The following is a 57,538-nucleotide window of genomic DNA, read 5'->3' on the forward strand; positions in this document are numbered from 1 at the left end:
TCCGAACGGGTCACCACTTCCTCGCTATCAGGGATGCCAACAACGGGGTAATAGCGAAAGCGTGAGCCCACAGGGAAACGCCGGTTAAAGTCTTTGGCGCTCATCTTTTTCAGTACGTTTTTCATGGTGTTGTATCCCCCTGAATCGCTAATGCTTGCCGGCTCTGTTCTACCCGCTGGCGCCAAAGCTCATTAAATCGGGACACGAACAGCCTTTGCGCCTGGCGTGGGTTGAGCGGGTTAATAACAAACTCATCAGTCGGCGCGATACCGGCCAAAATGTCCCACTTATCACCATCATCAATCCCCAAATCGCGCCGTTCTGTCGCCAGCAAGACCAGATCCGCGTGCTTAACTTCGAGGCTATGCTGTATCGGAAGACCAAATAATCCACGGATGGCGCTATCTACCCGCGCCTCCATATCACGGTAATCTGGCAGCAGCGCCTTGAGTGGGGCCGGTATATCCTGGCAGTAGGCTTCTGGGGCATCGTGCAGCAATGCCTCTAGCGCCAATTCTGGCGGGACGAGTTGGCTAACGAGAACCGAATGCTGCGCCACACTGTAGAAATCATCCAGATGACCACAGAACCGGCAGATGTTGGACAGTGCCTGGGCGATATCGTCGATGTCGATCATGTCCAGGCTAATATCCTGGTAATAAAAATGGCGGCCACTGTGAGTACGGATGTAATGATACTTTGCCGGCTGCTGCAGGTTGACCTCGACGCAGTTATGCATCAGCTCGGCATCCATCATGGCATCCGCAATGTTGTAGGCCGATTTGGCCAGGTCGGTATAATCTTCCCAGGCACCGGTATTCAAACCGCTGGTGACTAACGCCTGCATGGCGGCAAGTGCGTAACGCTGCCGGATGTTGAACTCAATATTATTTTTCATCCTGCAACTCCTTATCTTTAATTAACGCGGCATAGTCTTTTTGTGCCCAACGGGTGAATTTAATAAAGGCGTTCATGCCCTCGTGCTGGTTAGGCGCTTCAGGGACACCCGGCACCAATAAATCGTCGTTGGTGCGAGAGTGGCGGGCGATTACCATGATGATGTTTTTCACGTCATCCTCTTGCCCTGAGATAATCGGTAATGCACCGTTAGGTACTTTCGTACCGAATTGAATTAGGCCGCTGGCCCAGGCATACGCGATAAATTTCATTGGAACCTCCACAGTTTTTTATGGCGTTCAATAGCCTGTTTCATTTCCACGCGGGCAGCATTGGTGTGAATTTTGTTGCCGCGTGGGTCATAAAATTGAAAACGAGATTTAACGGGCAGTTGCGGATGCTCGACCACCGTCGCTTTGTTATTCAGGTGGTAAACTCGCGTTTCGCCGTTCTGCTGATGCTCGCAGCCGATGACAGAAAGAAAATTAGCCATGGCCAATCTCCCGACGCAGCCGGTCATTCTCTTTTTCCAGTTCGGTGACACGGCGAGCCAAATTATCCCGCTGTGTTTCAACGGCCAGCAGGTCTTGATATTCCACATATGAGCCCAGCGGGATTTCTCGCATAAACGCAATTTCATGCGACATATGAATTGAGCAATCCGGTGTATAGCGTTTCATTCCGCCACCTCCGGTACTTTCCTGCTGATAGAGCAAAAAGCAGCACGAGCACGGCACCAGTCACTATTAATTGGGTTTTGGGCGAGTTCGGCAGCAACAAGCCAAACCTGGCTAGCATTAACTAATTCATTACTTCGTTCTAATTGGCATGCACGCTCACTGAGCGATTTAAAATCATCAGTGGGATTGATACCCAATTCATAAATATCAATATTGGCAATAGACGCAATAATGGCTGAATCTTTGCCGATATAACGGTACGTGCGTTTATTCCCACGCCATGACGTTTCAATCCATCCGCTCTTGATACCGTAGCTCAACAACGCGCTGACAGTCTTAACATCGCCGCCGATGACATCAGTAACCTCATGTGCGGTAGATGGCCCATTTTGAATGAGCATCTGCCGAATCATTTCTGTTTTAGATAATTTACCCATTTATTTAATCTCCCCCAGCAGTGAGTACAGGCTATAGCCGACATAAACAGACACGCCCCAAAAGACCAGGCAGAACAAAACAGCAACCAACCAGAAAATCAGAACGGTGTATTTAAAACGCGGTTTATTACTACGTTCAGACAAAGGACAATATTTATTATCCATACATCACCTCATGATTTAGGCGTAAGCGCGCCCCTGGCAGGATTACGCCATTTTTAACTACGGTTTAATTTCGGTTTAAATCAGTTGCTGGGTGTTAATGAATCAACGTTAACAAAATACGGCGCAACATTGATTTCTACCACCGTGACCGATTTCAAATCCCTGGCGATATCAACCGTTCTAACCGGTTGTCCGCCACGTAATGCACGGTACGGCTGATAGATAAACGTACTGCCGATTTTATGCTGCTGATTAAACAGCCTGGCTTTAGAACCCATATCACACCGCCGCAATATCAATTGGGATACTGGTCATTTTCCCCTCGGCATCCTTTTTCAGAAACCGAATATAGGTCTTGCTAACAGCGACCTGCAGGGACTCCGAAATGCAATCCATCGCCTGAAGCCAGCGCGGATCATCAATCTTGATACGGCGCAGCGACAGGATACGGCCGGTATTCAACTTGCCTTCCTGGTCAACAGCAAACGCATCATTCACAATGGCTTTTAGGTTTTTGTTAGCCCCCTCTGACCATTCGCTCAGGCACTCGTCGATAATGTCCTTGGCCACCTGCAGCTCCGGCCCGAACGTCAGCGAGTCCTGCACCGCGATGCGGATTTGCTGGCTACCGTCAAAGGTAGAGAACGTCACGTTGCCCTTGAGGCCACCGCGCTGGCGGTCGTACTTCTCCGCCACCAGATCCAACCATGCATAGCAATCATCAAAGCTCTGATTCTTAAACGCTTTGATACGCGCGCTTTCTAATTCTGCCTCTTTGACCTGGGCACGGACAAAGGCATCCATTTCCTGATCAAAAGGGGAAACCTGCTCAATTGGCACCAGACGGCCCTTGCGGTCAGCCATATAGCCGTCAGGGATGATATTTTTTTCAGTGGACATTCTTATTACCTCGCTGTTCGTTTGTAAAAACCTTCACTTCTGATGGGTTAGCAGATTGTGATTTGATATATTCCACGATGGCGTTATGAATACCATTACCCATATCCGCTTCTTTTTTTGTGCAAAATCCTTCGCCTTGAATATCGCAGCCGATACCGCTTTCATCTTCTTTTATCGTTAAAACAAATTTAAATGACATAGAGCCGCCTTATTTATGTGAAGTCATTTCACGCCAGATAATGTGAGCGCCACGGAAAATGGTCATTTTCACCGTGTTTTTCACGCCGTCTTTATTCTCTGTAATTTCTACTGCACCGTGTTCCCATGATTTCAGCGGCCGTTCAACTTCAATCACGGGGCGGCGTAAATCATGAAAATCGACTACGGTCAGACCGGCACGCATCAGGCAGTTAATTGGCGCCATCAACTGCGGGTTATTAATGGGTAAGTTTTTCATTGCTTGCTCCACGTTAGCTAATCAACATGCCGGCAACTTTATCGACCATCGCCTCATCAATCGGCGTAGCGTTAATTTCGCTGGCCCGGATGGTGCCGCGCGCCAGTTTGAACATGCGCCGCGCATTACCTTTGGATGCCTTGTAAAAGGCCGAAAATACCCGGTCATTGCTGGCTTCCTCCACCATACTGGTGAGGATCGCCTGCAGGTCTGCCTGGGGCAGCTTGTCCTGCAGATCGAGCGCAAAGCCTACACGGCTATATAGCTGGGCGAACTCCCCGCGCTTGCCTTTGAGGTTCAGAATCAAACGCGGCATACCCGCCAGAACGATACCCACGCCGGCCTTATCGTGGATGCGGCGAATGACCTCCAGCGCGCGGTATGGCAGGTTTTCAGCCTCATCAATCAGAACTGCGCGCCCAGTGCCACTCAGTGCCGTAATGCAGCTCTCGCTAAGCTCATGGATAGTGCCGCGCTTGCTGAGTCCCAGGCTCTCGCACAGTTCCTGCAGCAACACCAGGGCGGTATAGCCGGGGTCTGCCTCGATCAAGATGGCATCGCGATAGCGGTTGGCATATTCCTTGAGCATCATCGTTTTGCCCAGGCCAGCGGCGCCATAAATAACGTTGATGTCATTTTCAAGATGCGCCATGCGAATGACCTCAAGCCCACTTTTCGCGGTGACTGTCGGCACAAAATCAATTTTCAAATGATGCAGACGGTCTTTATCAGATTCACGCTGAATAAAGCCCTGCAGCAATGATTGCAGCGTTTTTATATCGCCGTTATATTTACCGCTCAGGAAAGTGCTAATGGCCGCAGGGCTTTTACCGATGGCGCGGGCAACGTGGCTTTGTGTATAGCCCTTGCGGTTCATTAACTCTTCAAGTTGCACAGTAATATCAGACATTCTTCATTCTCCAGTTAACGGGAATTCGTTTTCTTAAAATATTCTTCTCGGTCAGTCTCCAGCAGAAATATCGGTTTGCTTTCTACTGGTTCGGCATCAATAAACATGCTGCCAAAATCAGGGCGTGACTCGCCGGGCAGGGTTCCCCTGGCTTCGGCCTCGATTTCATCACGCTGCTCGTCGATACGCTGCAGGCGGCGCTGACGGCGTTTCTCCTGCAGGGTCTCCATTTTGCTAACCGGCATAGCGGCGCGTTTATTGCCGCCAAATATCGCGGTGCAGACATAGGAGCCATTCATCCGGCGAATAATGACCTGTGATGCGTCGTGAATATCGAACGCCACACGCACCTTTTCCCCGTCCACATTTATCAGGTCTTGCGAGAAATAATCATTATTCAGCAGGCTGACATACCCACGGCTGGCGGAGCGTATTTCTTCCGGCATGAACATTTCATGCAGCTCAACATCCGTTAGGTATTCAATTTCATCCCCCTCAGTCTCTAACACCGCGCGGCGGTATTCGGCTGGGGTCATATGGCGCCCATTGCGCTTAGGCAATTCACGGTGTTGATGGGTCGCGTTATATTTTTCTACTTCATCCTCGACAATATCGATGAGCTGTTGCCAAGACGGCAGCTGCGCCAGGGCATTACGTTGAACGGGGTTCAGTTCACGCCCGTTTTCCAGCGCCTTGACTGCTGACTGGATACGGCGCCCGGTCATGCGCACATGCTCTCTATCAGCTGACGGCCCGTTAAACGTCTCAAAATTCATTGCGATACGGCGGGGAATAACGCCGTTCAGCCGTTCGATAATCCCGCGCGATTGAGGGCGCCCTGGAATACTGGTGGTATGTTCGATCCCCATGCGGGGGAAAATACCGGTTATATCGGCATCCAGCGTTTTGTTGGTTTCACCGCCCCCGTTATCGGAGTACGTCAGCAGCGGCTTGCCATAGCGCTTCATGGCATAGCGATACGCATCAGCTACCGCTACCACGTTTTCTGACAGCCCCAGGCTCCAGCCCACGCAGAAGCGTGTACGGCCATCCAGTACCAGTGTCAGCTCCGGCGTGAACGGGCGCCCGTGTACCGGGTGGGCGACTTTCATATCCAAAGACTTACCATCGGCGATCCATACGCCATTTACCGGCATTTGCGACCAGTCGCGCGTGACGTAAGTTTCATAGGCCAGCTTGGCGGAGCCACTGACGCGCCCGTTAGCGCGCTCCCGGCGCGGCAATTTCACCATAGCCCGCCGAACGGCATCGTAAGACGGGCAAGCGGCAGCGATAGCAGGCTGATCGCTGTATGTCAGTTGCCATTCATGGCAGAAACTCGCGTAGGCTTCCCGCAACGATGGCCCATTCAGGCTGCGCCAGTGAGCCAGAAACATCGGCAACCATTTAATCTGCTCCGGCTTTTTGGCCTTAAGGTGGCCAGGTGCCAGCATGGCCATACGCTCAACACCGGGCTTGGTGGTCTCAAAAATGGTCAGCCATTCCTGCAGGCTGCGTGTGCCAACCCCTGTGCGGGTTGAGCCTGGACGGGCGTTTGCGTGTTTTGCGGCTTCCTGCAGGTGTGCCGGCAACGTCCCATTGCGTGAGTTGTTCGCGACGTAAGCGACGGCAGCGGTGCGCGAAAGACCACTATCACGCAGCTTCTCCACCTCCATGGCCAACGCGGCGCGGGCATCAGCAATTTGCTTTTGCCGTGCGGTCAATTGCTTGACTTCACGCTCAAGCAGAGCCGGGCACTGGCGCATCAACTCCAGCTTGGAGCCTTTCTCTTGCGCCGCCGCTTTGCGCTTGGCTATCTCCCGTGCAGCGACTTCCTGCGAGCGGTTTTCCAAGATTGAACGGTAGAACCGGTTCTTTATATCTTCCTGGGTCGCTAGCGGAAGAAAATCAATCTGATATTCGAAAGCCTTAGTGCCAGCTTTTTTCCTCCGAACAGACGGATTCTTTGCGGCCAGGTTATCAAGATACTTCCTGCACCCACGCTCAGTACCAGGCATACCGTTGCACCCTGTTAACTCAGAAACGGTCGACCACATCACACCACCTCGCTGTATCTAGATGGCCAGATTTCGGATGGATGTACGCCGAGCTCATCAGCAATAATGCGTTCTGCTTTTGGATAGCGGCGATCCAATGCATTATTTAACGTACGAGAGTTAAGGCCGGAGCTACGCGATAAACTGGCGAGGGAAGTCCCTTTCTTGCGTAGCTCAGCGATGATGTCAGCCCGATGCCAATCACAAGAAGTGATTCCATTTTTAGAGGTTTTTTGAGAATCTATCTGATTATGCATAGTAATAACACCCATGTATTACACACTGTAATAAAAGTATTGATCACTAAAAGGAAAATATCAAGGTTTTTTGGTTCCTTTTGTGTTTGGTGTGGGTTCTTTTTTTGATTGAAATTAAATAAAAGAGGTATCAATGAGTTACGCAGGAAAGGAACCAAACGGCCCTAAAGGTACTGCAATTCCTTTTGAGGATAATCAAAAAGGAACCACCTTTAAGGATCGGTTGCGGAAAGCGATAGGTGATAAAAGTATTCGGAAGTTTGCTGCTGAATGTGGGATTTCGTATGGTGCCATGCATAAATACTTTGCGGGGGTAACGCAGCCAACGCTTGATAACCTTGTAGCACTCTCTAAAGCGACTGGAGTCAGCATCGAATGGTTGGCTACAGGTGAAGAACGGTCTCCAGCAGTACAAGGTTCCATGCCAGCCCCTTTGGGGAAGTCTGTTGTTACCACAGATACACACGGTAACGAGGTAAATTTAAGTGATTTTGTTTTCATTCCACGTTACAACATTTCTGCTGCGGCAGGATATGGGGCCTGGAATGAAGAGGAAAGCCCGATGTTTACAGTATCTTTCCGTAGATATTGGGTTGTGAATCACCTGAAAGCTGACCCTGCAAAGCTATCGGTTATCAGCGTGTATGGTGATTCAATGGAGGGTGTTTTGAATGACAAAGATATCATCTTAGTCAATCATGGGGATCGTGAGCCTAGAGAGGGAATCTACGTGCTACGTATTGATGGTCAGCTCATTGTGAAGCGTGTACAGCGCCTCCCTGGTTCCCAACTCCATATCACAAGCACCAACCAAGCATACAGGCCGTTTACTATCGATTTGAATAATGTACCTGATGATTTTGATGTGGTTGGCAAAGTGGTTTGGTTTGGAAGGGTGATTTAAAGGCTTTTAAAAAGCTGCTAAGAACTCATTAAAAACAATCCAAAGCAGTGCAAAATTTAACGCATTTTTCTTCATGATCTCTCATTTTTCGGCGGGCCGTGCAAAATCAGACCGTGCCCGCCGAACCCGCGTATTTCAAGGCGTCCGGCCGATTTTTCCCTGATGATCCTACCGTGCATAAATGATCACCTCCCCACACGCGGGCCGCCATTTTAGGCAGCGAGATATCAATGTTAATTTGCTGCGGGATCGCCCCGCCGATGGCGACCTTGCCGACGCCGGGCACCAGCACCAGCTCCCGGCGCAGCTGCTCGGCATAGCGGACCAGCTCCGGATTGGTAAAACTGTCGCCGGAAATGGCAAAGAAGAAGCCAAACACGTCGCCGAAATCGTCGTTCACGAAGGGGGAAACCACGCCGGGCGGGAAGAGTCGGGCCGCGTCTCCCACTCTGCGCCGCAGCTCGTCCCAAATCTGCGGCAGCTCGCTGGAGTGATAGTGCGAGGCGATGTTAACGGTAATCTGCGACAGCCCGTTGGAGGAGATAGAGCTGACGTTATCCAGGTAGGGCAGCTGTTGCAGGGCATTTTCCAGCGGAAGGGTGACCTCCTCCTCGACCTGCTGAGCCGATGCGCCCGGATAGTGGGTAATGACCACGGCGGTCTTGATAGTAAACGCCGGATCTTCCAGACGGCCGATATTGAGCAGGGCGAAAATACCGCCAACGCCCAGCAGCAGAATGGTGAGCCAGACGCGAACGGGATTATTAATAAACTGGCGGGAGATATCCATTAAAGGCCTCGTTCACGCGTCCAGATTCGAACCGGCTGCTGGGCATGCAGTTCGCTTACGCCGGCCGCCACTACGCGCTCGCCGGCGCTGAGCCCATCGGTAATGACCACCCCCTGGGTTGTCACCTGCCCGACGCTCACTTTGCGATCCTCAAGATGCAGCTGCTCGCCATCGCCTTTAATCACCCACACGTGCGGCTCGTTGCGCTGATGATTATCAGGATTGAACACCGCCTCAACCGGCACCACCAGCGCCTCGCGGCCCGCGTTGGCGGGGAGGTTTGCCAGATTCACCGTCACGGTGCCGCTGACGCCGCCGACCGTCGGGAAATCGTCCGGGCGCGGCATGGTCAAAATCACCTGCCAGGTGAGGGTGCTATTGTCGCTGCTGCCGGAATGCTCTTTGTACTGCGCGGTGAACTGGCGGTCCGGCAGGGAGTTGATTCTGACGATCGGCCGATACCGGGCGTTGCGGATATCAAAGGCGGTAAAGAGGTTTTCAGGGATGCTAAAGACCACGTCGAGCAGATCGGTACGCGTCAGGGTAACCACGGTCTGCCCGGCGGCCACCACCTGATGATTGCGGACCGGGACGCTGGCCGCCACCCCGCTAAAGGGCGCGTTTAGCGTCATCTGGTCGAGCTCTTCGCGGGCGATTTTCAGCGCGGCGTTTGCCGAGTCGCGGCTGGCGCGCTGAACGTCCATTTCCGCTTTCGAAATAGCCTGGCGGCCGGCGAGGGTCTGAAAGCGATCGAACTGCCGCTGGGCGAGCGTGGCGGCGGTTTGTCGTTCATTGACGCGCTGCTGGGCTTCGCGCGCGTTGAGGCGGGCGAGGACCTCCCCTTGCGCAACGTTCGCGCCTTGCCGAACCTCGAGCGATTCAACCTGGCCGCCTCGTTTAAAAGAGAGCTCCGTGGAGTCCCCGGATTCGATGCGTGCGGGGAAAACGCGCTGCTGTGAATCACCTACCGCGGTCACCTCAGCGGCTTTCACCATCCGCGGCAGCGGCGTAACCTGCGGCGCTTTCTGGTCGCAAGCTGTTGTTATTAAAATAACAACAGGAATGAGAGAAAAATAACGGTTCACTGTATTCCCCGCAGAGCTAAGAGATTTATTTTACATATTAGTTACAAGCGTCGGACTTATTCAGCCAGGGCAGAGACGACGACGTAGGTGAATAATCCTGTAGCCGTACAGGCAATTATTGCCAGGGCGATAAACAGGCTCAGGCGAAACAGACTATAGCCAAACATCGTTCCTCCTTTGGTACTGGTTATATTGTAAGTAGATTCTTATCTACCTAATTACTGAGTGGTTTTCAGAAGCGCTGCGGCTCCTGATAATGAGCATAGTCGTAGAAAAGCGGAAATGTTAAAAAGAGTAAAAATTGCCCTTATGTCGACGGTTTAGCGGCGTTTTCAGCCGAATTGTCTGAGGCGGGCTATCTCCGTGATATTTTTCAATATATTAATTGGCGGCTTAATCATGTTAACCGTCGTGTGCTACGTTTAATCATACCGACTTCTGTGCCAGCTTTGTTCCTGAGATTTTTTCCTCAACGCGTCTCGTTGGGAGTTATTCGCCATCTATTCTATTGGTAATAAAAGGATTGTCTGTATGTATAAAAATATTCTGGTCCCGGTTGATGTCTTTGAAATTGGCCTTGCCGACAAGGCGCTATCCCACGCTCAGTTTCTCGCGCAGAGCTCTTCCGGGATAATTCACCTGCTGCACGTAAATCCTCTATTTTCCCCGGCGCTGACGCGTGGATTTATTTCCGATGCGCGAAAAATGGAAGACTATCTTGTTAAAAATTCTCAGGAAAAGCTGACTGAGTTAGCCAAAAAGGCGAGCCTGCCGGAAGGTGATATTCATATTCACGTCCGCAGCGGCAATATTCGTGATGAAGTGACGAAGCTGGCCGACGAGCTGCAGGCGGATGTGGTGATTATTGGCTCACGCAACCCCAATATTCAGACGCATTTGCTGGGTTCCGAGGCGGCCAGTATCGTTCGTTATGCTCACGTTCCGGTATTTGTTGTGCGTTAAGGGCGGCCTGATGCTGTTCTGATTTCCGTTACAGGAGTGAGGAGATAACTATGAGTACAGACAAACCGGGCGGCCCGTTCTACAAGCTCTCCGTCGATGAAACCCTGTCCAGCACCAACAGCTCCCCCGAAGGTATTAGCAGCGCAGAAGCGGCATCGCGACTCCAGCAATACGGCGAGAATGCGTTACCGCAAAAGGCGGGTAAACCCGCGTGGCTGCGCTTCCTGGCCCATTTCAACGATGTTCTGATTTACGTCCTGCTGGCAGCGGCGCTGCTGACTGCGGTCATGGGCCACTGGGTCGATACCCTGGTGATCCTCGGCGTCGCGGTGATCAATGCTCTGATCGGGCATATTCAGGAAAGTAATGCGGAAAAATCGCTGCAGAGCATTCGCAATATGCTTTCCAGCGAAGCGGTGGTGATCCGCCAGGGGAACCATGAAACGATTCCGACCACCGCGCTGGTGCCCGGCGATATCGTGGTGATCCGCGCGGGCGACCGCATTCCTGCCGATCTGCGGGTTATTGAAGCCCACAACCTGCGCGTGGAAGAGGCGATACTCACCGGCGAGTCGACGGTGGTTGAGAAAAGCACCGAGGCGCTGAGCGGCGAACTTCCCCTCGGCGATCGCACAAACCTGCTGTTTTCGGGGACCACGGTCAGCTCCGGCGGCGGTAAAGGCCTGGTGGTGGCGACCGGCGGTGATACCGAGCTGGGCCATATCAACCAGATGATGGCGGATATTGAAAAACACCGCACGCCGCTGCTGGTGCAGATGGATAAGCTCGGTAAAGCCATCTTTATTATTATCTTGGCGATGATGGCCGCGCTGTTTGTCTTCAGCCTGCTGTTCCGCGATATGCCGGTTTCGGAGCTGATGCTCTCGCTGATTAGCCTTGCGGTGGCGTCGGTGCCGGAAGGGCTGCCGGCGATCATCTCGATCATTCTCTCTTTGGGCGTGCAGACTATGGCGCGGCAGAAGGCGATTATCCGCAAGCTGCCGACCGTTGAGACCCTCGGGGCGATGACGGTGATTTGCTCGGATAAAACCGGGACGCTGACCATGAACGAGATGACGGTCAAAGCCGTCATTACCGCAGATGCCGTCTATCGGGTCGAAGGGGATAGCTATGAGCCGATCGGTAATATTCATCCGATAGATGATTCCGGGCCGCTGGTGGTGGCGCCGGGTACGCTGCTTGAGCGCTATCTGCGGACCATTGATTTATGTAACGACAGCCAGCTCATCAAGGATGAAAGCGGATTATGGAAAATTACCGGCGGCCCGACGGAAGGGGCGCTGAAGGTGCTGGCGGCGAAGGTGGCGCTGCCGGCGGTGGCAACCGAGCTGCGCAGCAAAATTCCTTTCGATTCGCAGTATAAATATATGTCGACGCTCTACCGGATCGGTGATGAGGAGGCGATCTTAATTACCGGCGCCCCTGACGTGCTGTTCCGACTCTGCCAGCAGCAGCAGACCGACGGCGGCCTGCAGCCGCTCGATCAGCCGTACTGGGAGGCAAAAATTGAAGAGTACGCGCGGGAAGGTCTGCGCATGGTGGCGGCGGCGTGGAAACCTGCGGCCAGCGGGCAGACCGAGCTGACCCACCAGGATTTGCAGCAGGGGGTTATCCTCCTCGGCATCGCCGGGATGATGGACCCGCCGCGTCCGGAAGCCATTACGGCGATCGGCGACTGCCTGCAGGCGGGGATTCGCGTGAAGATGATCACCGGCGATCACCCGCAAACGGCGATGAGCATCGGGCAAATGCTGGGCATCGGCAACGCCGGCACCGCCATTACCGGGCGCGAGCTGGAGGTGATGGACGACCAGCAGCTCAGCGAAGCCGCGCAGAAGTTTGATATTTTCGCCCGTACCAGCCCGGAGGATAAATTCCGCCTGGTGCAGGCGCTGCAGAGTAAAAAAGAGGTGGTCGGGATGACCGGCGACGGGGTGAACGATGCCCCGGCGCTGAAGCAGGCTGACGTTGGGATCGCGATGGGCATCAAGGGAACCGAAGTGACCAAAGAGGCGGCCGATATGGTGCTTACCGATGACAACTTCGCCACCATCGCCAGCGCGGTCAGGGAAGGGCGGCGGGTGTACGATAACCTGAAGAAAACCATCCTCTTTATTATGCCGACTAACCTGGCGCAGGGGCTGTTAATTATTATTGCCCTGCTGGCGGGGAATTTAATTCCGCTGACCCCGGTGCTGATCCTGTGGATGAACATGGCGACCTCGGCCACGCTGTCGTTTGGCCTGGCGTTTGAGGCCGGCGAGAAGAACATTATGAAGCGCCCGCCGCGCGATCCTAAGCTGCACGTTATGGACGGATTCGCTATCTGGCGGGTGATTTTTGTTGGCTCGATGATTGCCGTGAGCGCCTTCGTGCTGGAAGCCTGGCTCCAGCCGCGCGGCTACTCTCCGGAGTTTATTCGTACCGTCCTGCTGCAAACGCTGGTGACCGCCCAGTGGTTTTATATGCTCAACTGTCGCGTAGCCGACGGCTTTTCTCTGAGCAAAGGATTACTGGCCAACAGAGGCATCTGGGTCGTCAGCGGCGTCCTGCTGGTGCTGCAGCTGCTGATAATCTACGCGCCGTTTATGCAGATGCTGTTTGGCACCGCGGCGCTGCCGTTCCGCTACTGGGTGATCACCTTCATCATCGGATTTGTGATGTTCCTGATTGTGGAAATCGAAAAACCGTTAACCCGCAGATGGCGTACGGCCTGACGGGCGGCGAGCGGGATCAGGCAAGCGAACCGTGGAGCTTACGGGGGCAGGCCATCCGGGGCCTCCCCTTCCAACGTAGCGTATCGATAAAATACCCGAACCGTCGGAGTGACCCGGCGGCTCGGGTAATTAATTTTTAATCTCCCGCGGGCACGCCGTCGAGCCGTGGAAGAGGCGTTAAGCAGAATGAGAGGCGGTTTGAATGTGGGCGCTCGTGGGTTATTTACCGGCAGGCCAGAAGATGAGTGCGACCGGAGGCGCAAAGATCAGCAGGAAAATCGGCAGTTCTTCAGCAAAGCTATAGCCCGCCCGGATGATACCGAGCGCCATATTGGCTGACGCCAGGCCGAACCACAGTAGGGCAAACAGCAGCGGAAGCAGGCCAGAGGCCGGTGGATGAGCCGGCATGAACAGCCGCGTCAGCAGGCGGAACAGGCCCGCCAGCAGCAGGCCGCTGAGCAGAAATAACAGGGTGCGCATAGGCAATTTTTCCTCAGCTGCCGACCGTAATTTCCGGCCGGCGGCGGATATTACGCCCGGCGATGGGGAGCTAATAAATCCCCTAATCCGATGCGCTGTAAAAACTCTTTGCGGATGCGATCGGCGACCGCATTGACAACGACGGCGCCATCGTCCGACGGATCGACATGCAGCCGGAACGGGCGTTTCCCGAAGGGCATATTGACGATATCGACCATGGCGGCGGCCACGTCGGCGACGTTTGCATCCTCCGGCTCGCAGGCGGCCAGCCCTTTCAGCGCTTCCTCACCCAAACCGGCGGTTGGCCCGGCGTCGGTATATTCACGCTCGCGCCCGGCGTCGGCTGGTTTGCCGGAATGCAGGAAGTGGTTGGTGCCTGTGGTAAACGCGCCGGGCACAATAATAGAGGATTCGATTCCCCAGCGCGCCAGCTCCGCAGCGTAGCTGACCGCGACCGCGTCCATCGCCGCTTTTGCCGCAAAGTAGGGGGCCAGATACGGCGGCGTGCCGCCGCGGGTGCTGCTGCTGCCGACCCACAGCAGCAGACCCTGGCCCTGTTGGCGCAGCTGCGGCAGGGCGGCCCGGTTGACCCGCTGCGTGCCCAGTACGTTGATGTCGTAAAGCTGCGCGAACTGTTCCGGCAGAAACGCTTCCGTCGGCCCGTACGCCATATGCCCCGCGTTATGCACCACTACGTCCAGACGGCCCTGGCGGGCGATAATTTGCGCAATAGCCGCGTCGGCGGACGCCTGGGACTGGACGTCCAGCTCGATGGTGCGTAAATCGACGCCGTTCTGCCTGGCGTAATCCTGCGCGCTCTGCACCTGGCGAGCGTTACGTCCGGCGGTGTCGCGCATGCTGGCATAGACAATGTGTCCGGAACTGGCGAAAGCGCGGGCAGCAAGCGCCCCGAAGCCGCTGGAAGCGCCGGTAATCAGAATGACCTGTTGCATGATGTGCTCCAGAATAGCGGGCGGCGATGCCGCCCGGGCAATGTTAAAAGCAAATGCCGAAATTAAGCGAAGCCGCCGTTAACGCGGATCACCTGAGAGTTGATCCAGCTGCCGTCCGGGCCGGCCAGCGCGGCAACCGCGCCGGCGATCTCTTCCGGCGTGCCGATACGCTCCAGCGGCGCCAGTTTGGCGATGGCGCTGATTTGCTCCTCGCTTTTGCCATTGAAAAACAGATCGGTACCGGTCGGCCCCGGAGCCACCGCGTTAACGGTGATGTTGCGGCCGCGCAGTTCATTCGCCAGCACGTGCACCAGGCCCTCCACGCCCGCCTTGGAGGCGATGTACGGACCGTAGGCCGGGAAGGATTTGGCGATCACGCTGGTAGAGAGCGCAATAATGCGTCCCCCGTCACTCACCGCTTGCGCCGCGTTTGCCAGCACGAGGAAGGCGCCGCGCAGGTTGGTGTGAATGACCTTGTCAAAATCAGCCAGGCCATCCGGGGTGATTTTTGCCATCGGCATGATCCCGGCGCTGTGCACCACCACGTCCAGCTGACCGGTCACGGTCTTCGCTGCGCTGAACAGGCGGCTGACGTCATCTTCGCTGGCGACATCGGCTTGTATGGCAACGGCGCTTCCCCCGTTGGCAATAATGCTCTGCACGGCCTCGTCAGCGGCGCTCGCGTTCCCGGCGTAGTTAATGATGACGGTAAAACCCTCCTGCGCCAGGCGCTCGGCGATGGCGCGACCGATACCGCGGGATGCGCCGGTAACAAGGGCTGTTTTATTGGTTTTGCTCATGGTGTTCTCCGGAGGTTGATTGTTTATCCGTGCTGGCACGGGTTGATAGAGATATTAATGTTTTCTTATGAGAGATAAATGGGGGTATTTTGATATGATAATTCCATTAAAATTAATAATAGGTCGCGTGAGAGGTTTCAAATGGATAAGTTCGACACTTTGCTGCTCTTCACCCGCATCGTCGAGCTGGAAAGCTTCAGCCTGGCGGCGGACAGGCTGGGGATCCCCAGAGCCACCGCCAGCAATGCGATAAAAGCGTTGGAAAAAAAGCTGGAGTGCCGGCTGCTGGAGCGGACAACCCGCCACGTGCGAACGTCGCTGGACGGTAAGGCTTTCTACGAACGCTGCGTGCATATTCTTTCTGAACTCGACGACGCCGAGTCTTCTCTACGCCACTCCGTTGCGCGGCCGCGCGGTATTTTGCGCATTGACCTGCACGGCGCTCACGCAACGCGGATTGTTCTGCCGCGTATTGATGAGTTCCACGCCCGCTATCCGGATATCGAGCTGGTTATCAGCAGCGGCGATCGGCTGGTCGATCTGGTGCGTGAGGGAATTGATTGCGCCGTTCGTGCGGGGAAACTGCATGATTCATCGCTGATTGCGCGCTATTTGGTCACCATGCCGCAGGTTATCTGCGCCAACCCGGAGTATCTGCTCCGGCACGGCACGCCGCGCTCACCCAACGATTTGCTGTCCCACCAGTGCGTGAATTTTTTCTCTACCAGCCGGGGAACGAACTATCCGCTTGAGCTTATCGTTAATGGCAAAATACAGAGCTATCAGCTCAAAGGCTGGATGACGGTAAACGATGCGGAGAACTACGTCATTTGCGCGCTGCGCGGCGCGGGGCTGGTACAGCTTCCCCGCTATCACGTCGCGGATGCTCTGGAAGACGGGCGGCTGGTGGAGGTGCTTGGCGGATGGCAAAGTCCGGGAATGTCGCTTTCAGCGCTGTATCCGCAGCACCGGCAGCTCTCGCCGCGGGTCAGGGTATTTATCGACTGGCTGAGTTCCCTCTATAAAGCGCATTTTCCCGAGGCGGGATAATTATCCCCGGCTGGGGGTAAACCACGCCCTGGCAGCAATCCAGAAAGCTCGTGTATTGCCGCGTTTTGCTTTCAGCTCTTGAATCTCGGCCTGTTTTTTGGCATTAGGATACGGCTTCGGGAGGAGGGGGAAGTCCACGAGGGTGAACCTGAAAAAAGGGATAATCAACCGCCAGAATGCCCCCCCCAATCGGCGCGGGGTAAATAAAACTGATTTGAGCGGCCTGTCAGCAACCTTATTCATGTTTAATTAAAAAATGTGGCTAAATAAGATTGGTAAGAATGATTCAGCGTAGCTAAATTCACGGCTTGAACCAAAAAATTAACCGCTGTTTTCGCCCTCGGCGGCAGAAGACACGCACCTTATAAATATGATTCGTGGTCAGTGTTGAGTTTCAGAATACCCTCTGGCGGGCATGGTCAAACTGGGCGCGGACGGCTCCCGCTCGGGCTGAAACCGCCGGCAGCAGTTTTATAATAAATAGCTTAATCGCGGCATTATTAAATAATAAAGGAGTCAGTTCTACTGAATTAATTAGTCATGCATTGCGGGCGCTGGTATTAGCTGCGCAACTGCGTTTCGCCAGCTGTTTTGATTTTTTTTGACTTTAAATAGCCGTAATACGCATAAAGGTCGGGATTGATTTTGTTAACCGTCGGTTATAGTGTTTTTAAAAATTAGCATTCACAAAGTTGTTTCTCCGCTTATTTGCGGAGCTTTTCTGGAACATCTCGTTTCCGTTATTGCCAGGGGTATTATGCGTAATCAATCCGCTTTGTCGTCGCCTGCGGCTGACGGCAGTTCGTCTTTTTTTGATGTTTTCGCTGCTGCTCACGCGCTGAGAGAGGAGCTGGATGCGCTGGCGGTGACATCCGATCTCCGCAGTGACTATCAGCAGGCGCGGGAAAAACTGCGGCAGTCTGGCCTGCTGGCACTGCGGCTGCCCCGCGCCGCCGGAGGGTTCGGCGGCAGTCAGGCGCAGGCGATCGCCGTCAGCCGCATTCTGGCGCAGGCGGACGCCGGCATCGCCCAACTGCTTCAGCCCCATTACGGTTTTACCGATGCCATTTCCCTGCTCTCCTCGGATGAGGCGCAGCGCGTGCTGTTTCAGGACCTCCTGAACGGGGAGCGTATCGCTAATGCCGCCAGCGAGCGGGGCGGTAAACATTCTGCCGACTTTTCCACCACGCTGCGTCGCGAAGGCGACGATCGCTACCGGATCAGCGGACGTAAATATTACGCCACCGGGTCCATTGGCGCGCGCTGGATCACGGTGATTGGCAAACATCAGAGCGGCGGGCAGGCACTGGCCTTTATCCGCACCGATGCGCCGGGCGTCACGCTGATTGACGACTGGAACGGACTGGGACAGCGCGGTAGCTCCAGCGGATCGTTGATTCTCGAGAACGTGGTGGTGTCAGCGGATTATGTCATCCCGGTATGGGACGCGGAGCATCGCGGCGTGGCCTGGCATGAAAGCGGACGCCTGATCCACGCGGCTATTGACCTGGGCATCGCTGAGGGCGTTATCCAGTGGGGGTTACGGACGGTCGCAACGGATAAACGTATTCCGTTTGAATCGCCTTATCCCTCGCTGGCGGAAGATCCGGTGCTGCAATATCAGGTTGGCGTGCTGAGCGCGCGCGTTTTGTCGACGGCCGCGCTGCTGGAGAGCACGGCGCGGCTGCTGGATGAGGTGCAGCAGGGCGATGCCGCAAAATTACCGCAATTGCAGGCGCAGCTGGCAGCAACCAAGGCGCTTGCTGCTGAAGTCGGCCTGGCGGCCAGCAGCGACGTTTTCTCCTGGAGCGGCGCGCGCGCCGCCGACCGCTCGCTACGACTTGACCGTTACTGGCGCAACGTGCGCACCCATACCCTGCACGACCCGGTTCGCCTGCGCTATCAGGAGCTGGGGCGTAGCCAGATATTCCGCTTTGTTGAATCCTCTGTCGATCGGGAGTCTCGTTCATGAGCGCATCGCGCCCGCTAATTTTTAACGCTTTCGAAATGAACGGCGTGGGCTACTACGCCCAGGGAAGCTGGACTCACCCGGATTCGCAGCGTCATCGCTATAAAGACCTGGATTACTGGGTGGAACGCGCGCGCTTTCTCGATAGCGCCGGTTTTACCGCGCTGTTTTTTGCCGATGTGCTGGGCGTCTATGACGTTTACCGGCAGTCGCCGGTTCCCGCCATTGAAGGGGCGGTAGATTTTCCGCTGAATGATCCCTTTATGGTGATCCCGGCGATGCTGGCGGTAACCCAAAACCTCTCCTTCGCGGTGACGGCATCCACGACCTATGAACACCCGTTTACCTTTGCCCGCCGCTTCGGCACCCTCGATCATTTGGCGAAAGGGCGAATCGGCTGGAACGTGGTGACGTCCTATCTGCCGAATGCGGCGCGCAATTATGGCCTGCCGGATCAACTGCCGCATGAAGTGCGTTACGCGCGGGCCGAAGAGTTCCTGACGGTGTTCTATAAACTGCTGGAAGGGAGCTGGGAGGAGGACGCGGTGCTGTACGACAAGGCCGCGAAACGCTATGCGGATGCCGACAAGGTGCATCGCATCAACCATCAGGGGGACTATTTCTCCGTACAGGGGCCTTCGCTGACGGAACCGAGCGTACAGCGCACGCCGGTGATTTTCCAGGCCGGGGCCTCGGCACGCGGGCTTGCCTTCGCGGCTCGTCACGCTGAGGTGGTGTTCGTCAATGGCATGAACCCGGATGCTCTGCGCAGCAACGTGGATAAGCTGCGCGCCGCCGCCGTCGCGGCCGGCCGGGCGGCGGATTCCATTAAAGTGCTGACGGATCTTTCCGTGGTCATCGGCCGTACCGAGGCGGAAGCAGAACAAAAAGCGGATCTCATTCGCGCCGCGCAATCGCCGGAAGCCCAGTATGCGGCATTTGGCGGCGCCAGCGGCTTCGATCTCTCCCGCTATGGCGATGACGACACGCTGTCTGCCGAACCGCATAACTTCTCCCGTTCTGAATCGGCACGCTTCACCAGCGAAAAAGCCCGTCCTGACAGCGTGGGCGCCATCAGGCAGCGACTGGTGAATTTGAGCCCCTACGCTCCCACCCTGGTGGGCACGCCGGAAAGCATTGCCGAGAGCATCGAAAAGATTGCTCGTCTCACCGGCGTGGACGGCTTCAACCTGCACGAGTTTGTCAGCCCGCACGATTTTATCGAATTCGCCGAACAGGTGCTGCCGGCGCTGGCGAAGCGCGGGCTGTTCCTGCCGCCGGGAAAAGAGTCATCCTTGCGCAACCGGCTGTTTGGCAAGGGCGATCGGCTGAGCGTCCCCCACCCGGCAGCGGACTTTCGCGGACGTTTTACAGCGCAAAATAACAACAATGATTTGAAGGGGTAATGACATGATAGCACCAGCAAAAGCATCGACCGTTGTCCTGGCGGGAGCCATTCTGGCTGTGGGGGCAGCTAGCGCTGCGCCAATCCCGGCGGTAGAAAACCTGAAAGCGCCGGAGAAAACCATCACCCTCAATTACTTTGGCGGCGCGGTCCCGGCGGAGCGCGCCAACAAAATTATCGCGGCATTTGAGAAACGCTACCCAACGATTAAAATCAGCTACCACGCGGTGCCATTCAACAGCTACAACGAAACGCTCGGCGCGCGATTTGCCCAGGGTAACGTGGATATTTTCGACATCGACCAGCCGCAGAGCGCCAGCTACGCGGTACGCGGCTGGGAAGCCGATTTGACGGATGCGTTCGCCGCGAAACGCCAGCTGATCGACCCGCCTGCGCTGAAAGAGTCCACCATCAACGGTAAGTTACTCAACCTGCCGTACCAGATTGGCACCACCTTCCTGTATTACAACAAAAACGTGCTGAAGCAAATCGGCGTGGCGTACCCGTCCAACAAGGCGGGGGAAGCGCCGACCTGGGAATGGGTGGAAGCGACGGCCCGCAAAGCGGTGGCAGCGAAAGCCTCGTCTTACGGCGTGACCTTCTCCACCCCGGATATGTATTACTACCTCCAGCCGCTGGCGGAATCCCTTGGCGGCGGAACCGGCATCAAAGGCGAGAAACAGCTCACGCCGGACGTTAACAATCCCGGATGGGTGAAGGCCCTGGGCTGGTATGGCAAATTGTACGCCGATGGCCTGTCGCCGCGTGGCGTGCGAGAAACGGCGCTGGCCTTCGCCAACGGCGACAGCGCGTTCTTTTATGGCGGCATCTGGAATTCGCCAACGATTACCAAAAATGCCGACTTAGATTTTGGGATCGCCACCGCGCCTAAGTTTAAAGATGGCCAGGACGCTACCACCAGCGGCGGCTGGGCGTTAGGCATCAGCGCGCTTTCCAGCCCGGAAAAACAGCAGGCGGCCGCCTTATTCCTCAACTGGTATCTGTTTGGCGAGAACGGCGGTTTTATCTCTGCCGATCCGCAAACTGAAAACGTTCCGACCACCGAAGCCACCCGCGCCGTATTCTGGAAAAATCCGACCTACGCCGATCCGCGGCTGAGCGGTTTGCAGGATATTTTGACCTGGCAGGCCCAGCATTCTGCCCGTATTCGTCCGCAGACCGTGGGCGGCGCGGAGTTCACTCAGCTGATGGGGGCGGCCATTGGCGACATCATCAACGGCGCCGATGCGCAGAAAACGCTGGACGCGACGAATGCCAGACTGAAAGCCGCATGGAGAAAGTATCAGTGACCAGCAGGGCTGCCCGCCATGAAGCGCGCGCCGCGCTGTTATTGCTGACTCCGGCGCTGGCGCTGCTGCTGTTACTGCGCATTATTCCGACCGGGCTGGCGATTGTGGAGTCGTTTTATACCTCGGTGCCGGGTAGCGTGATCCCGCCGAAGTGGGTTGGCTGGCAGAACTATCTCGATCTGTTTGAAGACCCCGGCTTCTGGGATTCCGTGTGGCGTACGCTGCTGTTCGCCGCGCTGGTCAATCCGCTGACTATGGTCTTCGCCCTGTTTCTCGCCTGGCTGCTGACGCGTAACGTGGCGTTGACCGGCGTGTGGCGCACCCTCGCTTTTTTGCCAACGGCTCTGCCGCTGATGGGGACCACGGTGGTGTTTGGCGTGCTGCTGCGCCCGGAAGGGGTGGTGAACAACCTGCTGGCGCTGGCGCACCTGCCCACCAGCGGCTGGTTTACCGACGTCGATGGCGCGATGGCGGCTCTGGTGATCTTATCCACCTGGACGGCGGTAGGTTACTGGATGATCTTCCTGATTGCCGCCATCCGCGACGTGCCGCAGGACTACTACGATGCGGCGATGCTGGATGGCGCCGGAGAATGGCGGCAGTTTGTCAATGTGACGCTGCCGCTGATCCAGCGGCAGCTGCTGTTCGTGCTGACGGCCAGCACGGTATGGAACTTTATCCTTTACGCCCCGATCGGCGCCCTGACGAAAGGCGGCCCTCAGGGCTCCAGTAACTTTCTTATGTACGACATCATTACCCGCTACTACGCCCTGAGTTCGCCGGGATCGGCGCTGGCGGAGATGACCATCTTATTTGTCTTAATGGGGATCACGGTATGGCTGCAATTCAGGCTGTTGAACCGGATGAGAAGCGCGCCGTGAGGCGTCACGTCGTCCTGCGGCGTCGCCAGCTGCGGCGGGTGATCGCCACCTGCATAGCGTTGCTGATTTCGCTGCTGTTTGCCGTGCCCTTTGTCTGGCTGGTGGCTTCGGCCTTCCGCCCGGTGACGGAGACCTTCCAGGCCCACGTGGATTTGTGGACATTCATACCGCGCCGCTGGACTCTGGAAAATTTTACCTCGGCGTTCAGCCGGGGATTCGCCACCAACTTGTTTAACTCGCTGTGGGTGACCGGCGTTTCGGCGCTGGTGGGCACCGCGCTGGCGATTCTCGCGGCTTTTCCCCTGGCGGTGATGCGTTTTCCGGGGCGTGACTGGCTGTTTGTCACCGTGGTGTTCGCCTTCATGATCCCTTTTGAAGTGGTGGCGCTGCCGTTAACCACGGTGTTTACCGGGATGGGACTGGCTAACACCCTGACGGCGCTGATTGTTCCGGGGCTGGTGCACGGTCTGGCGATTTTCAACCTGCGCCAGTTCTTTTTGAGCATCCCGCGCGAACAGCTGGAGGCCGCGCTGCTGGATGGCGCCTCCTGGTGGCGCATTCTTCTGCAAATTTACCTGCCGCTGGTGCGCCCGGCGGTGATTGGTACGGCAATGATTCTGGCGATGGCGCAGTGGAATGCCTGGCTGTGGCCGTCGCTCATTATCACCGACAACAGTAAGCAAACCGGCGCCGTGGCGATGGGGTTGTCGGATTCGGCCTATACCCAGGACTACGGTCTGGCCTTTGCCGAAGTCTTTATCCTTGCGCTGATCCCGGCGCTGCTGATCTTTTTCGGTCAGCGTTCATTTACCCGCTCGCTGAGCCACACCGGCGGCAAATAATATGCTGAATGCAGCAGGAGAATAGCATGACACAACGCGTTGAATTCCTTGATGAGCGGCCGGACCCCAATACCCCCTGGACGCCGCCCGAAAACCGTTTCAAGCGGTATGACTATAACCGGGTCGGCAACAGTGGTCTGGTGGTTTCGCCCATCGCGCTCGGGACCTGGTACAACTTCGGCGACGACACGCCGTTCCAGAAGCAGCGCGACATCGTCCGTTTTGCCTTCGAGAACGGGATTAACCATATTGATATCGCCAACCAGTACGGTCCGCCGCTGGGCGCCGCCGAAGAGAACATTGGCCGCATCCTGCGTAAAGATTTCCGTTCGTACCGTAATGAGCTGGTGATTGCCACCAAAGCGGGCTGGCCGCAGTGGCTCGGGCCAAACGGCCGTCTCGGCGGTAAAAAGCACCTGCTGGGCAGCATTGATGAATCTCTGGAACGTCTTGGCCTCGATCATGTGGATATTTTCTATTCCCATCGCTATGACCCGGATACGCCGCTGCATGAAACCATTGAAGCGCTCGACGCCCTCGTCCGTCAGGGGAAGGCGCTGTATGTCGGCATCTCGTCCTATTCGGCGCAGCGTTCCCGCGAGGCGCTCAGCATTGCTAAAGAGCTGGGGACGCCGCTGCTGGTCAATCAGTCATCATACTCGCTGCTTAACCGCTGGATTGAAGACGAACTGCTGAGCGATCTTACGCAGTCCGGCGCGGCGGCTATTGCCTTCACGCCTCTGGCGCAGGGGCTGCTGGCCGATCGTTACCTGCAGGGGTTTGAGGTGCAGCGCGCGCAGCACCGGACTTATATCAGCGCCGAGGCGCAGTCTGAAGACAACCTTCGCCGCCTGCGCGGGCTGGCGGCTATCGCGGCGGAACGCGGCCAGACGCTGTCGCAGCTGGCGATCGCATGGACGCTGCGGGACCCGCGCGTGGCTTCGACGCTGGTGGGCGTATCCAGCAAAGAGCAGCTGGCTGAGAATCTGAAAGCGCTGGATAACCTGGTCTTCAGCAGCGATGAGCTGGCTCTGATCGACAACTTTGCGGTACACGATGGCGGCGTCAATCCGTGGAAAATTTCGTCCGAACTGTAAGAGGAATATGACGTGGCTGGTCAGCAATATGATGTGGCGGTGGTAGGGCTGGGCGCGATGGGGGCCGCAGCGCTGTGGCGCCTGGCGGAGCGGGGGGTGAGGGCGATCGGCATCGATCGGTTTACTCCGCCTCACGATCTCGGCGCGACCCACGGTCAAACCCGGCTGTTCCGTACCTTCTGCCTTGAGCATCCTGCGCTGGGGGAGTATGCCCGCTTATCCCGTAGCCTGTTTCAGCAGCTGGAACTCCACGCGGGAGAAAGCCTGCTGTCGGTAACGGGCGGCACCATTATCGGCCGTCGCGATTCGCTGGCGGTCAGCGGCACGCTACGGGCCGCAGAACGGCTCGGCGTCGCGCTGAACGTGTGGACCGCCGCGGAGCTTGCGGCGCGTCAGCCGCAGCATCTCGGGTTACGCGCTGATGATGTGGCCGTGTTTGATGCGGAAGCGGGCGTGGCGAACCCGGAAGGCTTTATTCGCGCGGCATTGCAGCGCGCTGAAGCGCTGTCGGCGCAGGTGCTGACGCAGGTGAGCGTCGAGGCGATAGAGGATGACGGCAACGGAGTGCGCATTGCTACCTCGGCAGGGGACGTACGGGCCGATCAGGTCGTGCTGGCGAGCGGGGCGTGGCTGGCGCGCTTTGCTGCCGATCTCCCGCTCGATCCTGTTCGCACGGTGATGACCTGGTTTGATGTCGCGCCTGGTTACGGCCTGGCTGAGTTCCCGGTGTTTGTGCGTGAAATTCATCCGTCGCTCACCCTGTGGGGGCACGGCGCTTTACCCGGCGGGGCGGTGAAGCTTGGTCTGGGAGATATCGGCGTACCTCGTCGCGCGCTCGACCCTGACTATATTGACCGGCATATCACCCGTGAAGATACCGCCGAGCTGCGTCAGGCCGTTAGCCAGTGGCTGGGAGGGATTCATCCGCAACCGGCCAGCGCCCGTCCGTGCATGATCACCCGTACGCCCGATGCGCAGTTTATCGTCGGGCGCTACCGGAAAAACGTGCTGGTGGCCGGCGGTGACAGCGGTCATGCCTTTAAACATGCCCCGGCTATCGGCGAGATCATTGCCGCAGAGGCGCTTGGTAAGACGGTCGAACTCGACACGGCGTTTATTGCCCCACAGCGGTTTTTATAACAACAGAGAGTACTATGGGACAATTAGAATTACGGGGCGTGGGGAAAACTTTCCACGCTCAGGGAGTGGTACAGGATATCGATCTGACCATTGACGCCGGCGAATTTGTGGTCATTGTCGGCCCGTCCGGCAGCGGCAAATCCACGCTGCTACGGATGATCGCCGGTCTTGAAGATATCAGCACCGGTGAGATGTTCCTGGATGGTCAGCTGATAAACGATACCCTGCCGCAGGAGCGCAGTATCGGCATGGTGTTCCAGTCTTATGCCCTGTACCCGCATATGACGGTCGCGGAGAACATGGCATATAGCCTGACGCTGGCGAAGCGGCCGAAAGCGGAGGTTGCCCGGCGGGTTAGTGAGGCGGCAAGTATTTTACAGCTCACCCCGCTGCTGGAGCGCAAACCTGCGATGCTGTCCGGCGGACAGCGTCAGCGGGTGGCCATTGGCCGCGCGCTGGTGAAAGAGCCGGCCCTGTTTCTGTTTGATGAACCCTTATCCAATCTTGATGCCGCTCTGCGCGTGGAAATGCGCGTTCAGATTGCTCGCCTGCATCAAAAGCTGCGTTCGACCATGATTTACGTCACCCACGATCAGGTGGAAGCGATGACGCTGGCAGATCGTATCGTCATGATGTCATCGGGACGTATTGCCCAGGTAGGGACGCCGTTGGAGCTGTACCATCATCCGGCCACGCTGGAAGTGGCGACCTTTATCGGATCGCCGCGAATGAATATCCTGCCGGTGAAAATAGAGGAGGGCAGCGAGCAGGGCATTAAGGTTCGTCTGCCCGGCGATGTACCGCTGCTCGTGACGGTGGATGGTCGTCATGCCGTGGCGGGTGAGCAGGCATGGCTGGGCGTGCGTCCAGAACATTTACCCTCAGAGGAGATCCCCGGACCGCAGCTGGACGCCTTGCTGGTGTTGATTGAAAATCTGGGCTACGAGACATTGCTCTATTACCAGATTGAAGGGGTAGATGAGCCGCTGATACAAAGAGTGCCTGGAGAATCGCAGCGCAAAGTCGGCATGACGGTACGGCTGGGCATTAGCAGCCGCCATGTTCAGCTGTTTTCGGCCGGCGGTAGGGCCTATTCCAGACTGTAAAGCGGCAAACCAGCCCACTGAGCGTAGTTAGCGACAAGAATAGCTACATGTCGGGAGAGGAGGTTGGCCCAGCGGGTATCCCCAGAAAATGATGTGCGACGAAAGGGAAGAAAGCGCACGGCTTTACCGGCAAGAGATGATTGGATAAACGCGTCTGGTATTTCTCAAATAAGACTTTTCTTTGCTGGTTTTTGCATTTCAGCATTACTGTATACATTGGTATTCTTTTCTGGTTCCATTTTCATCGCAGACCAAAGGATTCAGCTGAGTGCGGTACTTCGCCTCCTGAAGCCGCTATTTCATGAGCCGGAGCTGTATTACCTATGTTGAATCTGATAATCAAACGTCTGATGCAGGCATGCGTGGTGGTTTGGTTAATGGCGACGCTGGTCTTTTTCGCCCTGCACGTTATTGGTAGCCCGGTCGATATTTTATTGTCTCCCGATGCCACCGAGCGCGATCGGCAGCAGCTGATTGCTGAACTTGGACTTAATCTTTCGCTGTGGCAACAGTACGGGCTTTTTTTACAGGGCCTCCTGCACGGTGATTTGGGACGCAGCTACGTCTTTAATCAGCCCGCTCTGACGCTTATTCTGCAGCGCTTCCCGGCCACGCTTGAGCTGGCGGTCAGTGCGACTTTGCTGGCTATTATTATCGCCTTGCCGCTCGGTCTTTATGCGGGGCTAAAACCGGATAGCGGGCTGTCAAAAACCATTATGGCGGGCAGCATCCTCGGCTTTTCTCTGCCGACGTTCTGGGCGGGTTTGCTGCTGATTATGTTTTTCTCGGTCGGTCTGGGATGGCTGCCCAGCGGCGGACGCGGCGAGATGAAAACCTTTTTGGGCGTTCAGTGGTCTTTCCTGACCGGCGATGGATTACGCCACTTATTACTCCCGGCCATTAATCTGGCCTTATTTAAAACCGCCCTGTTATTGCGTCTCACCCGCGCCGGCGTGCGGGAGGAGATGTCAGCGAATTATATGCGGCTGGCCAAAGCGCGTGGGTTATCTGAGTTCAGAATGACGTTTGTCCACTTATTAAAAAATATTGTGATTCCCCTGATCACCGTGGTGGGAATGGAGTTCGGTTCGGTTATCTCTTTTTCGGTGGTCACTGAGACAATATTTGCCTGGCCCGGCATGGGCAAACTGATTATTGACAGTATTAATATGCTCGACCGGCCGGTTATCGTCGCCTATCTGATGATCATCGTCACCCTTATTGTTGTTATAAATCTCGTCGTGGATATTCTCTCATCGCTGCTTAATCCGCGAATCAGAATAAATGCGGGAGCAAATGCGAATGGCTGAGGCAAATATGGTGATAGCGTCGACGCCGCAGCGCAAACAGGGCATACGGCAATTTTTAAGGCGCTACTCGCGTTCAAAAAGCGCGTTATTTGCTGCGTTGTTGATAGGGCTGATTATTATTGCGGCCTTTGCCGCGCCTCTGCTGGCTCCGCAAAACCCTTACGATCTTCAGCAGCTCAGCATTATTGACGGGCAGCTGGCGCCGGGCGCACAGGGCAGTTCCGGCATCCTGTTCTGGCTGGGCAGCGACGATCAGGGGCGGGATATGCTATCGGCGATACTGTACGGACTGCGTATTTCGCTGGGCGTCGGTTTTGTTTCTGTTTTTTTCGCGGCCATTATCGGCGGGTCCCTGGGGCTGCTGGCTGCCTATCGCGGCGGTAAAACCGATGCCTTCATTATGCGGCTGGTGGATTTGCAGCTCTCCTTTCCGGCCATTCTGGTGGCCTTAATGCTGCTGGCTTTCTTAGGCAAAGGTATCGGTAATGTGGTGCTGGCGCTGGTTATTGTTGAGTGGGCGACCTACGCCCGGGCCACGCGCAGCACCGCGCTTGTCGAAAGTAAGAAAGGCTATATTGAGGCCGCGGTCTGCCTTGGGCTGCCTTTACATCGCATTCTGTTTCGCCATCTTCTGCCGCAATGTTTGCCACCGCTGATTGTGATTTCCACCGTACAGGTAGCGCGGGCGATTGCGCTGGAAGCGACGCTCTCCTTTCTGGGGTTGGGCGTGCCGGTGACGGAACCGAGTCTCGGCTTGCTTATCGCCAACGGCTATCAATATATGTTATCGGGTGAATACTGGATCTGCTTTTACCCCGGCATTGCGCTGATGGTGACCATCGTCGCGATTAATATAGCAGGGGATCGCCTGCGGGACGTGCTCAATCCATGGGCACAATAAACGACTTACTCCGGCGGGGAGAGGCATGATGAGGCCAGTTCTTGAAGTTGAAAACCTGAGCGTGGATCTTCAATCCGACGGCGAGTGGCGGTCGGTCGTCCGCCATATTTCCTTCACGCTTGACGCCGGTCAGACGCTGGCCTTGGTCGGCGAGTCGGGCTCGGGGAAAAGCGTTACGGCGGCGGCAATCATGCGGATTTTGCCCGAAAAGAGCACGCGCGTTACCGGCAGCGTACTGCTGAACGGGCAGGCGTTATTGCCGCTGAGCGAAAAACAGATGCGCGCGGTGCGCGGTGGCGATATCGGCATCGTTTTTCAGGAGGATTGCCTGAACCCGGTGCTCACGATTGGCTATCAGCTTATGGAACATCTGATTCAGCACCAGCAGCTGAGCCGCCGTCAGGCGCGACAGGAAGCCATCGGCCTGCTGAAGAAGGTCCGACTTTCTGCAGCGGAAACGCGGATGGGTGACTATCCGCATCAGCTCTCCGGCGGGATGCGCCAGCGGGTGATGATTGCGCTGGCGCTGGCGGGACGTCCGAAAGTGCTGATCGCCGACGAGCCCACGACCGCGCTGGATGTGACTATCCAGGCGCAAATTATGGCCCTGCTCAAGCAATTGCAGCGTGAAGAGGGGATGGCTGTCCTGTTTATCACCCACGATATGGGCCTGGTGGCGGAAATGGCCGACAGAACCCTCGTGATGCAGGCGGGAGAAGTAAAAGAAACGAATCTTACCGTTGCTCTGTTTGCGCATCCGCAGGATACCTATACGGCGCGGCTGCTGGCGGCCGCCCGCCATGATGCGCTGCCTCCCACCGCGCCCTCCGCCGCAGAACCGCTGCTGGAGATTGAGGGACTGACCTGCCGTTTTAACCTCCGCGGCGGCCTGCTGGGACGGGTGAAGCAGCGGGTGCATGCCGTTGAGCAAATCTCCTTACAGCTCAGGCGCGGCGAAACGCTGGCGCTGGTGGGCGAGTCGGGCAGCGGCAAATCCACGCTGGGGCGAGCGCTGGTGGGGCTGGTCGCGCCGCAGGCTGGCCGCGTCCTCCTCAATGGCGAACAGATCGTTGCGCCAGGTCTGCCGTTACGAACCGATCGCGCGTGCCGCGTGCAGATGATCTTCCAGGACCCGTGGTCCAGCCTGAATGCTCGCATGACTGTCGGCGAGGCGATTGCAGAACCGTGGATTTACCATCGGCATGGCGACCGGCATCAGGCGCGTGAAAGGGTTAGCGAGCTGCTGAAGCTGGTCGGGCTTACGCCGGGCATGGCGACGCGCTACCCCAATGAATTTTCCGGCGGCCAGCGTCAGCGTATTTGCATCGCGCGGGCGCTGATCATGGAGCCTGAGGTGATCATTGCCGACGAATCGGTATCCGCTCTCGACGCGCTGGTGAAAATGCAGGTCATGCAGCTGCTGAGCGACCTGCAGCACAAGCTCGGTACGGCCTTTCTGTTTATTTCTCATGATATGTCGGTGGTCAGACAGTTCAGCCATCGTGTCGCCGTCATGCAACGCGGCGTCATTGTCGAAACGGGGCGTAACGAGGATATTTTTCAGCGGGCGCAGCACCCCTATACCCGCCGTTTACTCAGCGCGGTCCCCGTTGCCGACCCTTCCCGACGCAGCAGGGCGCCTGAACTGGATAACAGCGAGATAGTGCATGCGGTTATGCCGGCCAATGCCGATGTTCCAACGCTGGTTTATCGTCAGATTGCGGCTGAGCATCAGGTCGTGGTGAACCGCTGATATGACCATGATGCTGACCCGCGAACTGGGGGACATGATTGCTTCCGCCCGCCAGATACCGTTCGGCGACGATGCGCTGCATTACGCCAGACGCGACCTGATCGACACGCTGGCGGTGATGCTGGCGGGCAGAAACGAGGATACCATCAGCAGGCTGGCGCAAACGCAGCGCCTGCTGGCGGAGGATACGCCCCCGGATATTCTCGCCTTCGCGCTGCAGGCGGGCGCGGCGGCGCACGTGCTGGACTATGACAACGTCGCGCTGGGCGGGCACCCCGCTGCCGTACTGATCCCGGCGCTACTGGCGCTGGCGAGGCGCTTTCCGCTGTCCGGGCGCGCGCTACTGGTTGCTTACGCCACAGGCTATGAAGCGTGGGGCGAATTACGGCGGCGGCATCCGGTGCTGGCGCACGCGGCGGGCTGGCATCCCAGCGGGTTAATCGGCCCCATAGCGGCGGCGGCGGCCTGCGCCTCGGCGCTTGAACTTGATGCGGTTAGGGCCCGGCACGCGCTGGCGATTGCGGCTTCGCAAAGCGCGGGACTGATGGCGAATTTCGGCACGCCGGTTAAGGCGTTGCATATTGGCTTCGCCGCCAAAGCCGGTCTGTTTGCCGCGCTGCTCGCGCGTCAGGGCATTACCGGCAATGACGCTATTCTGGAACAGGAGCGCGGCTGGCTGACGACCTGGTCGCCGCACCATCCCGCAGACAGAACGACGGCGCTGGCATTACGGCAGCAGGACTGGCTACTGGCGCGCCAGCCTGCGGCAATTAAATATTATCCGGTGTGCTATGCCGCTCACCGGATCGTGGACGCCGCGCGCCAGCTCTATTTACAGACGGCCGCGCGCCGTGCGGATATTGCGCGCATCCGCCTGATGACCAGCCAGCGTCACAGCGATATTTTGCGTTTCCGTAAGCCGATGGACCGCACGCAGAGTGCCTTTAGCCTGGAGTTTGTCGCCGCAAGCGCGCTCATCGATGGCGAACTGACGCCAGGTTCCTTACAGGATAAGAAACGTGCGCGTGCGGAGGTCTGGCGGCTGATGGCATGCTGCGAACGTATTGTCATTGCAGAAAGCGATCCCGAGCGCGAAGGCTTCGCGCCACAGGACCGGATCGAGATTGTTTTTCGTCAGGGAGATACGCTCTTCAGCCCGCCGGTGCGCTATGCCACGGGCGATGCGCGATCGCCATTAAGCACTGAACAGCTGCAGGAGAAATTTATTCATTGCCTGCACTGGGGCGGCGTAACAGAAAATAGCCACGCGCTGTGGGCGTCATTACAAAATATAGAGCAGCTATCCTGTGTCGATGAGTTAGATATTTATCGGCTGTTGCCGTGCTGTCAGTGATAATGACTAATAAACATTAAACATATTCATAGCAATATTAATTATTAAAATATTCCAGGCCGGATCGGCGAGAACTGTCAGCGGTGCGGGAAGGGAATGTCTTATCTTTCTGATTAAATGAAATTAATAAATACAATTTGCCTAAATTAAACCACCAGGAGACAGTCATGAATATTAACAGAAGACAATTTCTCTTCCGAACCGGCGCGCTGGCGGCGGCGTCGTTTATTCCCGTGGCTGTCACCTGGCCGGTGACCGGCTGGGCCGCCCGCTCCGTAGATAGCCTGGTATTGGGGTTCAGCAACGAACCGTCGTCGCTCGATCCGCACTGGCATATCGTCAGCGCTAACGCGGCGCTGACCACCTATTTATTCGATCGGCTGGTAAGATCGGATAATAAACAGCGCCCGCAGCCGGGGCTGGCAAAATCATGGCAGGTCATTGATGACACGACCTGGGAGTTCGAATTACAGGCGAACGTGAAGTTTCATAACGGCGCGCCGCTGACTGTCGATGATGTTATTTTTTCTTTCGATCGCGCCAGCCATATTGTTGGTTCGCCTTTTGCGTTACGAACCTATTTACATGATAAAACCGTCATTAAAATCAGCGACACGGTATTAAGAATAAAAACCCTTGCGCCAAATCCGATTGTACCTAATGAGCTGGCTACGGTAGCGATTATTAGCCGCAGCAGCGGGGAGGCGACGACCGCCGACTATAACAGCGGCAAAGCCGTCATCGGCACCGGTCCTTATAAGCTGGTCAATTATATTCCCGGCAACCGTATTGTACTGACCCGCAATGATGATTACTGGGGTGAAAAGCCGCAGTGGAAAGAGATTACCATCCGCCCGATTAGCGCGGATGGCGCGCGCGTGGCGGCGCTACTCTCAGGGGACGTCAGCGTCATTGAAAAAGTCGCGCCCAGCGATATCGCCCGCCTGAAAACCAACGACGCGGTGAATTTGACCCGCAGCGTGACCAATCGAGCCATCTTTCTCAGCTTCGATCACGGGCGTAAACGTTCACCGTTTATTCGCGATAACGCGGGTCAGCCAATTGATAACCCGCTGCTGGACTTACGGGTCCGCCAGGCGTTTCAGCTGGCGATCGATACCCGGCTGCTCGTCAAACATATTCTCACCGACGCCGCGGAAGTGGCCGATCAGCTGGTGCCGGAAGGCATTTTCGGCCACAGCAACGCGATTAAACCCGTCATCGCGGATGCGGAAAAGGCAAGAGCGCTGCTAAAAGCCGCAGGGTATCCGGAGGGCTTTCGCATTACGCTGCATTCGCCGAACGATCGGTTTATTCGCGACAGCGCCGTTGCTCAGGCCGTGGCGCAGATGCTGACGCGCGTCGGCATCAAAACCGAGGTGGAGACCATGCCCAGCAGCGTGTTTTACAAGCGCGTCACCGGCGACGCGCAGGGCAGCGAATTCAGCTTCTTCCTTGTCGGTTACGGCAGCGCCACCGGCGAGTCTTCTTCGCCCCTGCGCTCACTGCTGCACACCATCGATAAAGAAAGGGGCTACGGCTCCAGCAACCGCTCTTTCTACAGCAACAAGAAGGTGGACCAGATTATCGAACAGGGGCTGGTCACCCTTGATGATGGCAAACGCGAGGCGCTTTTCGCCTCGGCTATTGAGCTTGCCATTGCGGATGTGGCTCTGCTGCCGCTTTACCATCCCATCAACGTTTGGGGGTTGCGTAAGCCGCTGGTCTATCCGGGACGGAGCGATGAGCAAACCATTGCGATGGAGATCGGCGTATCCGGCGACGCCGGAGCGCAAAAATGAAACACCGGGATCCGATCCGCGCCGGGCTGCTGGTACCGGCAGGCAATATGGCGCTGGAGTATGAGCTACCGCGCTGGCTGCCGGAGAGCATCGCGCTAAACGTCGCTCGCGTGTGGCGACCGGGCGGTACGACGCTCTCTGCCTCAGCGCTGGCAGCGATGCAGCAAAATATCGCCCCGGCGCTCGATCAGCTGGATCGTCTGCCGCTAAGGGTGGCGCTGTTTGGCTGTACCAGCGGCAGTTTTGTCGGCCAGCCCGATGCGCCGGAAGCGATTGAACGTCAAATCACCGCCGCTCTCGGCGTTCCCGCCGTAACGACCGCCCACGCGGTTATCAGGGCATTGCGGGCGCTGGAGGCGAAGCGAATTTATATGATCACCCCATACCCGGAAGAAATTAATCTCGCCGAGGTGGCGTTTTTACATCGCTACGGGGTGGAGACCACCGGCTATCAGTCGTTCAACTGCTCGTCGGCGTACCCCATTGCGGCCGTGGATAGCGATGAAATTATGGCGCTCGCCATCAGGTATGCCGGAGCGATCGGTCGGGCCGATGCGCTATTTATCAGCTGCACCAATCTGCTGACGCTGGAGATTATTCCGCTGCTGGAAGAGGCGCTGGGCGTACCTGTAGTGACCTCTAATCAGGCATCGCTGTGGGCGCTCCTGCGGGCGCTTAATATGAAGTCGCGTAGACCGGCGGGCCATCTGCTGTCAGTAAACGAATGAGCTAACTATACGGAAACTGGTTATGTTGCAAAGAGGAACCCGAATTGCCGTCGATATCGGCGGCACATTCACCGATATTGTATTGCAGCGCGCCGACGGCACGCTGGTGTCGGCCAAACGTCTGACGACCCACGGCGCGCCGGAAGAGGCCGTATTACAGGGCATTGATAATTTGCTCAATGAGACGGCGACGGCGGCGACGGAAGTGAGCGCTGTCGTGCATGGCACCACGCTTGCCACTAACGCGCTCATTGAGCGCAAGGGCGCGAAAACGGCTTTGATCACGACCCGGGGTTTTCGCGACACGCTGGAAATCGCCCACGAGCATCGTTTTGACGTTTCCGACCTGTATATGAAACGTCCGGAACCGCTGGTGCCGCGCGCGCTGCGCTTTGAGGTCGTCGAGCGGCTGGCCGCCGACGGCAGCGTGCTGACGCCGCTGGACCCGCGCTCGCTGGAAGAGTTGCTGCCGCAGCTGGATGCGCAGGGAATTACGTCGGTGGCGATCGGTTTTCTGCACAGCTATGTCAACGGCGAGCACGAACGGCAGGCGGCGGAACTCCTCCGCCGCGCGCGCCCAGGCCTTTCGATCACCCTGTCGCATGAGGTCTGTCCGGAGATCCGCGAATACGAACGTCTCTCCACCGCCTGCGCTAACGCCTACGTGCAACCGACCATTGCCCGCTATCTGCAGCGGCTGGATCGGGGGCTGCGTCAGCGCGGCATCGCCGGTCAGACTCTGCTGATGATGTCGAATGGCGGCCTGACCTCGCTTGAGCAGGCCTGCCGTTTCCCGGTACTGCTGGTGGAGTCAGGCCCGGCGGGCGGGGCGGTGTTTGCCGCCCATATTGCCCGCGAAGCGGGGATCGCCGAAGCCATCGCCTTCGATATGGGCGGCACCACGGCGAAAGTGGTGTTTATTGATGACGGCGTGCCGCAATACGGCCGCGAGCTTGAGGTGGCGCGGGCGTATCGCTTTCTGAAAGGCAGCGGCATGCCGCTGCGTATTCCGGTAGTGGATATGGTCGAAATCGGGGCAGGCGGCGGTTCGCTGGCAAAGCGCAACGCGCTCGGCCTGATTGACGTTGGTCCGGAAAGCAGCGGATCGGAGCCGGGGCCCGCCTGCTACGCGCGCGGCGGCGAACTGCCGGCGATTACCGATGCCGACCTTCTGCTGGGCAAGATCGACGTCGCGCGATTCGCCGGCGGCAAAATTGCCCTGTCGCGGGACAACGCCGTGCGCGCTTTACAGACGCACCTCAGCGATGATTCCGATCGCGACGGGCTGCAGGCGGCAATGGCGATGGTCGAAGTGGTTGATGAGAATATGACTAACGCCGCGCGGGTTCATGCGACCGACCGGGGCCTGACCATTGAAGGCCGGACGCTGATCGCCTTTGGCGGCGCGGCGCCGATGCATGCGGCGCGCGTCGCGCAAAAGCTGGGTATCGATCGGGTCATTATTCCCAAAGGCGCGGGCGTCGGATCGGCGCACGGCTTTTTGCTGGCGCCGCTGGCCTGCGAGGTGGTGAAAACGCAGCTGCTGGCGCTGGAAGCATTTAGCGCCGATCGTGTGAACGCCATTTTCGGCCAGCTGTACCAGCAGGCGAAAGCTACGCTGGCGGCTGGTTCGCAGGATGAGTCCGCGCTGCATCAGGAACACACCGTTTATATGCGCTACCGGGGGCAGGGGCATGAGATTCCGGTGCGCCTGAGCGGAAAAAAACGCTATGAAGATCGCGACGCCGCATGGCTGACGGCCCGCTTTGAAGAGGAGTACTCCCGCCACTTTCATCGCACCATTCCCGGCATGCAGGTGGAGTGCCTGACGTGGGGCTTGCGGCTGAGTCTTGCGACCGACGCTCCACAGGCCCCCGCTATACCGAATCACGATCCGTATACGCCCTCGCCGCAGGGTGAGCAGACGTTGGTTGATCTCGCCACGCTGTCGGCGCAGCGGGCGGGGATCTATCTGCGCGAGGAGTTACGCATCGGCGCACGACTGCTGGGACCGGCGGTTATCGCAGAGAGCGAAACGAACACCGTTGTGCCGCAGGGATTCAGCGTCACCCTTAGCCGCCAACAACATCTTGTTTTGCAAGCCCACCGGGAGGAAAAATGAGCGCTGCTATTTCCGATATTCAGCTGCAGGTTATCTGGAGCCGCCTCATCGCGGCGGTAGAGGAGCAGGCCAGGAGCCTGATTCGCGCAGGGTTCAGCACCTCAACCCGGGAAGCGGGTGACGTTTCCGCCGGCGTATTCTCCCGGGAGGGGGAGATGCTGGCCCAGGCGGTGACCGGTACGCCCGGACATGTGAACTCAATGGCCCGTTCGGTGAAGCATTTTCTCGCCGCCTATCCGCTGGAGACGCTGGCGCCGGGCGACGTGCTCATTACGAACGACCCCTGGAAAGCAACCGGCCATCTGTCGGATATTTCGGTGGTCACGCCGGTATTTCGTCATGGACGCGCCGTCGCGCTGTTCGCCTGTACCACGCACGTGGTGGATATCGGCGGCAACGGTCCGTCGCCGGAATCGCGCCAGGTCTTCGGCGAAGGGTTGTTTATCCCGATCATGAAGCTGGCCGAGGGCGGCGTCGTCAACGAAAGCCTGCTGCAAATCGTGCGCGCCAACGTCAGGGAGCCGGTGCAGGTCGAGGGCGATATTTTTGCGCTGATGGCCTGCAATGATGTCGGCAATCGCCGCCTGCAAAAAGTGATGGACGAATATGCGCTGGCGGATTTCTCCGACGTCGGCGCGCGCATTCTGGCCTTCAGCCAGCGGGCGATGATGGCCGCGATCGGCGCGCTGCCGCACGGAACATGGCGCAATAGCATGCAGGTTGACGGCTATGAGCAGCCGATCGATCTGGTTGCCGCGGTCACCATCGACGACAGCGGCATCCATATTGATATGGAAGGGACCTCCGGGCCGTCGCGCTACGGCATTAACTGCCCCTTGTGCTATACCGAAGCCTATGCGGCGTTTGGCGTGAAGAGCCTGATTGCCCCCGCGCTGCCTAACAATGCGGCGACGCTGGGATGTATTACGCTGCGGGCGCCGGAAGACTGCATCGCTAATGCCCACTGGCCACGACCCGTCGTGGCGCGTTCCCTGGTTGGGATGTTTCTGCCGGACCTCATTTTCGGCTGCCTGCGCCAGATCCTTGCTGATAAAACCCCGGCGGAAAGTACCGGCAGCCTGTGGAATGTGCGTTTGGCCGCACCCGCCTCTGAATGGGGAAAGGCGTATATGACTACCAGTTTCCACAGCGGCGGCGCGGGCGCGAGGCCGCAGAGCGACGGGCTTTCCGCCACGCCGTTTCCTTCCGGCGTGAAAAATGTGCCGGTGGAAATCACGGAGGCCATGACCAGCGTCGTGGTATGGGAGAAATCTCTGCTCCAGGATTCCGGCGGCGCGGGGCAATACCGCGGCGGGCTGGGGCAGCGCATGGTTATCGGCAACCGTTTTCCCGTGCCGCTGGCGCTGTATGCTCGCTTCGACCGGGTTAATCATCCCGCGCGCGGCAGCGAAGGAGGGTTGCCGGGACGCACCGGTCGGCTTTACCTGGCATCGGGTAAGCCGCTGAACGCGAAAGGCATTCAGGAGATCCCTTTCGACGATCGACTGGTGCTGGAAATGCCCGGCGGCGGCGGTTGGGGAAAGCCGCAGCAGCGGACAGAGCAAGATATTCTTGCCGATGTTGAGGCGGGATATATTAGCCAGGAACAGGCCATCGCCGTTTATGGCATAGACGCGCAGCGCCTGAGATAAATTAATCAACGTTGTTAGTACGCTGGCCCATTCACAATAATGGGCCGGGGATTTTATTACCTAAACTCTGGGGAAGTTAATGAAAAAAATAATTCTTATGGCATTATTTGTCAGCGCCTCATCGACCCATGCGGCGGAAATTTTTAATAAGGATCAAAATAAGCTGGATCTGTATGGCAGCATCCGTGCGAGACATTATTTCAGCGATAGCAGCAGCGTTGATGGTGACGCGTCTTATGTCAGGCTGGGATTTAAAGGCCAGACTCAAATTAACGATAGCCTGACCGGATTTGGTCAGTGGGAATATAATTTTCAGGCCAATAACTCCGAAGGCAGCGATGCCCAGGACGGCAATAAAACGCGTCTGGCCTTTGCTGGCCTGAAGTTTAACCGCTTCGGCTCCATCGACTATGGACGCAACTGGGGGGTGACTTATGATGTGGCGTCGATCACCGATAAAGCGCCGATCTTCGACGAGCTGACCTACAGCACTGCGGATAACTTTATGACCGGCCGCTCGACCGGTTTGCTGACCTGGCGTAACAGCGATCTGTTCGGCGCCGTTGACGGACTGAACGTGTCGGCACAGTATCAGGGGCGCAACTCAGAGCGGTCGGCTACGGCTACTAACGGCGATGGATACGGTTTCTCGCTGAGCTATGAACTGGTCGATAATCTTACCGTTCTTGGTACGTACAGCACGTCAAAAAGAACTTCGGCTCAGCAGCAGCTGAAGTGGGGGGAGGGCAACCGCGCCGAGATTTGGGCTACCGGGATTAAATATGACGACAACCATTTATATCTGGCTGCGCTCTATTCCAACAGCCATAACCTGAATAAAATCAGCTCATCCGGTTATGCCAACGAAGCCAACAGCTTTGAGGCCGTTGCCTCATATCTGTTTTCCTCCGGTGTAAAACCTTTTGTGGGATATTTCCAGTCGCGCGGGGAAGATATTGAAGGGGTAGGTGAAACGAACATCATAAAATATGTTGATGTCGCTATCTCATACTTCATTAATAAAAATATCCTGGCCTATGCCGATTATAAAATTAACCTCCTGGATGATAATAATCCGCTGGGCGTCAATAGCGATGACAAATTTGGCATTGGGCTAACGTACCAGTTCTGATATCAGATGACATAACGCAGGCGTTAATCAAAGGGTGGCGGCATGAACAATGAAAAAATGCATAGCTCGCACTGGGGCGTTTTTCGCGTCTCTGAGGAGAGTCAAGGGCTCAAAGTGAAAGCCTGGGATGACGATCCTGACCCCAGTCCGCTATTAGGTAATTTTACCGGTTCTGCCGACCACCCGACGCGAATTGTTAAGCCGGCCGTCCGACGCGGCTGGCTGGAGAACGGCCCGGGCCCTGACGATCGCCGGGGCGCGGATGAGTATATTGAGATGGAATGGGAGCAGGTCCTCGATCTCGCCGCCGATGAACTGGCGCGGGTCAATCGCCAGTACGGGCCAGAAGCGGTTTTTGGCGGATCTTACGGCTGGTCAAGCGCCGGGCGCTTTCACCACGCCCAGAGCCAGGTGCATCGCTTTCTGAATACCACCATCGGCGGCTACGTTCGTTCGGTCAATAGCTACAGTTCCGGGGCGGCGGCGGTGATCCTGCCCCATATTATCGGCGAATTAAATGAGGTGGCCCGCCGCGGCGTCAGCTGGGATGATATCGCCGCGCATACGGATATCATTCTCTCTTTTGGCGGCATGGCGCTGAAAAATTCGCAGGTGGCCAGCGGCGGCATCAGCCGCCATACCGAGCGGGAGTTTATGCGTCAGGCCGCCGCAAGAGGGGCCAGGTTTATCAATTTCAGTCCTCTGCGAACGGATATGCCGCCAGAGGCCCGCGCCGAATGGCGGTCGGTCGTCCCCGGCAGCGATGCGGCGCTGATGCTGGCGCTGATCCACGAAATTGTCGTCACCGGGAGTGCCGACCGGGCGTTTCTCAGTCGTTACTGCGAGGGCTGGCGGCAATTTGAAGCCTACGTGCTGGGCAATACCGACGGCCAGGCGAAAACGCCGCGCTGGGCGGCGGCGATTTGCCGGACCCCGGAAGACAAGATTGCCTCGCTGGCCCGCGAACTTGTCGGTAAGCGGGTGCTGGTAACGGTCTCACACTCATTACAGCGCGCGGAACACGGCGAGCAGCCGGTATGGCTGGGGCTGGCGCTGGCGGCGGTATTAGGCCAGCCCGGATTACCCGGCGGCGGCTACGCCTATGCGCTGGGGGCGATTGGGCATTACGGCAAGCATCATAACGTGGTTGCTTTCCCGGCGTTCCCGCAGGGGGTGAATCAGGTTAATACCTTTATTCCGGTGGCCAGAATTGCCGATATGCTGCTTAATCCCGGCGATCGCTATGATTTTAACGGCCAGCGGCTGACCTATCCGGCGATTAAGCTGGCATGGTGGGCAGGCGGCAACCCGTTCCATCACCATCAGGATCTCGGCAGGCTGCGTCGCGCCTTCAGCCGGCTGGATACGCTTATCGTTCATGAACCGTTCTGGACGGCCACGGCGCGTCATGCCGATATTGTTCTGCCTGCCACGATGACCCTTGAGCGTGATGACATCGGCGGCACGCCGACCGATCCTCTGCTGGTGGCGATGCAGAAAGTGAGAGCGCCGCAGGGCGAGGCGTGGGACGACTATACGATTTTTGCGGCGCTGGCGCGACGGTTTGGCGCGGAACGCGCCTTTACCGAAGGTCGCAGCAGCCAGCAATGGCTGCGCCATCTTTACGGCCAGATGCAGGCAAAACTGGGCGAGCACGCTATTCGCGTACCCGATTTCGACGCCTTCTGGCAGGCAGGAACGCTGCTGTTGCCGCAGATTCAGGACGGCGATCGGCTGATGCGGGGCTTTCGAGCCGACCCGGACAACGCCCCGCTAGCGACGCCCAGCGGGAAAATAGAACTCTTTTCCCGCACCATCGCGCGTTTCGGCTATGCGGATTGTCCGGGACATCCGGCGTGGCTGCCGCCGACTCAGCAGCCCGATCGGCAGCACTCTCTCTGGCTTATTGCGAATCAGCCGGCCACGCGCCTGCACAGCCAGCTTGATTTTGGACAGTGGAGCGCGCGGCACAAGCAAAAAGAGCGGGAAATATGCCAGATCCATCCGCGGGATGCGCTGAAAAGGGCGATACGTACGGGCGATATCGTGAAGATTTTTAATCAGAGAGGAGCGCTGCTGGCCTGCGCGAAGGTGACGGAAGACATCATGCCCGGCGTGATCCAGGTGCCGACCGGCGCATGGTTCGATCCGCTGGAGCCGCTGGCTGACGCGCCTTTTTGCGTCCACGGTAACCCCAACGTCGTCACCCTCGACGCAGGCACTTCATCGCTGGCGCAGGGGTGTACCGGGCAGATAGCCCCGGTAGAGATGGTCAAATATGAGGGCGTTCTGCCGCCGGTAAAGGCGTTTATTCCGCCGCGGCTGACGGCAGCCATCAAGCCGCCGCCGGAGGTATAATGCGCCGCCCGCGAAATTGCGGGCGTGTTTTAATTATCCAGCTGGCTGATGATGGCCAGGCGTGCGCGGTAGCCGTTGCGGATATGCAGGCAGGCGGCCTCCTGCGCCGCGTCGGCGTCGCGGCGGGCGAGGGCGTCCACCATTGCCTGATGCTCGCATTTCGCTTCTTCCGCCCGATCGGACAATGCGTAGGTCGTGCCGCGCAACAGAGAGAGATGGATACGCAGGTTATCAAGCATTTCATTAAGATAAGGATTATGAGTGGATCGATAAATTTGACGATGAAACAGGCGGTTATGATCGTGCAGCGTTTTACTGTCGGTCATCGTTTTTTCAGCGTCGACCATCCTTTGCAGGAGCGCGATTTCTTCATCGGACGCGGCGGTCACCGCCAGCTGTATCGCGATTTTTTCCAGCCCTTCACGGACGGCAAAAAGCTGACGCAGACGATCGTAGCTGATATTCGCGACAATCAGCCCGCGTTTGGGGCCCGGTTCCGCCAGGCCGAGCGTTTCCAGCCGGTGTAACGCCTCACGTATAGGCGTTCTGCTCAGACCAAACTGCGCTGCCAACCGCGTTTCCTGTAATCGTTCTCCGGGGAGAAGTTCACCGCGTTCAATCGCGGTAATCAGTATCTCAAAAGGTGACAATGTCACATCACGCTCGCCAGGTTTTAAGTTCATAATTTTTAGGGGATATTTTCCAGTTTGCAGGTAAGGCTGCTGGGGTCGAGTGCAATTGATGATAGCGTCATATTGCCACAGTAAATAATGTTTTATCGCTCATTTTGTTATTAGCATAGCTAAAAAACATCTTTTGACCTTCGCTCCGTCGCTGATATGTTTACGCCATGATTTATTGTATACAAATGAATTCAATTAAGCATTGTATTGTTTTATATGATTTATTTTAGTTACCAGCATCAGGGAAACCCATCATGACGATATCAGACGTCGTATCTGTCCCATATCAGCGAGGGGCGCAACTCAGCCATTTTATTCATCACGCACATGAAATTCGCATCCCGGACCCGGTTCTGCATGAAGCGAAACGCGCGCTGATTGATTACCTCGGCGTAGCGCTCGGGGCGGTGAACGATGACGCGGTGCGGGCGGTGCGGCAGGTCGCAAGCGTCTGGAACGCGGCAGGCGAGGCGCGCATTCTGCTTGGCGGAACGACTACGCCGGGGCTGGCGGCGCTGATTAACGCCACTATGGCGCACGCGGCGGATTACGACGATACCCATCCCGCCGGGGCGGGCCATCCGGGCGGCCCGTGCTGGTCGACGGCGCTGGCAATGGCGCAGGCGCATCCGGTCAGCGAGGAACGCGTGCTGAAGGCGTTTATCGCCGGATTTGAAGTGATGGCGAAACTGGGCGGCGGCTGGGTGCCAGGCGTCGGACGCAATCTGCAGCGTCGCGGCTTTCATCCGACCTCGATCGTCGGGCGAGTCGGGGCGACGGCGGTAGCCTCTTCAATTCTTGGGCTTAACGGAGAACAAATACAAAACGCGCTCGGCGCGGCGGCGACCATGATGGGCGGCCTGCAAAAATCCTCCGGTACCCACGGCAAGCCTTTCCATGCGGGTAAGGCGGCAATGGACGGTATTCTTGCCGCGCAGCTGGCGTCCGAAGGTTTTGTCGGCGCGCACCATTTCTATGAAGCCGACGGCTGGGTAAAAAACTTTATTCAGGACGGCAGCGCGGAGATCCCGCCGCTCGATTTCGGCGAAAGTTGGGAACTGCTGACCAATGGCTACAAGCTGTATGCCAGCTGCCGTGGAACGCATGCCTCCATCGAGACCGCCCGCCAGCTTTACCCCCAGCTTAAAGGCCGGAAGATCGCCCGCATTGAGGCAAAGGTGCATCCAATGGGAATGGTGAACGCGGGGATCCTCAATCCGCAAACGCCGCTGGAGAGCAAATTCAGCATTCCGCACTGCATTGCGCTGGCGCTCAGCGGGTACGCGCTTACCGATACGGATTTTACGCCGCAAACGGTGGCCGATCCCGCCGCCCGCGCGCTGCTGCCGCTAATGAACGTGCAGGCCGTTGAGGGGCAGTCCGCCAGTTCGGCGTTTATTGACGTCTGGCTGGAGGACGGCGAGAAACTGCACGCTGCGACCGAGGTGTATCGCGGCCACGCGCAAAACCCGTTAACCGATGAGGAGCTGCGCGCCAAATTCGACTCTCTGGCGATTCCGGCGCTAGGCGCAGAGCGCAGCAGTGCGCTCTACCTGGCCGCCGCGCATTTTGAACGCCCCGGCTCGCTGGCGCAGATTACCGCGCTGCTGGCAGGCGACAACGCCGACTTTAGTAAGGATACCTATTAATGACCATTGCCAGACAAATGGCCGCAAACCTGCTGCGTTTCTCGCGCCAGACGTTTTCACCGGCGGCGCAGGAGCAGGCGCGAACCGCCATTATTGATACGCTCGGCGTAACGCTGGCAGGCGGCGTACAGGACGGGGCGGAGAAACTTCGCCATGTGATTGCGCCTTCTGCGGCAACCGGTAAAAGCCGCGTTTTTGGCACCGCTTTGCGCCTTAACGCGCTGGATGCCGCGCTGCTGAACGGCGCGTCGTCCCATTTGCTGGATTTTGATGATTCCAACTCCTGGCTACATGGGCATATTTCTGTCGCCGTGCTGCCCGCCGTGCTGGCACTGGCGGATGAATATGAGCTTAACGGCGAGGCGATCGTGCGCGCTTATCTTTGCGGGTATGAAACCGCCGTGCGGATGGGCAAAGCGGTCAGCCCGTTCCAGTACCGGCACGGCTGGCATCCGACGACGACCGTGGGGATTTTTGCCGGTGTTGCCGCCTGCGCCGTACTGCTGGCGTTAACGGAAGAACAAACCGCGACGGCGCTATCAATTTGCGCGTCATTATCTTCCGGCATTAAATCCAACTTTGGCAGCCAGACCAAGGCGCTGGTGGTGGGGCAGGCGGCGCGCAGCGCGGTCATGGCGGCGCTGCTGGCGCGGGAAGACTTCAGCGCCGGACAGACGGCGTTTGAGCACCATCACGGCTATTTCAACGTCTTCAACGGCAGCGACAATGTTGACCCGTCCGCGCTGACCGAACCCTGGGACGGTACGCCGTACATTCTTGATACCGAGAAGAGCAACAACTTTAAATATTTTTCCTGCTGCTACGCGATCTTGTCGCCGGTTGACGGCGTGCTGGCGCTGCGCGAGCAAACGGGACTCAACCCGGAGCAGGTGGAGCGTATTGAGGTGCAGGTCCATCCGATCCGTTTCCCACATATTAATATTCCGCAGCCGGAAAATCCGCTGGCGGGGAAATTCAGCCTGCATTATTGCGTGGCGCGTGCCTTTGTCGCCGGCACCCTGACGCTGGACGATTTTATTGAAAACACGCGTTTTGCCGATCCGGCAACCCAGGAATTATTGCGCAAGGTGACGCTGAGCTGCCATGACGAGCCGACGACCCACAGCGCGTACGTGACGCTGACCGCCACCGACGGACGACAGTTTCATCAGCATATCGCGGGGGCTCGGGGCTCCAGCCCGGCGAACCCACTGCCGGAAGGCTTGCTGGCGCAAAAATTCCTCGATTGCGCTGGCCGGGTATTGTCTCCTGACGATGCGCGGGGGCTCTATGCGCGCCTGCTGCAAGACGACTATCGCTGAGCGGGACGGCCATGACATTACACTTAATCCCCGCCGATATTTCGCCGCTGTTTGCCGGCGTTATGGTGTTTTGCAGCTTTCTTACCTCGGCGCTGACGGCCGCGATGGGGCTGGGCGGCGGCACGGCCCTGCTGGCCGTGATGGGGCTGGGGATGCCGGTAGCCAGTCTGATGCCGGTCCACGGGATGGTGCAGCTGGGATCGAATCTCAGCCGTACGCTCATTCAGCGTATTTACGTCGTCTGGCCGCTGGTGCTGTGGTTTTTGCTGGGCAGTGCCGTCGGCATCGCTCTCGGCGCGCCGCTGGCGGCCGCGATTCCGGACGGCGTGGCGCGTATCGCGTTAGCGGCGTTCATCCTGTGGACGGTTTTTCACAAGCGTGGCGAGGCGAAGCCGCTCAATAAGCTATTTTTCGTCATCGGCGGCGGGATCAGCAGCCTGGGGACGATGATTGTTGGCGCGACCGGCCCGATGGTCGCCGGGCTTATCAGCTCTCAGGGGCTGAAACGGCAGCCGCTTATCGCCACGCATGCGACCTGCATGGTGCTTCAGCACGGGCTTAAGATTCTGGCCTTCGGCCTGATGGGGTTTGCCTGGGCCGCATGGCTGCCGGTGCTGACGGCGATGATCGTCAGCGGGGCGCTGGGTACCTGGCTGGGCTCGCGGCTGCTCGATAATCTGCCGGAAAAATTGTTTCGCGTGGTGTTCAGGCTAACGATGCTGCTGTTGAGCGCACAGCTGATATGGCAGGGCGTGCAGGGATGGCTGAGTTAGACCATTTTCTCATTTGTTCCGGCATATTCGTTCTTTGCCAGGGGCTGGGGGATGCGCTGAACATAGTCAGACAAGTTGATAGCAAATATTAGTAAATATAAAAAATTAACCGGGAAAAGGGGCGATTATGCGCAAAAGTATCAAAACGGTGGCGGCAATTCTGCTGATCGCGTCCGGGAGCTTCGTCCTCCCGGCGTATGGCGCAGACGCGTCCGCCAGCAGCGGCGAAACGCTGAAGAAAATTAAAGCCCGCGGAGAGCTGATTTGCGGCGTGCATCCTGCGCGCCACGGTTTCTCATCCATCGACAATAAAGGCAACTGGGTCGGGCTGGACGTCGATTTTTGCCGCGCGCTGGCGGCGGCCGTTTTTGGCGACGCGAAAAAGGTTCGCTTTACGCCGCTCTCCACGGCGCAGCGATTCCCGGCGATTCAGTCCGGCGAAGTGGATGTGCTGTCGCGCAATATCACCGCCTCGCTGACCCGCGACGTGTCGCTGGGGCTGAATTTTGCGCCGCCTAACTTTTACACCGGCACCGGCTTTATGGTGCGCGCCAACAGCGGTGTAAAGAAGATCGAGGACCTTGACGGCGCGACCGTCTGCATCACGCCCGGCAGCAGCACGGAGCAAAACGTGGCGCAGATCTTCACCTCCCGTCATCTGCACTATACGCCGGTCGTTATTGAGAATAACAAAGAGTACGTTGCCGCCTACCTGGCCGGGCGCTGCGACGCGATCGCCCGCGACAAGGTTGCGCTGCCGGGGGTGAAAAACTTCGACGCGGAAAAGCCGGACGACCATACGATCCTGCCGGGTATCTATTCGAAGGAGCCGCTGGCAATGGCGGTGCGCAAAGGCGACGACCAGTGGTTTGATATTGTTAAGTGGGTGGTTTATGCCACTTTCAACGCCGAGGAGCTGAAGACCAGCCAGGCCAACGTGGACGAGCAGCTGAAATCTGCCGATCCGGATGTTCAGGCTCTGTTGGGCGTGAGCGGCGACTTTGGTCAGAAGCTGGGGCTGGATAACAAATGGGCTTATAACGTGGTGAAGCAGGTCGGTAACTACGGCGATATTTATAACCGCCACTTTGGGCCGCAAAGCACGGAACCCCTCGATCGCGATCTGAATAAGTTATGGAACGACGGCGGCCTCCTGTATGGCTTACCGATCCGTTAACCTGAATGTCCCTGTTAGCAGGGACCTTTCTTTTGGTTTGTATGCCCGATCCTGACATGATGAAACAACCAGAACAAGCAAACACCTGCACAAGATCTCCCGCCACGCCGACGCAGGACGCCGCGTTTCGTCCTTCGTCGCTCGTCGGCAGCAAAACCACGCGCGCCTGGTGTTACCAGATCCTGCTGGCCGCGCTGCTGGTGGGTTTTTGCGGATGGCTCTACAACAACGTGGTGGAAAACCTGCAAACGCAGCGCATCACCACCGGCTTCGGCTTTCTGAAGCAAAGCGCCCAGTTCGCCATCGGCGAAACGCTAATCGACTATACCCCGCGCGACAGCTACGCCAGGGCAGTGCTGGTCGGTTTACTCAACACCCTGTATGTCACCGCCTGCGGCATCGTGCTGGCAACCCTGTTGGGATTCATCGTCGGTCTTGGACGCGTCTCGAAAAACTGGCTGCTGGTGAAGCTGGCGGAAGGCTACGTCGAGCTGCTGCGCAACGTGCCGGTTATTTTACAGGTGATTTTCTGGTCGGTGGTGATCCGCAACCTGCCTTCGCCGCGCGCGGCGATCGAACTGGGTGGGGCGGGTTATCTGACCAACCGCGGTCTGACCTTTACCGTTTTGCAGGCGCACCCCGGCTGGCTGTGGACGTTTTGGGCTCTGCTGGCGGCGCTGGCGTTAAATATCGTCCTGTCGACGCTGGCGCGACGGCTACGCGAGCAGCAAGGACGCCTGCTACCTGTCGCCCGCCTGCGCGTGGCGCTTATTATCGGTTTGCCGCTGCTGGCCTGGTGGTTGGGCGGCGCCCCCCATGCTATTGACCGCCCGGAACTGCGGGGCTTTAACTTTCGCGGCGGCTTTACCATCAGTCCGGAATTCACCGCCTTGCTGCTGGGAATTGCGCTTTATTCCTCCGCTTTTATTGCGGAAATCGTCCGCGCCGGGATCCAGTCGGTGCCGAAAGGGCAGCTTGAGGCGGCGCGTTCGCTGTCGCTATCGCCCTGGCATGTGATTCGGCACGTCATTATTCCGCAGGCGATGCGGGTGATGGTGCCGCCGCTGGCCAGCCAGTACGTCAGCCTGGCGAAAAACAGCTCCATTGCCGTGGTGGTGGGCTATCCGGAACTGGCGAATATCAGTAATACCTTAATGAATCAGACCGGACAGGCGCTGGAAGCTATCGCCATTATGATGGTGGTGTATTTGATTATCAGCAGCACAACCTCGCTGCTGATGAATATCTTTAACCGCTACGTCGCCATTAAAGAGCGCTAAGGAGTGGCAATGCAACATTCGGCTATTTACTGGCTACGGCGTAATCTGTTCAGCAACGTCGCTCAGACTGCGCTCACCCTGGCGCTTCTGGCCCTGATTTTCATGGTTGGCGGCAAGCTGCTGCGCTGGGGCGTGACGGATGCGGTATTTACCGGCGGCGTGGAGCAGTGCCGCGCGGCGGCGGGCGCGTGTTGGGCGGTGATCGGCGAAAAATACCGGCCGATTCTGTTCGGGCTGTATCCTTATGAACAGCAGTGGCGTCCGGCGCTGTGCATGCTGATTTGGTTCGTCAGCGTGGGATTGTCGCTGTCGCCCGCGTGCTGGCACTCGCGGTTTCTGTGGCCGCTGTGGGGCGTCGCGCTGGCGGCAATGTCCTGCCTGATGAGCGGCGGCGCGTTTGGCCTGCCGCCCGTTCAGTCTGCCGACTGGGGCGGGCTACCGCTGACGCTGCTGCTGTTTTCCGGCACGGTGGTTATCGGCATGCCCGTCTCGGTAGCGCTGGCTCTGGGACGACGTTCGCCGCTGCCGTTTTTGCGCGGGCTGTCGGTGATCTTTATTGAAGGATTGCGCGGCGTGCCGCTGATCACCATTCTGTTTGTCGCGGTGAACGTGTTTCCGCTGTTTTTGCCTACCAATATGGAGATCAACAAGCTGCTGCGGATTATCGTCGGCATCGCGCTGTTTTTCGCCTGCTATCAGGCGGAAGTCATCCGCGGCGGCCTGCAATCCGTACCGCGTGGGCAGTATGAAGCGGCGACCGTGCTGAACCTCGGCTACTGGCACACTACGACGAAAATTATTCTGCCGCAGGCGCTGCGCATCTGTCTGCCGGCGGTAACCAACCATATTATCGCCGCGATGAAAAATACCTCATTCGTGATTATTATCGGCCTGTTTGACGTCCTTACCGCCACCAGTGCGGTGATGCAGGACCCGTTGTGGCGGCGCTACTACATCGAAACCTACGTCTTTATCTCGGCCATTTATATTTTGTTCGGCTTTATGCTTTCCCGCTACGCCATCTGGGTAGAAAAACGCATTGATGCCAGCCACCACTCAGAAGGAGTCGCCTGATGTCCGTCGCATTACCAAACCCGATTATCGAAATGAACGCCGTCAGCAAATGGTACGGAAAATTTCAGGTGCTGGACAACGTATCCCTGAACGTGGCGAAAGGGGAGCGAGTGGTGATCTGCGGCCCCTCAGGTTCGGGAAAATCCACGTTAATCCGTTGCATTAACCGCCTGGAAGAGCATCAGCAGGGGCAGATCCTGGTGAACGGCATCGAAATGAATGACAACGTGCGCAATATCAACCGCATTCGTTTGAGCATCGGTATGCTGTTTCAGCAGTTCAATTTGTTCCCGCATCTTAGCGTGCTGGACAACCTCACCATCGGCCCACGGCTGGTGCGCAAGATGAACCAGAAGCAGGCGACGGAGCTGGCGATGTACTATCTGGAGAAAGTGCATATTGGCAATCAGGCGCATAAATTCCCGCTGCAGCTGTCTGGCGGCCAGCAGCAGCGCGTAGCGATTGCCCGCGCGCTGTGCATGCAGCCGGAAATTATGCTGTTTGATGAGCCCACCTCGGCGCTCGATCCTGAGATGATTAAAGAGGTGCTGGATGTGATGCTGGATTTGGCGGAGGGCGGAATGACCATGATTGTCGTTACCCATGAGATGGGTTTTGCGCGCACGGTGGCGGACAACGTGATCCTGATGGCTGACGGGCAGATTGTTGAATCCGCGCCGCCGGAACGCTTCTTCAGCCAGCCGGAACATCCACGCACCCGGCAATTTCTGGAGCAAATATTGAGCCATTAACGTAACGGTGCGCGTTAACTCATGTTGGCAAGTCTGCCTGCCAACATGAGTGGGACTTTCGGTTTAACCGGTCGGTAGTATAGCGACTGATACCGGTGCAGGAGCGATTCAGGGAGCCTGCATGTGGCTACTTATGGTTGGAATTCGGGGCATGCTGCTGCATCAATTCAATGATCCAATCAATAAAAACTCGCAGTTTGGCGTTGACATGGCGGTTCGGCGGAAACGCCAGGTGCAGGGGCATTGGACTGATACGCCATTGTGTAAATAACGGAATTAAAGCGCCTACAGCCTGATGTGCTGCCGCCATATAGATTGGCAGCGCAATCACTCCTAACCCGGCTAACCCGGCTTCGAGGTAAGCATTGCCATCATCCACGGCAAGTACATAGCGGCCCGTGATTTCAATATGTTCACTCTCACTGCGCAGCACCAGAGGATCAATCTTACCGGTGCGCGAAGACAAAAAACCCACGATACGATGGTCGGTGTTTTCCAGCTCTCGCGGGTGCGCAGGGGCGCCAAGGCGTTCCACATAGCTCGGCGCGACGTACACGCCGATTGGCAAATCGCCGACATGGCGTGCAATCAGGGACTGGTCATTGATTTCGCCACCGCGCAGGACGCAATCCACGTTGTCGCCGATCAGATCCACCACCCGGTCGCTCACGCCCATGTCGAACTGGATATCAGGGTAGCGTGCGTGGAAAGCCGGTAGCGCCGGCACCAGGAGGAGGCGGGCCAGCGGACTGGGCACATCCACCCGTAGCCGTCCCCTGGGCGTAATCGCCGCACTGGACAGGCTGTTTTCAGCATCTTCCATGTCCGCCAGCAGGCGGATGACGCGTTCGTAGTAGACCGCGCCATCGGGAGTGACGCCGAGCCTGCGGGTGGTGCGATGGAGCAACCTGACGCGCAGGCGCGCTTCCAGCTGCTGAATGAGTTGCGTCACCGTGGTTTTGCTCATATGCAGCGTTTGGGCGGCCTTTGTGAAGCTACCGGCCTCCACCACGCGAGCAAAGGCGCGCATCGCATCGAAACGATCCATTCCTTATCCTCTCTTTTCAGCGATTGTTTGGATTTTACAAACAATGATGGACAAAGTCGCTTGTTTATCCAGCCGATCCAGCGCGTGTAAAGTGTCTTTATGTTCACCGGGCAGATTCCGCCCCCTTGCAAAGGTACAAACATGACAGCACGCGAAGCAGTTTTTCCCTTCGGTCGGCAGGCGCTCTATGAGCGCAATCGCTATTCACCGGCCATCAAATCCAACGGTTTCCTGTTCGTTTCGGGGCAGGTGGGTAGCCGCGAGGATGGTTCGCCTGAACCGGATCTAAAAGCGCAGGTCAGGCTGGCATTCGATAATCTGAATGCTGTTCTCGCGGCTGCGGGCTGCACATTCGGTGACGTGGTTGACGTCACCCTCTTCGTCGTCGATCCCGAGTCGAACCTCGACGCTATCTGGAGCGTCCTGCCAGAATATTGGGGGGAAGCGCCTTACCCCACGTTGACCGGGATCGGCGTGACGTGGCTTTACGGATTCCAGTTTGAGATTAAAGTGATTGCCAGGCTGCCGTAAGCGTTACGGATCTTCGGACAGTCGAAAATTCAGCAGGGCAGCCTGCGCGGACTGTGGCCATTACGGCCTGGCAGCATCGACGAAAACCCACCGCGGGGAATGCGGCAGTGAGTTAATGCAATGCCGCCGAATAGCGGTTGTGGCTGCCTACCGGTCAGAGGTCGAGGTAACGGAGAGATTTCTGATGTGCCAGGAGCCGGACCGGTCTGGATTGACTGATGAGACAGAGGAAAATTTATGAAAGCAGCGGTTTATGACGTGCAAGGCGCGCCCGGCGTCCTGAAATATGTCGATATCCCCGATCCGGTCGCGGGACCTGACGACGTCCTGATTTCTGTCGAGGCTATCTCGATTGAAGGGGGGGATCTGATCAACCGCCGTTCAACGCCGCCGCCTCATCCTTCATGGATCGTCGGCTACGCGGCCGCGGGCATGGTTGTTGCTGTCGGAGCGAACGTCCGCAGCCGTACGGTTGGGGACCGGGTCGCCGCTTTTAACATGCAGGGGTCGCATGCGGAGCTTTGGGCCGTGCCCGCGGAACGAACGTGGCTGATACCCGATGGGGTGGAGGCGGCAGAAGCGGCGGTGCTCCCGATCTCTTTCGGCACCGCGCATCACTGCCTTTTCACGCGGGGCATGCTCCGGCACGGAGAAACCGTCCTTATTCAGGCGGCAGCCGGCGGCGTGGGTCTCGCGGCCGTTCAGCTTGCCTCACAGGCAGGCGCGACGGTCATCGCCGTGGCAAGCGGAACGCAGCGCAGGAGCCGGCTGCTTGAACTTGGCGCCGACCACGTCGTGGATCGCGCCGCGAATAACGTGGTGGACAGTGTCCGACAGTTCACCCACGGCGCCGGTGTTGACCTCGTCATCGATCCTGTGGGGACGACGTTGCCTGCTTCACTTTCTGCACTCGCTCCGGAAGGACGTCTCGTCTTCGTCGGTAATGCGGGGGGTGGCAGCCTGACTGTCGACCTGTGGCCGCCAATGCAGTCCAACCAGACGCTCATGGGGGTATTCATGGGACCTCTTTTTGAAAGGCCCGGAGTTCGCTCAAGTGTGGACGACATGCTGCAGGCCGTAGCTGCAGGGCGCATCAGGGTTGTCATCGACCGCATATTCCCCCTGACCAACGCTGCCGAGGCTCACGAATTCGCCGAGACCGCAAAACCGCTGGGCCGCATCGTTATGAAGCCATGAGGCGCGTTTGAGCTGCGTGAGTGCGCGGGGCGAATTAGGTGGTTCTGGCCGATCCTGAAATTCGGATCATGCTGGAGCTGCCGTCACGTCGTCCGGGTTTGCGGATACCTTCACGCAGCTGCGTGACGTCAGGCAGGGAGACTGTTAGCATCCCGCTAAAACGAACCATTCACTTTTAGAGATCTTTTGTCATAGTCATCTGTTTTATTGGTGACATAAGGATTTTATTATTAACATCCGGCATCGGTATTAAATCGGGTAAGACTATAATAATGATATCTTAGTAAATAACGGTAACGACTTTGTCTTTATCGAGTTGATAATAACCGGTGCGCTGGAATCCAGCTGGAAGCGCGGGAGTCAGGGCGTGTGTCAGCTGTATACTGAAGGTTTGCTTGTGCGTGTTTATATCGGTAATTATGGCGCTTTCAAAACCGAAAATTTGTCTCACCTGGGGATATAGCGCCTTGTAGAGACTTTCTTTTGCCGAAAACGCGATGTGTAATGCAATATTATAATCTATTTCACTTTTCGCCAGGCGTTTTCGCTCACTTTCTTGAGCGATCGTCCCGGCTATTTCGTCCAGCGCTTCGGGGTTAAAATTCTCAATATCAATACCGAGAATGCATCGTTTATTTTGCGGGGCTATAACCGCTATCGCACAGTGATCTGTATGAGAAATAGAACCAAGCCATCCCCCAGGCCATATTGGTGCCCCGTCTGTTGATTGGGTTATCTGTGCGTAAATTTGTTTTTCGTGTAATAGCGTTTGAGCTGCAAGACGCCCGCACAGATATTCGGAACGACGCTTTGCTACCGCGGCGAAGAGCTTTTCTGGAAACTGAATTGAATGCTCTGTGAATAGTGCATCGCGATAGTTGTTTGTTTGAAACGCTATCTCACAAACACCTATTGAGGGTTCGTGAATAAGATGGCCGGTTTTATGTGAACGAATGAATTTGCCATCAGGTAACTTTTTTGTAAACACAAACATGATTAAAATGACACCATGATTGAAGCTGGAGATATATTCTATTGATGCTATACGGCCCCGTCTGTTTTAGCAATTTTATTGTGGCTTAAAATGTCAGGCGTCGGGCGCGGAAAATCAGCTTGTTTGCAAAGCAGGGCATTTATCGGGGAACGGGTGAGCGCTTATCCATGTCATTGAACAGGATATCCGGCGCTTGCATCGCTGCGATCGGCCGCCGCCACATTGGCGGATAAAATAAAAAATCGTATCAGCCCTGACCGGGGCGGTTTTGATTTTCAGCACCGGGAATTGATGGAGCAGGCAGGAGCGCGCTTCTCTCTGCCGACAATATAGGCTGGGGCACAGGGTCCACGGCACGAATCCCGATAATCCGACCACTGCATTATCGTCTAACGGCCTTCCATTATTATAATAATTGCCGCCTTTCTGAGTTAAGGGCACAGATTCGATGCTGTTATTTGGCCCTTCGCATAGTCAAATGTCTTAAGGCATAACTTATAACGCATGACGGCGGACAGTGATTAAAACCAACATATCTCCTCATTGGCAAGGAAATAGCCAAAACCTGTTTTCGGCTATTGACAGGAGATATCACCACCATGAGTTCGCCAGAAGCGCTGTTAAAAAGTCTGTTAACCCGGCTGTTAGATGTGCCCTCAGAGCAGTTGCATGACGAAAGTGACTTGATCTGCCACGGCCTGGATTCGATGCGCACCATGCGTGCGGCCAGTGAACTGCGCCGCGCAGGTATCTCCGTCAGGTTTACTGAGCTGATTGGAAAAAGAACGCTGGCGGAATGGATTGCCATTGTGCGGGCGGCCAGTAGCATCACCGTGCCTCCAGCCATGCACGTCAACGCAGGCGAGGCCCCTTTTGAACTGGCGGCGATGCAACATGCCTTCTGGATCGGTCGTCAGGAGCAGCAGCAACTTGGCGGCGTCTCTGCCCATTTTTATGCTGAGCTTGATGGGGCGGAGCTGGAACCTGAGCGTCTTAATCAGGCATTTAAGCAGCTTATCGCCCGCCATCCGATGCTACGGATGCGCATCAATAGCGAAGGGTTACAGCACACCGTCGCGGTTTCAGATTGTCAGTTACAGGTGAATGACTTAATCGATCTCTGCGCAACGGAAGTGACGCTACAGCTGGAAAAATATCGTCAACGTTACACCCACCAGCGGCTGGATATCGAACAGGGCCAGACGATGATGCTGGCACTGACGCGGCTGCCCGGACAGCGCAGCCGGCTGCATCTGGATCTGGATATGATCGCGGGTGACGCCGCCAGTCTGCGCATTCTGCTGCGCGAACTGGCCTCACTCTATGCCCGGCCCGACGCGTCCCTTCCCGAGCTAAATTTCAGCTACCAGAGCTATCTCCGGCAAAAACGTGAAAATCAGCAATCGCAGTGGCAGGAAGATCGCCGCTGGTGGCAGCAGCAATTAGCCGATTTGGCCGGTCCGCCTGCCTTACCGCTGCGCACGGCGAGCGCTGTTCCCCGTACTGAACGCAAACACTTCTGTCTTAATGAAGCTCAAAGTCAGACGCTGTCACAGCTGAGTCAACAGGCCGGGCTGACCGTTCCGGTCGTGTTGGCAACGTTGTTTTCCGAGACAATTGGTTTGTGGAGCGGGGCCGCTCCCTTCGTGCTTAACCTGCCCGTATTTTCCCGCCACTCCGACCATCCTCAGGTCGATCTCCTGGTCGGTGATTTCTCCAGCTCGGTGCTGGTGACGATTGAACCTGCCAGCCAGCCTGACTTTATCGCCCAGGCGAGGGGATTCCAGGGGCAACTGCATCAGGCAATGGCGCATTCGGCCTATGGCGGTGTTGAGGTGCTGCGCGATCTGGCCCGGCAGCAAAGTGGGGAACAGGTACTGGCTCCGGTGGTTTTCACCAGCGCGCTGGCGCTGGGTGAATTGTATGAACCCGAGGTCAAACAGACGCTGGGCGACCCGGTTTGGTCAATCTCGCAGGGGCCGCAGGTGTGGCTGGATGCCCAGGCCACAGAGTATCAGGGGGGGATCCTGCTGAACTGGGATTTCCGCGCCGACCTGTTCTTACCCCAGGTTATTGATGCGATGTTTGACTGGTTCCGTCAGCGTACGCTTCAGCTGCTGCAAGATCCCGTCAGCTGGCGGAAACCGCTTGCCACGCCGGTTCCGCTGGCGTCATTCCCTCAGCCCGAAGCGCCTGTAGCATCGGGTATCCCGCTCCATCAGCGCTTTTTCCACCAGGCTCAACAACGGCCCCAGGCGATTGCGCTGATGTGGGGGGATAAGCAGCAACTGACCTATGGCGAGCTGGCGCATCAGGCGTTATGCGTTGCCGGATATCTGCAGCAGCAGGGCGTGAAGGCAGGCGACTACGTTGCTGTCAGCATGGGGAAGGGCATCGGGCAGGTCATCGCCGCGCTGGGTATTTTGGCCGCCGGCGCAGCCTATGTCCCCTGCGGGATAGATGTGCCGTTACAACGCCGCCAGCAGGTGTATCAGACGGCTGACGTGCGGTGGGTCCTGAGCGACGATCGGCCCGGTTGCCAGCCGTCATGGCCAGAAGGGGTGGCCGTGGTGCCGCTCAGCGCGGCGTTAGCCAGCCCGCCATTACAATTTTGCCTGCCGGTTTCGCCTCAGCAGGCCATGTACGCGATCTTCACATCCGGATCGACGGGGACGCCAAAAGGCGTGGCCGTTTCACATGGCGCGGTAGCCAACACCATTGATGCCGTCGACGGCTTGTTCCGGTTCACGCCGGCGGATCGCACCATCTCGCTTTCTGAGCTGGATTTTGACCTGTCGGCTTACGATATCTTCGCCAGCCTGAGCCGTGGGGCGGGTCTGGTGGTGGTCGATGAATTCCAGCGCCGGGATGCCCACGCGTGGGTGGCGTTGTTACAGCGCTGGCAGGTCACGATCATCAGCTGCGTTCCGGCGCTATTGGATATGATCCTCACCGCCGCGGCCGACAAACCCCTGCCATCGCTGCGTCTGGTGATGATGGGGGGCGATCGCATCCCGGCGGAGATGGCCTCGCGCTGGTGGTCGCTGACCGGGCAGGCTGCATTTGTCGGGCTGGGCGGGATGACGGAAGCGGCTATCCACTCAACGGTTTTTGTCCTGCAGCCGGATGATACGCGATGGTCAGCGGTGCCTTTCGGGCAGCCGCTGGCAAATATGCATTGCCGTATCGTCGATGATCGCGGTCGCGATTGCCCGGCCTGGGTCGGCGGCGAGCTGTGGGTTAGCGGACCCGGCCTGGCTCTGGGTTATCTGAAAGATCCTGTCCGTACCGCGGAAAAGTTTGTTGAGGATGCTGGCCGCCGCTGGTATCGCAGCGGTGACCGGGTACGCTACTGGCCTGAAGGCATCATTGAGTACATTGGGCGTACCGACCAGCAGATTAAAATACGCGGCCACCGTATTGAATTGGGTGAGATTGAAACCGCGTTACTCAGCCATCCCCAGGTGCTTCAGGCAAGCGTTGGCATCGTATCGCCGGCTGCCAGACAGCTGTGCGCCAGCCTGGTGACGTTGCAACCCCTGAGTCATGCAACGCTGCGCAGCTGGCTACAGGCCCAACTGCCAGCCTATGCCGTGCCGGAACACTATCAGTTCCTCGCAGAAATGCCGCTGACGGCGAACGGTAAACTGGATCGTCGCGCGTTGCAGCAGCA

Annotated in this window: 52 protein-coding genes and 2 pseudogenes (1 of these 54 cut by a window edge); 32 read left to right on the forward strand and 22 right to left on the reverse strand. The window is 57.3% G+C overall.

The features are described 5' to 3' along the window. Positions 1–121 precede the first annotated feature (121 nt). The 13 genes from NWP14_RS00005 to NWP14_RS00065 form a co-directional block, all read right to left on the reverse strand. Positions 122–739 (reverse strand): HD family hydrolase, encoded by a 618-nt coding sequence (locus NWP14_RS00005; RefSeq protein WP_375215081.1) that lies wholly within the window; start codon positions 737–739, stop codon positions 122–124. Between the two features lie 148 nt (positions 740–887). Continuing rightward, entirely contained in the window at positions 888–1,169 is a 282-nt protein-coding gene (locus NWP14_RS00010) for a host nuclease inhibitor protein (protein WP_375214522.1), read from the reverse strand. Continuing rightward, complete coding sequence (locus NWP14_RS00015) at positions 1,166–1,390, reverse strand: hypothetical protein (RefSeq protein WP_375214523.1); 225 nt, start codon at positions 1,388–1,390, stop codon at positions 1,166–1,168. Before NWP14_RS00015 ends, NWP14_RS00010 begins: the two co-directional genes overlap by 4 nt. Further along, a complete protein-coding gene (locus NWP14_RS00020) occupies positions 1,383–1,577 on the reverse strand; it encodes a hypothetical protein (protein WP_375214524.1) in 195 nt (64 codons plus the stop codon). Before NWP14_RS00020 ends, NWP14_RS00015 begins: the two co-directional genes overlap by 8 nt. Beyond that, positions 1,574–2,014, reverse strand: a complete 441-nt coding sequence (locus NWP14_RS00025; RefSeq protein WP_375214525.1) for an ANR family transcriptional regulator — start codon at positions 2,012–2,014, stop codon at positions 1,574–1,576. Before NWP14_RS00025 ends, NWP14_RS00020 begins: the two co-directional genes overlap by 4 nt. Continuing rightward, complete coding sequence (locus tag NWP14_RS00030; protein WP_375214526.1) at positions 2,015–2,179, reverse strand: hypothetical protein; 165 nt, start codon at positions 2,177–2,179, stop codon at positions 2,015–2,017. A gap of 80 nt (positions 2,180–2,259) precedes the next feature. Beyond that, positions 2,260–2,457 (reverse strand): hypothetical protein, encoded by a 198-nt coding sequence (locus tag NWP14_RS00035; protein WP_375214527.1) that lies wholly within the window; start codon positions 2,455–2,457, stop codon positions 2,260–2,262. 1 nt (position 2,458) lies between these two features. Beyond that, positions 2,459–3,079 (reverse strand): DUF3164 family protein, encoded by a 621-nt coding sequence (locus tag NWP14_RS00040; RefSeq protein ID WP_375214528.1) that lies wholly within the window; start codon positions 3,077–3,079, stop codon positions 2,459–2,461. Continuing rightward, on the reverse strand, positions 3,069–3,278 hold the full coding sequence (locus NWP14_RS00045; protein ID WP_375214529.1) for a hypothetical protein: 210 nt from the start codon (positions 3,276–3,278) through the stop codon (positions 3,069–3,071). Before NWP14_RS00045 ends, NWP14_RS00040 begins: the two co-directional genes overlap by 11 nt. A 9-nt stretch (positions 3,279–3,287) precedes the next feature. Beyond that, positions 3,288–3,536 carry a hypothetical protein gene (locus NWP14_RS00050; protein ID WP_375214530.1) on the reverse strand — a complete coding sequence of 83 codons (249 nt, stop codon included), beginning with the start codon at positions 3,534–3,536 and terminating at the stop codon, positions 3,288–3,290. 13 nt (positions 3,537–3,549) lie between these two features. Beyond that, the gene (locus tag NWP14_RS00055) at positions 3,550–4,446 is read right to left on the reverse strand and encodes an AAA family ATPase (RefSeq protein WP_375214531.1); all 897 of its coding nucleotides are present in this window, start codon (positions 4,444–4,446) and stop codon (positions 3,550–3,552) included. 14 nt (positions 4,447–4,460) lie between these two features. Continuing rightward, on the reverse strand, positions 4,461–6,503 hold the full coding sequence (locus NWP14_RS00060) for a Mu transposase C-terminal domain-containing protein (protein WP_375214532.1): 2,043 nt from the start codon (positions 6,501–6,503) through the stop codon (positions 4,461–4,463). After that, positions 6,503–6,775: a helix-turn-helix domain-containing protein gene (locus NWP14_RS00065; protein ID WP_375214533.1), complete on the reverse strand. Its 273-nt coding sequence runs from the start codon at positions 6,773–6,775 to the stop codon at positions 6,503–6,505. Before NWP14_RS00065 ends, NWP14_RS00060 begins: the two co-directional genes overlap by 1 nt. Positions 6,776–6,893: 118 nt before the next feature. Between NWP14_RS00065 and NWP14_RS00070 the strand changes: the two genes are divergently transcribed. Continuing rightward, positions 6,894–7,664, forward strand: coding sequence for an XRE family transcriptional regulator (locus NWP14_RS00070; protein ID WP_375214534.1), 771 nt, complete (start codon positions 6,894–6,896; stop codon positions 7,662–7,664). Positions 7,665–7,863: 199 nt separating this feature from the next. On the opposite strand, the pseudogene NWP14_RS00075 reads toward NWP14_RS00070, so the two are convergent. Together NWP14_RS00075 and NWP14_RS00080 are read right to left on the reverse strand one after the other, a co-directional pair. Next, positions 7,864–8,454 (reverse strand): annotated as a pseudogene (locus tag NWP14_RS00075) (efflux RND transporter permease subunit); the annotation flags it as partial. After that, on the reverse strand, positions 8,454–9,539 hold the full coding sequence (locus tag NWP14_RS00080; RefSeq protein ID WP_346431111.1) for an efflux RND transporter periplasmic adaptor subunit: 1,086 nt from the start codon (positions 9,537–9,539) through the stop codon (positions 8,454–8,456). The gene NWP14_RS00080 and the pseudogene NWP14_RS00075, both read right to left, overlap by 1 nt. 531 nt (positions 9,540–10,070) lie before the next feature. Between NWP14_RS00080 and NWP14_RS00085 the strand changes: the two genes are divergently transcribed. Further along, the gene (locus tag NWP14_RS00085) at positions 10,071–10,502 is read left to right on the forward strand and encodes a universal stress protein (protein ID WP_095101178.1); all 432 of its coding nucleotides are present in this window, start codon (positions 10,071–10,073) and stop codon (positions 10,500–10,502) included. 50 nt (positions 10,503–10,552) lie between these two features. Next, positions 10,553–13,240, forward strand: coding sequence for a cation-transporting P-type ATPase (locus tag NWP14_RS00090; protein ID WP_375214535.1), 2,688 nt, complete (start codon positions 10,553–10,555; stop codon positions 13,238–13,240). Between the two features lie 219 nt (positions 13,241–13,459). Here NWP14_RS00090 and NWP14_RS00095 read toward each other — a convergent pair whose 3' ends face one another. The 3 genes from NWP14_RS00095 to NWP14_RS00105 all read right to left on the reverse strand — a co-directional run bounded on the left by NWP14_RS00095 (position 13,460) and on the right by NWP14_RS00105 (position 15,473). Next, entirely contained in the window at positions 13,460–13,720 is a 261-nt protein-coding gene (locus NWP14_RS00095; protein ID WP_375214536.1) for a hypothetical protein, read from the reverse strand. 50 nt (positions 13,721–13,770) lie between these two features. Further along, positions 13,771–14,673 carry an SDR family NAD(P)-dependent oxidoreductase gene (locus NWP14_RS00100; RefSeq protein ID WP_375214537.1) on the reverse strand — a complete coding sequence of 301 codons (903 nt, stop codon included), beginning with the start codon at positions 14,671–14,673 and terminating at the stop codon, positions 13,771–13,773. A gap of 62 nt (positions 14,674–14,735) precedes the next feature. Then, positions 14,736–15,473, reverse strand: coding sequence for an SDR family oxidoreductase (locus NWP14_RS00105; protein ID WP_375214538.1), 738 nt, complete (start codon positions 15,471–15,473; stop codon positions 14,736–14,738). 141 nt (positions 15,474–15,614) lie between these two features. On the opposite strand from NWP14_RS00105, the gene NWP14_RS00110 reads away from it, so the two are divergent. Beyond that, positions 15,615–16,523 carry a LysR substrate-binding domain-containing protein gene (locus NWP14_RS00110; RefSeq protein ID WP_375214539.1) on the forward strand — a complete coding sequence of 303 codons (909 nt, stop codon included), beginning with the start codon at positions 15,615–15,617 and terminating at the stop codon, positions 16,521–16,523. A 15-nt stretch (positions 16,524–16,538) separates the two neighbouring features. Here the strand turns inward: NWP14_RS00110 and NWP14_RS00115 are convergent. After that, positions 16,539–16,631 (reverse strand): annotated as a pseudogene (locus NWP14_RS00115) (integrase); the annotation flags it as partial. A 649-nt stretch (positions 16,632–17,280) separates the two neighbouring features. Here NWP14_RS00115 and NWP14_RS00120 point away from each other — a divergent pair. From NWP14_RS00120 to NWP14_RS00205, 18 genes are all read left to right on the forward strand, one after another. After that, a complete protein-coding gene (locus NWP14_RS00120) occupies positions 17,281–18,495 on the forward strand; it encodes an acyl-CoA dehydrogenase family protein (RefSeq protein ID WP_346431117.1) in 1,215 nt (404 codons plus the stop codon). Continuing rightward, positions 18,492–19,898, forward strand: coding sequence for an NtaA/DmoA family FMN-dependent monooxygenase (locus NWP14_RS00125; protein WP_375214540.1), 1,407 nt, complete (start codon positions 18,492–18,494; stop codon positions 19,896–19,898). Before NWP14_RS00120 ends, NWP14_RS00125 begins: the two co-directional genes overlap by 4 nt. Positions 19,899–19,902: 4 nt before the next feature. After that, the gene (locus NWP14_RS00130) at positions 19,903–21,207 is read left to right on the forward strand and encodes an ABC transporter substrate-binding protein (RefSeq protein WP_375214541.1); all 1,305 of its coding nucleotides are present in this window, start codon (positions 19,903–19,905) and stop codon (positions 21,205–21,207) included. Then, positions 21,189–22,088, forward strand: a complete 900-nt coding sequence (locus NWP14_RS00135; RefSeq protein ID WP_095101193.1) for a carbohydrate ABC transporter permease — start codon at positions 21,189–21,191, stop codon at positions 22,086–22,088. Before NWP14_RS00130 ends, NWP14_RS00135 begins: the two co-directional genes overlap by 19 nt. Next, a complete protein-coding gene (locus NWP14_RS00140; RefSeq protein ID WP_095101195.1) occupies positions 22,043–22,930 on the forward strand; it encodes a carbohydrate ABC transporter permease in 888 nt (295 codons plus the stop codon). The genes NWP14_RS00135 and NWP14_RS00140 overlap by 46 nt, the downstream gene beginning before the upstream one ends. A 26-nt stretch (positions 22,931–22,956) precedes the next feature. Continuing rightward, a complete protein-coding gene (locus tag NWP14_RS00145) occupies positions 22,957–24,027 on the forward strand; it encodes an aldo/keto reductase (RefSeq protein ID WP_375214542.1) in 1,071 nt (356 codons plus the stop codon). A 12-nt stretch (positions 24,028–24,039) separates the two neighbouring features. Then, complete coding sequence (gene solA, locus NWP14_RS00150; protein WP_346431119.1) at positions 24,040–25,167, forward strand: N-methyl-L-tryptophan oxidase; 1,128 nt, start codon at positions 24,040–24,042, stop codon at positions 25,165–25,167. Between the two features lie 14 nt (positions 25,168–25,181). After that, complete coding sequence (locus NWP14_RS00155) at positions 25,182–26,273, forward strand: sn-glycerol-3-phosphate ABC transporter ATP-binding protein UgpC (protein ID WP_346431120.1); 1,092 nt, start codon at positions 25,182–25,184, stop codon at positions 26,271–26,273. A 323-nt stretch (positions 26,274–26,596) separates the two neighbouring features. Next, a complete protein-coding gene (locus NWP14_RS00160) occupies positions 26,597–27,583 on the forward strand; it encodes an ABC transporter permease (RefSeq protein ID WP_375214543.1) in 987 nt (328 codons plus the stop codon). Continuing rightward, complete coding sequence (locus tag NWP14_RS00165; RefSeq protein ID WP_375214544.1) at positions 27,570–28,484, forward strand: ABC transporter permease; 915 nt, start codon at positions 27,570–27,572, stop codon at positions 28,482–28,484. The genes NWP14_RS00160 and NWP14_RS00165 overlap by 14 nt, the downstream gene beginning before the upstream one ends. A gap of 25 nt (positions 28,485–28,509) precedes the next feature. Beyond that, the gene (locus NWP14_RS00170; protein WP_375214545.1) at positions 28,510–30,237 is read left to right on the forward strand and encodes an ABC transporter ATP-binding protein; all 1,728 of its coding nucleotides are present in this window, start codon (positions 28,510–28,512) and stop codon (positions 30,235–30,237) included. A gap of 1 nt (position 30,238) precedes the next feature. Then, positions 30,239–31,591 (forward strand): MmgE/PrpD family protein, encoded by a 1,353-nt coding sequence (locus NWP14_RS00175; RefSeq protein WP_346431123.1) that lies wholly within the window; start codon positions 30,239–30,241, stop codon positions 31,589–31,591. Between the two features lie 167 nt (positions 31,592–31,758). Next, a complete protein-coding gene (locus NWP14_RS00180; RefSeq protein WP_346431124.1) occupies positions 31,759–33,393 on the forward strand; it encodes an ABC transporter substrate-binding protein in 1,635 nt (544 codons plus the stop codon). Next, a complete protein-coding gene (locus tag NWP14_RS00185; protein WP_346431125.1) occupies positions 33,390–34,121 on the forward strand; it encodes an aspartate/glutamate racemase family protein in 732 nt (243 codons plus the stop codon). The genes NWP14_RS00180 and NWP14_RS00185 overlap by 4 nt, the downstream gene beginning before the upstream one ends. Before the next feature lie 22 nt (positions 34,122–34,143). Then, on the forward strand, positions 34,144–36,243 hold the full coding sequence (locus NWP14_RS00190) for a hydantoinase/oxoprolinase family protein (protein WP_375214546.1): 2,100 nt from the start codon (positions 34,144–34,146) through the stop codon (positions 36,241–36,243). Then, entirely contained in the window at positions 36,240–37,895 is a 1,656-nt protein-coding gene (locus NWP14_RS00195; protein ID WP_095101215.1) for a hydantoinase B/oxoprolinase family protein, read from the forward strand. Before NWP14_RS00190 ends, NWP14_RS00195 begins: the two co-directional genes overlap by 4 nt. A 79-nt stretch (positions 37,896–37,974) precedes the next feature. Beyond that, on the forward strand, positions 37,975–39,027 hold the full coding sequence (locus NWP14_RS00200; RefSeq protein ID WP_268087215.1) for a porin: 1,053 nt from the start codon (positions 37,975–37,977) through the stop codon (positions 39,025–39,027). Positions 39,028–39,069: 42 nt separating this feature from the next. Then, positions 39,070–41,385, forward strand: coding sequence for a molybdopterin-dependent oxidoreductase (locus NWP14_RS00205; protein WP_375214547.1), 2,316 nt, complete (start codon positions 39,070–39,072; stop codon positions 41,383–41,385). 29 nt (positions 41,386–41,414) lie between these two features. Here the strand turns inward: NWP14_RS00205 and NWP14_RS00210 are convergent, their stop codons facing one another. After that, positions 41,415–42,068: a GntR family transcriptional regulator gene (locus NWP14_RS00210; protein ID WP_095101221.1), complete on the reverse strand. Its 654-nt coding sequence runs from the start codon at positions 42,066–42,068 to the stop codon at positions 41,415–41,417. Between the two features lie 254 nt (positions 42,069–42,322). Here NWP14_RS00210 and NWP14_RS00215 point away from each other — a divergent pair, with 254 nt between their 5' ends. From NWP14_RS00215 to NWP14_RS00245, 7 genes are all read left to right on the forward strand, one after another. Then, entirely contained in the window at positions 42,323–43,717 is a 1,395-nt protein-coding gene (locus NWP14_RS00215) for an MmgE/PrpD family protein (protein WP_375214548.1), read from the forward strand. Further along, complete coding sequence (locus tag NWP14_RS00220) at positions 43,717–45,039, forward strand: MmgE/PrpD family protein (protein WP_375214549.1); 1,323 nt, start codon at positions 43,717–43,719, stop codon at positions 45,037–45,039. The genes NWP14_RS00215 and NWP14_RS00220 overlap by 1 nt, the downstream gene beginning before the upstream one ends. Before the next feature lie 11 nt (positions 45,040–45,050). Continuing rightward, positions 45,051–45,812 (forward strand): sulfite exporter TauE/SafE family protein, encoded by a 762-nt coding sequence (locus NWP14_RS00225; RefSeq protein ID WP_268087220.1) that lies wholly within the window; start codon positions 45,051–45,053, stop codon positions 45,810–45,812. Positions 45,813–45,939: 127 nt separating this feature from the next. Continuing rightward, on the forward strand, positions 45,940–46,989 hold the full coding sequence (locus tag NWP14_RS00230) for an amino acid ABC transporter substrate-binding protein (protein ID WP_095101229.1): 1,050 nt from the start codon (positions 45,940–45,942) through the stop codon (positions 46,987–46,989). Between the two features lie 56 nt (positions 46,990–47,045). Next, positions 47,046–48,269 carry an ABC transporter permease subunit gene (locus NWP14_RS00235; protein ID WP_346431131.1) on the forward strand — a complete coding sequence of 408 codons (1,224 nt, stop codon included), beginning with the start codon at positions 47,046–47,048 and terminating at the stop codon, positions 48,267–48,269. A 9-nt stretch (positions 48,270–48,278) separates the two neighbouring features. After that, a complete protein-coding gene (locus NWP14_RS00240) occupies positions 48,279–49,343 on the forward strand; it encodes an amino acid ABC transporter permease (RefSeq protein ID WP_346431132.1) in 1,065 nt (354 codons plus the stop codon). Further along, positions 49,343–50,095, forward strand: a complete 753-nt coding sequence (locus NWP14_RS00245) for an amino acid ABC transporter ATP-binding protein (RefSeq protein WP_095101235.1) — start codon at positions 49,343–49,345, stop codon at positions 50,093–50,095. Before NWP14_RS00240 ends, NWP14_RS00245 begins: the two co-directional genes overlap by 1 nt. Positions 50,096–50,222: 127 nt before the next feature. Here the strand turns inward: NWP14_RS00245 and NWP14_RS00250 are convergent, their stop codons facing one another. Next, a complete protein-coding gene (locus tag NWP14_RS00250; protein WP_095101237.1) occupies positions 50,223–51,143 on the reverse strand; it encodes a LysR family transcriptional regulator in 921 nt (306 codons plus the stop codon). Positions 51,144–51,284: 141 nt separating this feature from the next. Here NWP14_RS00250 and NWP14_RS00255 point away from each other — a divergent pair, with 141 nt between their 5' ends. After that, complete coding sequence (locus NWP14_RS00255; protein WP_095101239.1) at positions 51,285–51,674, forward strand: RidA family protein; 390 nt, start codon at positions 51,285–51,287, stop codon at positions 51,672–51,674. A 237-nt stretch (positions 51,675–51,911) separates the two neighbouring features. Beyond that, positions 51,912–52,871, forward strand: a complete 960-nt coding sequence (locus NWP14_RS00260) for a zinc-binding alcohol dehydrogenase family protein (protein ID WP_375214550.1) — start codon at positions 51,912–51,914, stop codon at positions 52,869–52,871. Positions 52,872–53,151: 280 nt separating this feature from the next. On the opposite strand, the gene NWP14_RS00265 is transcribed toward NWP14_RS00260, so the two are convergent. Further along, entirely contained in the window at positions 53,152–53,865 is a 714-nt protein-coding gene (locus tag NWP14_RS00265) for a 4'-phosphopantetheinyl transferase (protein ID WP_375214551.1), read from the reverse strand. 599 nt (positions 53,866–54,464) lie between these two features. Here NWP14_RS00265 and NWP14_RS00270 point away from each other — a divergent pair. Then, positions 54,465–57,538 carry the 5' end (the start) of an amino acid adenylation domain-containing protein gene (locus NWP14_RS00270; protein WP_375214552.1) on the forward strand. Its footprint extends 6,505 nt past the window's final position, so the window shows 3,074 of its 9,579 coding nt (coding positions 1–3,074); its start codon is at positions 54,465–54,467; its stop codon lies off the right edge, out of view.

This window comes from Klebsiella sp. C349492, assembly GCF_042055345.1.
Classification (GTDB): Bacteria; Pseudomonadota; Gammaproteobacteria; order Enterobacterales; family Enterobacteriaceae; genus Klebsiella; species Klebsiella scottii.

Excerpts from the sequence above, each read along its gene's own strand:
- NWP14_RS00005 (WP_375215081.1), bottom strand. The coding sequence starts at position 739 with ATGCATAACTGCGTCGAGGTCAACCTGCAGCAGCCGGCAAAGTATCAT.
- NWP14_RS00010 (WP_375214522.1), bottom strand. The coding sequence starts at position 1,169 with ATGAAATTTATCGCGTATGCCTGGGCCAGCGGCCTAATTCAATTCGGT.
- NWP14_RS00015 (WP_375214523.1), bottom strand. The coding sequence starts at position 1,390 with ATGGCTAATTTTCTTTCTGTCATCGGCTGCGAGCATCAGCAGAACGGC.
- NWP14_RS00020 (WP_375214524.1), bottom strand. The coding sequence starts at position 1,577 with ATGAAACGCTATACACCGGATTGCTCAATTCATATGTCGCATGAAATT.
- NWP14_RS00025 (WP_375214525.1), bottom strand. The coding sequence starts at position 2,014 with ATGGGTAAATTATCTAAAACAGAAATGATTCGGCAGATGCTCATTCAA.
- NWP14_RS00030 (WP_375214526.1), bottom strand. The coding sequence starts at position 2,179 with ATGGATAATAAATATTGTCCTTTGTCTGAACGTAGTAATAAACCGCGT.
- NWP14_RS00035 (WP_375214527.1), bottom strand. The coding sequence starts at position 2,457 with ATGGGTTCTAAAGCCAGGCTGTTTAATCAGCAGCATAAAATCGGCAGT.
- NWP14_RS00040 (WP_375214528.1), bottom strand. The coding sequence starts at position 3,079 with ATGTCCACTGAAAAAAATATCATCCCTGACGGCTATATGGCTGACCGC.
- NWP14_RS00045 (WP_375214529.1), bottom strand. The coding sequence starts at position 3,278 with ATGTCATTTAAATTTGTTTTAACGATAAAAGAAGATGAAAGCGGTATC.
- NWP14_RS00050 (WP_375214530.1), bottom strand. The coding sequence starts at position 3,536 with ATGAAAAACTTACCCATTAATAACCCGCAGTTGATGGCGCCAATTAAC.
- NWP14_RS00055 (WP_375214531.1), bottom strand. The coding sequence starts at position 4,446 with ATGTCTGATATTACTGTGCAACTTGAAGAGTTAATGAACCGCAAGGGC.
- NWP14_RS00060 (WP_375214532.1), bottom strand. The coding sequence starts at position 6,503 with ATGTGGTCGACCGTTTCTGAGTTAACAGGGTGCAACGGTATGCCTGGT.
- NWP14_RS00065 (WP_375214533.1), bottom strand. The coding sequence starts at position 6,775 with ATGGGTGTTATTACTATGCATAATCAGATAGATTCTCAAAAAACCTCT.
- NWP14_RS00070 (WP_375214534.1), top strand. The coding sequence starts at position 6,894 with ATGAGTTACGCAGGAAAGGAACCAAACGGCCCTAAAGGTACTGCAATT.
- NWP14_RS00085 (WP_095101178.1), top strand. The coding sequence starts at position 10,071 with ATGTATAAAAATATTCTGGTCCCGGTTGATGTCTTTGAAATTGGCCTT.
- NWP14_RS00090 (WP_375214535.1), top strand. The coding sequence starts at position 10,553 with ATGAGTACAGACAAACCGGGCGGCCCGTTCTACAAGCTCTCCGTCGAT.
- NWP14_RS00095 (WP_375214536.1), bottom strand. The coding sequence starts at position 13,720 with ATGCGCACCCTGTTATTTCTGCTCAGCGGCCTGCTGCTGGCGGGCCTG.
- NWP14_RS00100 (WP_375214537.1), bottom strand. The coding sequence starts at position 14,673 with ATGCAACAGGTCATTCTGATTACCGGCGCTTCCAGCGGCTTCGGGGCG.
- NWP14_RS00105 (WP_375214538.1), bottom strand. The coding sequence starts at position 15,473 with ATGAGCAAAACCAATAAAACAGCCCTTGTTACCGGCGCATCCCGCGGT.
- NWP14_RS00110 (WP_375214539.1), top strand. The coding sequence starts at position 15,615 with ATGGATAAGTTCGACACTTTGCTGCTCTTCACCCGCATCGTCGAGCTG.
- NWP14_RS00120 (WP_346431117.1), top strand. The coding sequence starts at position 17,281 with ATGCGTAATCAATCCGCTTTGTCGTCGCCTGCGGCTGACGGCAGTTCG.
- NWP14_RS00125 (WP_375214540.1), top strand. The coding sequence starts at position 18,492 with ATGAGCGCATCGCGCCCGCTAATTTTTAACGCTTTCGAAATGAACGGC.
- NWP14_RS00130 (WP_375214541.1), top strand. The coding sequence starts at position 19,903 with ATGATAGCACCAGCAAAAGCATCGACCGTTGTCCTGGCGGGAGCCATT.
- NWP14_RS00135 (WP_095101193.1), top strand. The coding sequence starts at position 21,189 with ATGGAGAAAGTATCAGTGACCAGCAGGGCTGCCCGCCATGAAGCGCGC.
- NWP14_RS00140 (WP_095101195.1), top strand. The coding sequence starts at position 22,043 with ATGGCTGCAATTCAGGCTGTTGAACCGGATGAGAAGCGCGCCGTGAGG.
- NWP14_RS00145 (WP_375214542.1), top strand. The coding sequence starts at position 22,957 with ATGACACAACGCGTTGAATTCCTTGATGAGCGGCCGGACCCCAATACC.
- NWP14_RS00155 (WP_346431120.1), top strand. The coding sequence starts at position 25,182 with ATGGGACAATTAGAATTACGGGGCGTGGGGAAAACTTTCCACGCTCAG.
- NWP14_RS00160 (WP_375214543.1), top strand. The coding sequence starts at position 26,597 with ATGTTGAATCTGATAATCAAACGTCTGATGCAGGCATGCGTGGTGGTT.
- NWP14_RS00165 (WP_375214544.1), top strand. The coding sequence starts at position 27,570 with ATGCGAATGGCTGAGGCAAATATGGTGATAGCGTCGACGCCGCAGCGC.
- NWP14_RS00170 (WP_375214545.1), top strand. The coding sequence starts at position 28,510 with ATGATGAGGCCAGTTCTTGAAGTTGAAAACCTGAGCGTGGATCTTCAA.
- NWP14_RS00175 (WP_346431123.1), top strand. The coding sequence starts at position 30,239 with ATGACCATGATGCTGACCCGCGAACTGGGGGACATGATTGCTTCCGCC.
- NWP14_RS00180 (WP_346431124.1), top strand. The coding sequence starts at position 31,759 with ATGAATATTAACAGAAGACAATTTCTCTTCCGAACCGGCGCGCTGGCG.
- NWP14_RS00185 (WP_346431125.1), top strand. The coding sequence starts at position 33,390 with ATGAAACACCGGGATCCGATCCGCGCCGGGCTGCTGGTACCGGCAGGC.
- NWP14_RS00190 (WP_375214546.1), top strand. The coding sequence starts at position 34,144 with ATGTTGCAAAGAGGAACCCGAATTGCCGTCGATATCGGCGGCACATTC.
- NWP14_RS00195 (WP_095101215.1), top strand. The coding sequence starts at position 36,240 with ATGAGCGCTGCTATTTCCGATATTCAGCTGCAGGTTATCTGGAGCCGC.
- NWP14_RS00200 (WP_268087215.1), top strand. The coding sequence starts at position 37,975 with ATGAAAAAAATAATTCTTATGGCATTATTTGTCAGCGCCTCATCGACC.
- NWP14_RS00205 (WP_375214547.1), top strand. The coding sequence starts at position 39,070 with ATGAACAATGAAAAAATGCATAGCTCGCACTGGGGCGTTTTTCGCGTC.
- NWP14_RS00210 (WP_095101221.1), bottom strand. The coding sequence starts at position 42,068 with ATGAACTTAAAACCTGGCGAGCGTGATGTGACATTGTCACCTTTTGAG.
- NWP14_RS00215 (WP_375214548.1), top strand. The coding sequence starts at position 42,323 with ATGACGATATCAGACGTCGTATCTGTCCCATATCAGCGAGGGGCGCAA.
- NWP14_RS00220 (WP_375214549.1), top strand. The coding sequence starts at position 43,717 with ATGACCATTGCCAGACAAATGGCCGCAAACCTGCTGCGTTTCTCGCGC.
- NWP14_RS00225 (WP_268087220.1), top strand. The coding sequence starts at position 45,051 with ATGACATTACACTTAATCCCCGCCGATATTTCGCCGCTGTTTGCCGGC.
- NWP14_RS00230 (WP_095101229.1), top strand. The coding sequence starts at position 45,940 with ATGCGCAAAAGTATCAAAACGGTGGCGGCAATTCTGCTGATCGCGTCC.
- NWP14_RS00235 (WP_346431131.1), top strand. The coding sequence starts at position 47,046 with ATGATGAAACAACCAGAACAAGCAAACACCTGCACAAGATCTCCCGCC.
- NWP14_RS00240 (WP_346431132.1), top strand. The coding sequence starts at position 48,279 with ATGCAACATTCGGCTATTTACTGGCTACGGCGTAATCTGTTCAGCAAC.
- NWP14_RS00245 (WP_095101235.1), top strand. The coding sequence starts at position 49,343 with ATGTCCGTCGCATTACCAAACCCGATTATCGAAATGAACGCCGTCAGC.
- NWP14_RS00250 (WP_095101237.1), bottom strand. The coding sequence starts at position 51,143 with ATGGATCGTTTCGATGCGATGCGCGCCTTTGCTCGCGTGGTGGAGGCC.
- NWP14_RS00255 (WP_095101239.1), top strand. The coding sequence starts at position 51,285 with ATGACAGCACGCGAAGCAGTTTTTCCCTTCGGTCGGCAGGCGCTCTAT.
- NWP14_RS00260 (WP_375214550.1), top strand. The coding sequence starts at position 51,912 with ATGAAAGCAGCGGTTTATGACGTGCAAGGCGCGCCCGGCGTCCTGAAA.
- NWP14_RS00265 (WP_375214551.1), bottom strand. The coding sequence starts at position 53,865 with ATGTTTGTGTTTACAAAAAAGTTACCTGATGGCAAATTCATTCGTTCA.